Source organism: uncultured Metabacillus sp., from assembly GCF_947503125.1.
GTDB lineage: Bacteria > Bacillota > Bacilli > Bacillales > Bacillaceae > Metabacillus.
Map to the genome: position 1 here is coordinate 57672 of NZ_CANNCR010000011.1, position 57671 is coordinate 115342.

43 protein-coding genes and 3 pseudogenes (2 of these 46 cut by a window edge) are annotated in these 57671 nt (G+C 37.9%); 38 read left to right on the top strand and 8 right to left on the bottom strand.

Features of this window, described 5'->3' with window-relative positions; all coding sequences use genetic code 11:
* Nucleotides 1-915, top strand: the end of a protein-coding gene (helD, locus tag Q1B07_RS10250; protein WP_366945178.1) for an RNA polymerase recycling motor HelD. The gene continues 1386 nt to the left of window position 1, outside the view; 915 of the gene's 2301 nt are visible here — the last part of the coding sequence; its start codon lies beyond the left edge, outside the window; its stop codon occupies nucleotides 913-915.
* 326 nt (nucleotides 916-1241) lie between these two features.
* On the opposite strand, the gene Q1B07_RS10255 is transcribed toward helD, so the two are convergent.
* Nucleotides 1242-1658: a MerR family transcriptional regulator gene (locus tag Q1B07_RS10255; RefSeq protein WP_299090272.1), complete on the bottom strand. Its 417-nt coding sequence runs from the start codon at nucleotides 1656-1658 to the stop codon at nucleotides 1242-1244.
* Between the two features lie 383 nt (nucleotides 1659-2041).
* On the opposite strand from Q1B07_RS10255, the gene Q1B07_RS10260 reads away from it, so the two are divergent.
* The 22 genes and pseudogenes from Q1B07_RS10260 to rpiB all read left to right on the top strand — a co-directional run bounded on the left by Q1B07_RS10260 (nucleotide 2042) and on the right by rpiB (nucleotide 36519).
* Nucleotides 2042-3082, top strand: a complete 1041-nt coding sequence (locus tag Q1B07_RS10260) for an NAD(P)-dependent alcohol dehydrogenase (RefSeq protein ID WP_299090273.1) — start codon at nucleotides 2042-2044, stop codon at nucleotides 3080-3082.
* 278 nt (nucleotides 3083-3360) lie between these two features.
* Entirely contained in the window at nucleotides 3361-3585 is a 225-nt protein-coding gene (gene secE, locus Q1B07_RS10265; protein ID WP_299090275.1) for a preprotein translocase subunit SecE, read from the top strand.
* 113 nt (nucleotides 3586-3698) lie between these two features.
* Nucleotides 3699-4991: a preprotein translocase subunit SecY gene (secY, locus tag Q1B07_RS10270; protein WP_299090276.1), complete on the top strand. Its 1293-nt coding sequence runs from the start codon at nucleotides 3699-3701 to the stop codon at nucleotides 4989-4991.
* Between the two features lie 446 nt (nucleotides 4992-5437).
* Nucleotides 5438-8641, top strand: a complete 3204-nt coding sequence (locus Q1B07_RS10275; protein ID WP_299090277.1) for a glycoside hydrolase — start codon at nucleotides 5438-5440, stop codon at nucleotides 8639-8641.
* 791 nt (nucleotides 8642-9432) lie between these two features.
* Nucleotides 9433-11976 carry a TIM-barrel domain-containing protein gene (locus Q1B07_RS10280; protein WP_299090280.1) on the top strand — a complete coding sequence of 848 codons (2544 nt, stop codon included), beginning with the start codon at nucleotides 9433-9435 and terminating at the stop codon, nucleotides 11974-11976.
* A gap of 393 nt (nucleotides 11977-12369) precedes the next feature.
* A pseudogene (locus Q1B07_RS10285) lies at nucleotides 12370-13100 on the top strand (glycoside hydrolase family 66 protein); the annotation flags it as partial.
* A gap of 3 nt (nucleotides 13101-13103) precedes the next feature.
* Complete coding sequence (locus Q1B07_RS10290) at nucleotides 13104-13829, top strand: glycoside hydrolase family 66 protein (RefSeq protein ID WP_366945179.1); 726 nt, start codon at nucleotides 13104-13106, stop codon at nucleotides 13827-13829.
* A 179-nt stretch (nucleotides 13830-14008) separates the two neighbouring features.
* On the top strand, nucleotides 14009-16300 hold the full coding sequence (locus tag Q1B07_RS10295) for a hypothetical protein (protein ID WP_299090284.1): 2292 nt from the start codon (nucleotides 14009-14011) through the stop codon (nucleotides 16298-16300).
* 273 nt (nucleotides 16301-16573) lie between these two features.
* Entirely contained in the window at nucleotides 16574-17185 is a 612-nt protein-coding gene (locus Q1B07_RS10300; RefSeq protein WP_299090286.1) for a hypothetical protein, read from the top strand.
* A 316-nt stretch (nucleotides 17186-17501) separates the two neighbouring features.
* Complete coding sequence (locus tag Q1B07_RS10305; protein WP_299090288.1) at nucleotides 17502-18800, top strand: extracellular solute-binding protein; 1299 nt, start codon at nucleotides 17502-17504, stop codon at nucleotides 18798-18800.
* Nucleotides 18801-18884: 84 nt separating this feature from the next.
* Nucleotides 18885-19853, top strand: coding sequence for a carbohydrate ABC transporter permease (locus tag Q1B07_RS10310; protein ID WP_299090290.1), 969 nt, complete (start codon nucleotides 18885-18887; stop codon nucleotides 19851-19853).
* A gap of 21 nt (nucleotides 19854-19874) precedes the next feature.
* On the top strand, nucleotides 19875-20708 hold the full coding sequence (locus tag Q1B07_RS10315) for a carbohydrate ABC transporter permease (RefSeq protein ID WP_299090291.1): 834 nt from the start codon (nucleotides 19875-19877) through the stop codon (nucleotides 20706-20708).
* 87 nt (nucleotides 20709-20795) lie between these two features.
* Complete coding sequence (locus tag Q1B07_RS10320) at nucleotides 20796-22568, top strand: sensor histidine kinase (RefSeq protein WP_299090293.1); 1773 nt, start codon at nucleotides 20796-20798, stop codon at nucleotides 22566-22568.
* An 11-nt stretch (nucleotides 22569-22579) separates the two neighbouring features.
* Nucleotides 22580-24109: a response regulator gene (locus Q1B07_RS10325; protein ID WP_299090294.1), complete on the top strand. Its 1530-nt coding sequence runs from the start codon at nucleotides 22580-22582 to the stop codon at nucleotides 24107-24109.
* A 22-nt stretch (nucleotides 24110-24131) separates the two neighbouring features.
* Nucleotides 24132-25415: an extracellular solute-binding protein gene (locus tag Q1B07_RS10330; RefSeq protein ID WP_299832696.1), complete on the top strand. Its 1284-nt coding sequence runs from the start codon at nucleotides 24132-24134 to the stop codon at nucleotides 25413-25415.
* 263 nt (nucleotides 25416-25678) lie between these two features.
* Nucleotides 25679-26743: a Gfo/Idh/MocA family oxidoreductase gene (locus Q1B07_RS10335; RefSeq protein WP_299092445.1), complete on the top strand. Its 1065-nt coding sequence runs from the start codon at nucleotides 25679-25681 to the stop codon at nucleotides 26741-26743.
* Nucleotides 26744-27076: 333 nt separating this feature from the next.
* The gene (locus Q1B07_RS10340; RefSeq protein ID WP_299092444.1) at nucleotides 27077-31378 is read left to right on the top strand and encodes a glycoside hydrolase family 66 protein; all 4302 of its coding nucleotides are present in this window, start codon (nucleotides 27077-27079) and stop codon (nucleotides 31376-31378) included.
* Between the two features lie 454 nt (nucleotides 31379-31832).
* Complete coding sequence (locus tag Q1B07_RS10345) at nucleotides 31833-32666, top strand: transketolase (protein ID WP_299092443.1); 834 nt, start codon at nucleotides 31833-31835, stop codon at nucleotides 32664-32666.
* Nucleotides 32666-33613: a transketolase C-terminal domain-containing protein gene (locus Q1B07_RS10350; RefSeq protein ID WP_299092442.1), complete on the top strand. Its 948-nt coding sequence runs from the start codon at nucleotides 32666-32668 to the stop codon at nucleotides 33611-33613. The genes Q1B07_RS10345 and Q1B07_RS10350 overlap by 1 nt, the downstream gene beginning before the upstream one ends.
* Nucleotides 33614-33661: 48 nt before the next feature.
* Nucleotides 33662-34420 carry an SDR family NAD(P)-dependent oxidoreductase gene (locus tag Q1B07_RS10355; protein ID WP_299092440.1) on the top strand — a complete coding sequence of 253 codons (759 nt, stop codon included), beginning with the start codon at nucleotides 33662-33664 and terminating at the stop codon, nucleotides 34418-34420.
* A 90-nt stretch (nucleotides 34421-34510) separates the two neighbouring features.
* A pseudogene (locus tag Q1B07_RS10360) lies at nucleotides 34511-35860 on the top strand (gluconate:H+ symporter).
* 206 nt (nucleotides 35861-36066) lie between these two features.
* Nucleotides 36067-36519, top strand: a complete 453-nt coding sequence (gene rpiB / locus Q1B07_RS10365) for a ribose 5-phosphate isomerase B (RefSeq protein WP_299092438.1) — start codon at nucleotides 36067-36069, stop codon at nucleotides 36517-36519.
* Nucleotides 36520-36658: 139 nt separating this feature from the next.
* On the opposite strand, the gene Q1B07_RS10370 is transcribed toward rpiB, so the two are convergent.
* From Q1B07_RS10370 to hppD, 4 genes are all read right to left on the bottom strand, one after another.
* Nucleotides 36659-37816, bottom strand: a complete 1158-nt coding sequence (locus Q1B07_RS10370) for a homogentisate 1,2-dioxygenase (protein WP_299092436.1) — start codon at nucleotides 37814-37816, stop codon at nucleotides 36659-36661.
* A 39-nt stretch (nucleotides 37817-37855) separates the two neighbouring features.
* Entirely contained in the window at nucleotides 37856-39151 is a 1296-nt protein-coding gene (fahA, locus tag Q1B07_RS10375; protein ID WP_299092435.1) for a fumarylacetoacetase, read from the bottom strand.
* On the bottom strand, nucleotides 39148-40089 hold the full coding sequence (locus Q1B07_RS10380; RefSeq protein ID WP_299092433.1) for a hypothetical protein: 942 nt from the start codon (nucleotides 40087-40089) through the stop codon (nucleotides 39148-39150). Before Q1B07_RS10380 ends, fahA begins: the two co-directional genes overlap by 4 nt.
* 65 nt (nucleotides 40090-40154) lie before the next feature.
* The gene (gene hppD / locus Q1B07_RS10385) at nucleotides 40155-41276 is read right to left on the bottom strand and encodes a 4-hydroxyphenylpyruvate dioxygenase (RefSeq protein WP_299092431.1); all 1122 of its coding nucleotides are present in this window, start codon (nucleotides 41274-41276) and stop codon (nucleotides 40155-40157) included.
* 233 nt (nucleotides 41277-41509) lie between these two features.
* On the opposite strand from hppD, the gene Q1B07_RS10390 reads away from it, so the two are divergent.
* The 8 genes from Q1B07_RS10390 (at nucleotide 41510) to Q1B07_RS10425 (ending at nucleotide 48403) form a co-directional block, all read left to right on the top strand.
* A complete protein-coding gene (locus Q1B07_RS10390; protein WP_299092430.1) occupies nucleotides 41510-41752 on the top strand; it encodes a DUF1450 domain-containing protein in 243 nt (80 codons plus the stop codon).
* On the top strand, nucleotides 41745-42524 hold the full coding sequence (locus Q1B07_RS10395) for a hypothetical protein (protein ID WP_299832701.1): 780 nt from the start codon (nucleotides 41745-41747) through the stop codon (nucleotides 42522-42524). Before Q1B07_RS10390 ends, Q1B07_RS10395 begins: the two co-directional genes overlap by 8 nt.
* 324 nt (nucleotides 42525-42848) lie before the next feature.
* Complete coding sequence (locus Q1B07_RS10400) at nucleotides 42849-43535, top strand: GntR family transcriptional regulator (protein ID WP_299092428.1); 687 nt, start codon at nucleotides 42849-42851, stop codon at nucleotides 43533-43535.
* 40 nt (nucleotides 43536-43575) lie between these two features.
* Nucleotides 43576-44460 (top strand): hydroxymethylglutaryl-CoA lyase, encoded by an 885-nt coding sequence (locus tag Q1B07_RS10405; RefSeq protein WP_299092426.1) that lies wholly within the window; start codon nucleotides 43576-43578, stop codon nucleotides 44458-44460.
* Between the two features lie 133 nt (nucleotides 44461-44593).
* Nucleotides 44594-45754, top strand: coding sequence for a CoA transferase (locus tag Q1B07_RS10410; protein WP_299092425.1), 1161 nt, complete (start codon nucleotides 44594-44596; stop codon nucleotides 45752-45754).
* A 187-nt stretch (nucleotides 45755-45941) separates the two neighbouring features.
* Nucleotides 45942-47276 carry a citrate:proton symporter gene (locus tag Q1B07_RS10415; protein ID WP_299092424.1) on the top strand — a complete coding sequence of 445 codons (1335 nt, stop codon included), beginning with the start codon at nucleotides 45942-45944 and terminating at the stop codon, nucleotides 47274-47276.
* A gap of 99 nt (nucleotides 47277-47375) precedes the next feature.
* The gene (locus tag Q1B07_RS10420; protein ID WP_299092423.1) at nucleotides 47376-47918 is read left to right on the top strand and encodes a gamma carbonic anhydrase family protein; all 543 of its coding nucleotides are present in this window, start codon (nucleotides 47376-47378) and stop codon (nucleotides 47916-47918) included.
* A gap of 173 nt (nucleotides 47919-48091) precedes the next feature.
* The gene (locus Q1B07_RS10425; RefSeq protein ID WP_299092422.1) at nucleotides 48092-48403 is read left to right on the top strand and encodes a YerC/YecD family TrpR-related protein; all 312 of its coding nucleotides are present in this window, start codon (nucleotides 48092-48094) and stop codon (nucleotides 48401-48403) included.
* A gap of 171 nt (nucleotides 48404-48574) precedes the next feature.
* On the opposite strand, the pseudogene Q1B07_RS10430 reads toward Q1B07_RS10425, so the two are convergent.
* The 3 genes and pseudogenes from Q1B07_RS10430 to Q1B07_RS10440 all read right to left on the bottom strand — a co-directional run bounded on the left by Q1B07_RS10430 (nucleotide 48575) and on the right by Q1B07_RS10440 (nucleotide 50470).
* Nucleotides 48575-49835 (bottom strand): annotated as a pseudogene (locus Q1B07_RS10430) (Glu/Leu/Phe/Val dehydrogenase).
* Nucleotides 49807-49974, bottom strand: a complete 168-nt coding sequence (locus tag Q1B07_RS10435) for a hypothetical protein (RefSeq protein WP_299092421.1) — start codon at nucleotides 49972-49974, stop codon at nucleotides 49807-49809. The pseudogene Q1B07_RS10430 and the gene Q1B07_RS10435 overlap by 29 nt, the downstream one beginning before the upstream one ends.
* A gap of 31 nt (nucleotides 49975-50005) precedes the next feature.
* Nucleotides 50006-50470, bottom strand: coding sequence for a TraR/DksA C4-type zinc finger protein (locus Q1B07_RS10440; RefSeq protein WP_299092420.1), 465 nt, complete (start codon nucleotides 50468-50470; stop codon nucleotides 50006-50008).
* A gap of 215 nt (nucleotides 50471-50685) precedes the next feature.
* On the opposite strand from Q1B07_RS10440, the gene Q1B07_RS10445 reads away from it, so the two are divergent.
* The 7 genes from Q1B07_RS10445 to Q1B07_RS10475 form a co-directional block, all read left to right on the top strand.
* Nucleotides 50686-51018 carry a KGG domain-containing protein gene (locus Q1B07_RS10445; protein WP_299092419.1) on the top strand — a complete coding sequence of 111 codons (333 nt, stop codon included), beginning with the start codon at nucleotides 50686-50688 and terminating at the stop codon, nucleotides 51016-51018.
* Between the two features lie 272 nt (nucleotides 51019-51290).
* Entirely contained in the window at nucleotides 51291-52010 is a 720-nt protein-coding gene (locus Q1B07_RS10450; RefSeq protein ID WP_299092448.1) for a YqcI/YcgG family protein, read from the top strand.
* A gap of 247 nt (nucleotides 52011-52257) precedes the next feature.
* Nucleotides 52258-53445, top strand: coding sequence for a glycerate kinase (locus Q1B07_RS10455; protein ID WP_299092418.1), 1188 nt, complete (start codon nucleotides 52258-52260; stop codon nucleotides 53443-53445).
* Nucleotides 53442-54890 carry an SLC13 family permease gene (locus Q1B07_RS10460; protein ID WP_299092417.1) on the top strand — a complete coding sequence of 483 codons (1449 nt, stop codon included), beginning with the start codon at nucleotides 53442-53444 and terminating at the stop codon, nucleotides 54888-54890. Before Q1B07_RS10455 ends, Q1B07_RS10460 begins: the two co-directional genes overlap by 4 nt.
* Nucleotides 54891-55144: 254 nt before the next feature.
* Nucleotides 55145-56206, top strand: coding sequence for an LLM class flavin-dependent oxidoreductase (locus Q1B07_RS10465; RefSeq protein ID WP_299092416.1), 1062 nt, complete (start codon nucleotides 55145-55147; stop codon nucleotides 56204-56206).
* Between the two features lie 34 nt (nucleotides 56207-56240).
* A complete protein-coding gene (locus tag Q1B07_RS10470; protein ID WP_299092415.1) occupies nucleotides 56241-56840 on the top strand; it encodes an NADPH-dependent FMN reductase in 600 nt (199 codons plus the stop codon).
* Nucleotides 56841-57394: 554 nt separating this feature from the next.
* Nucleotides 57395-57671, top strand: partial view of a heparinase II/III family protein gene (locus tag Q1B07_RS10475; protein WP_299092414.1) — the 5' end (the start) only. 1547 nt of this gene lie beyond the right edge of the window; 277 of the gene's 1824 nt are visible here — the first part of the coding sequence; its start codon is at nucleotides 57395-57397; the stop codon falls past the right edge of the window.

A 57671-nucleotide genomic window follows, 5' to 3' on the forward strand; every position in this document is an offset into this window, starting at 1 on the left:
GATGAGCTATTTGCACATAAAGAGCAACTAGTAAAATATGCTGGAGATCTATTAGATGACGATCAACTTGACTTTTTTTATAACTATCAAGTAAACCTTAGAAAAAAACGGCAATTTGAAGTAGAAGATTTGGCGAGTCTATTATACTTACAGTATCATCTGTTTGGTATAAAAAAAGAGCTTCGTGCTCGTAATGTCGTCATAGATGAAGCCCAAGACTACAGCTATTTTCAACTGTATGCACTTAAGAGTGCTTTGGAAACAGACATGTTTACAATCGTAGGAGATCTAGCTCAAGGTATTCACTCGTATCGAGGGTTAAACGACTGGAGCCTAGTAAAGAAAGACATTTTTCCAAGAGCTACTTATACCACTTTACAAAAAAGCTACAGAACAACGGTAGAGATTATGCAGGCAGCGAATGATATTCTCTCATTATTGCCATTAGATCTTCCGAAAGTAGAACCAGTCGTTCGACATGGCGATAAACCGGTATTTCATTATTGGAATGATGAAAAGGAAGCAGTTGAAAAGATAAAAGCTGAAGTTCAGCGTTTATCTAGTGAGGGAATGAAAACCATTGCGGTTATTGGGAAAACAGAGAGAGAATGTGTAAAAATAGAAAAATTGTTTAGGAAACACGCTGGCGGGGAGTTACGAACCCAATTACTTCGTGAAAATGAAGAAATTAACCAAGAAGACGTAATCATTGTTCATTCACAGCTAGCCAAAGGATTGGAGTTTGATGTTGTCCTCCTTTTTGCGCTGGACGAAGTGTTTGAGCTTAGTGAAATTGAATTGAAATTACTGTATGTGGCAATGACCAGACCATTGCACCGATTAATGTTTTTCGGAAAAAGTCCTATTGTGTTTTTGTTAGAGCATATATCTGATGATTTGGTAACCAAGTTGTAGGTGTTCATGGGAAACATTGCAGAAAAAGTTGTTATTATGGGGGAATCAAGTGGAATTGGTGTAGAAACGACCAAGATATTTGCGTAAGAAGGGGTAAAATCAGTAACCTAATGACATTCAAATAATTCCACTGAATTCTTCCAGGAGTACCACGTAGTAAGTAGGATGGAACAACTAGCTTTATTTTTTGTTTGAAATAATATGTGGGTGAAGAATCGCCATTGTAGCTTGCTTAATTCAGAGACACGTTCATTGGTAGTAAATAATATTAGTAGAGCCACCTGTATTTTATATACATATTAATGATATACACAGGTGGCTTTCTGTTAATTAGTAATGGGAATCTCTAATTTATCGTTTTTATGAATATCTTCCGTTCCGGCATTCAATGCAGTCTTGTAATAGGAGCATTTATGCTCGATGACTTCCATTGTTTTTTTTAGTTCTTCCATCTGTGCTTCAACAGTAGCTTTCCGTTCTATAAACATGTCATATCTTTGCTGTAATGTGGAATCCCCCTTAGAACACCAATCAATGAAAGTTTTAATTTCCTTAATAGGCATCCCGGTAGATTTCAGGCATTCAATTACTTTTAAAGCTTCGATATCGGATTCTTTAAACAAGCGTGTTCCACTGGTTGTCCGTTCTACAAAAGGCATAAGTCCCTCTTTGTCGTAATAACGCAATGTATATACTGTAAGATTCAACACTTTTGCGACTTCGCTGATAGAATATGTCTTCACCATTTCTCTCCCTTTCTTAATGATATAGACCTCGAGTTAACTCTATTTTTATGAGTGGATTCTATCACGGTATTTGCTTAATGTCAAAATCATCTTAAAGGAAAGGAAAATTGTGCTCGGTTAAATAGAGTTATATTTAGTTTTAAAAAAATGTAGTTAACTATTGGCTAGATTGATAGATGATATGAAACCTGTATGACCGGAGGATTTTCAAAAGGAATATAAATTAAGCACTTGACCTAGAGTTAACTATAAGTATTAACATTGGTTTGTAAGGGAAAAGAAGGGATCGAAATGAATGAAGCAGGATTTCACCTGCGTTATTCATTTGCCTGGTACAAGCACATTCTCTTGAAATGTAAAATTTATAGGAGGTTTTATTCATGATAACTGCTAAAGCACGAGCTGTTGATGGTCCTGACAAACCGTTTCGAGCTGCTGAAATTAAACGACGCGACCTTGATTTGCATGATGTTCTAATTGAAATTAAATATGCGGGCATATGTCATTCTGACATTCATACTGCACACGGCGAATGGGGTCCAGTGAACTATCCTCTCGTACCTGGACATGAGATTGCGGGGATTGTCACAGATGTAGGAGCCGAGGTCACAAAGTACAAGGTCGGTGACCGGGTAGGGGTCGGATGTATGGTTGACTCCTGCGGCGAATGTGAGAATTGCCGTAAAGGAGAAGAACAATACTGTCTCAAAGGAAATATCCCTACTTATGCAGGTGTTGACAAATACGGCGAGCCAACCCAAGGCGGCTATTCTACCCACATTGTCGTAACGGAGGATTTCGTAGTCAGAATTCCTGACAGCATTGAGCTTGACGTTGCAGCACCATTACTTTGCGCAGGTATTACAACATATTCACCGCTAAATCATTGGAAGGCTGGTCCAGGTAAAAAAGTAGCTGTTGTTGGTTTGGGCGGTCTTGGACATATGGCTGTCAAGATTGCACACGCCATGGGTGCAGAAGTTACAGTTCTTTCTCAATCATTGAAGAAAAAAGATGATGGCTTGCAATTCGGTGCAGACAACTACTATGCGACAAGCGACCCTGAGACATTTACTAAACTTGCTGGTACATTTGACCTGATCATTAACACGGTAAGTGCAAGTATCGACATTAGTGCTTACCTCTCACTGTTAACGCTGGATGGTACGCTAGTCAATGTTGGTGCGCCTGCAGAGCCATTGGCAGTTAATGTGTTCTCTCTTATCGGTCACCGTCGTTCATTTGCAGGTTCAATGATTGGCGGCATCCGTGAGACTCAGGAAATGTTGGATTTCTGTGCAAAACATAACATTGTTCCTCAAATTGAAGTGATAACAGCCGATCAAATTGATGAAGCATACGAACGAGTATTAGCTTCAGATGTGAAGTATCGTTTCGTGATTGACACCAGCACAATGTGAGTTGCGTCAATGATAGGATTAAATGGTCATTAAAAGGTGTCCTAAAGCCTAGCTTTAGGACACCTTTATATTTTGGCTTTTAAACTCAAGTTAACGATAGAATGTAAATGAAATTTCTCGAGTACTGAAGAATACCTATATAAAAAAGAGAGAAAACAAAATAATTCTACTTTTCTATAAAAAATTTCTATTTCTTTAATTATGAAAGCGTTTTACAATGGGGTATATATATATTTAAAAGAAAAATTCTACTATTTAAAAAATAGGGGGTGGTTGTTATGAATAAGGAGTTGCTAAAAGCAGATAGAATCATAGAAAAACGAGGTATTGTTAAGTTTTTCGCAGATATTAATCGCGAAATGAAGAAGGTTAGTTGGCCAAAGAGCAAGGAATTGACAAGATATACAATAACAGTTTTATCCACAGTTATATTTGCCAGTGTGTTTTTTGCCATTATTGATTTTTGTATTTCTTTTATTATTCGTTTTATGATGAATAACTGATTAAACTAATGTTAGTTAAATAGAAAAAAGAATTGAACTTAAAGTGAAGCTGACAAATTCGCTGCTTTTGAAGAAGCAATTGAATCTGCTGGCACTATAGCTGAGGTGACCTAATGTTTAAACTAATCGCTAATTTCATGCGTGTAAGTGATATTCGAAACAAAATCTTCTTCACCCTTTTAATGTTAATTGTCTTTCGTATTGGTACATTCATTCCTGTGCCGAATGTCAATGCTGATGTGTTACAAGCACAAGATGAACTGAATGTATTCGGAATCTTAAACACATTTGGCGGAGGTGCTTTATATAACTTCTCGATCTTAGCGATGGGGATTATGCCTTATATTACAGCATCGATCATCGTCCAGCTCTTGCAGATGGACGTTGTGCCAAAATTCACTGAATGGTCAAAGCAAGGTGAAGTTGGGCGGCGCAAGCTCGCACAATTTACAAGATACTTTACGATCATATTAGGTTTCATCCAGGCGTTAGGTATGTCCTACGGGTTCAATACCCAGTCAGGCGGATTGTTAATCGAAAATCCTGGTATATGGACGTACTTATTAATTGCGATTGTCTTAACAGCTGGTACAGCATTTTTAATGTGGTTAGGAGAACAGATCACCTCCAAAGGTGTTGGAAACGGAATTTCCATTATTATCTTTGCAGGGATCACAGCAGGCATTCCCTCAACGATGAACCAAATATATGCACAACAATTCCAAGATGCCGGCGATCAGCTTTTCATCCGAATTGTAACAGTTGCCATTCTGGTATTGGCTATTTTAGCCGTTATCGTTGGGGTTATCTTCATCCAACAAGCACTTCGCAAGATTCCAATTCAGTACGCTAAGCGTTCCGGGAACAACAATATGGGAGGAGGTCAAACAACTCATCTGCCTTTAAAAGTGAACCCTGCTGGTGTTATTCCTGTTATCTTTGCGGTGTCATTTATTATTACTCCACCGACGATAGCAGCCTTTTTTGGTCCGAATGATGTGACGGATTGGATCCAGAAAACATTTGATTACACTCAGCCTATAGGGATGATCATCTATATCGCATTAATTATTGCTTTCACATACTTCTATACATTTGTTCAAGTGAACCCTGAGCAGATGGCAGAAAATTTGAAGAAGCAAGGCGGCTATATACCTGGTATCAGACCAGGTAAGAATACGCAGGAATATGTTACAAAGGTATTATATCGTCTAACTCTTGTCGGTTCTCTTTTCTTAGCAGTTATAGCTGTTCTTCCTGTTTTCTTCATTCAATTTGCTGATCTGCCGCAATCTGCACAGATTGGCGGAACAAGCTTGTTAATCGTTGTCGGGGTTGCCCTTGAAACAATGAAACAGCTTGAAAGTCAGCTAGTGAAACGTCATTATAAAGGCTTTATTAAATAGGGAGGATACGGGAGGCTCCAAGGAGAATAGTATAAAAATAGACTGTCGTTCTTAAAATGACAGTCTATTTTTTAGACCATTTTTTCGATTTGAAGGGATCGAAATAATTTGCACTTTTCTCAAAAGAATGTCTATTTCTTTAAAATTGAAAGCGTTTTATATTAGAACTAAATAGTTGATAAAACATTTTAAAAGAAATAGTGAAAAGCTCATTTTGTCATTACTATTAGTCTTTTTATAAAATGAAACCCGTTTCAAAGAATTATCTTTATTATTCTAAAGATTACATTTCATGCTCTTCTATCTAAGCATTACCTATGAGGGGGTGATAGGTTCAGTACAAAATTGATTGTTTAAAAGGAAAAACGAAATTAATTATCAATGTAATTAACAGGGAAGAAACCGTCATTTTCTCTGTATTACCTAACGAAAGGGGAGTTTATTTAATGTTACAAGTTGGGTTTATTAAAAAGTTACTCATTTCTTGTATCCTTGTATTCCTTATAACGGGAAGTATTTTACCGGCTTTACCTACAGTGACGAAAGCGGAGGAGGCAGAAAATGAAGTGAGTTCCATTTCAGAGTCCATAACACTAGATCCAAGCTATCAACATGAACCGTTTGATGGCTGGGGAACGGCACTTGTATGGTTTGCAAATGTAACAGGCGGCTGGCCTGATGAACTTCGAAATCAACTTGCAGATGATCTATTTGGTGAGGAAGGACTGAATTTTAATATTGCCCGCTACAATATTGGCGGTGGAGATTCTCCTGAAACAGAGCCATATATGCGGAAAGGTGGAGCCGTTCCAGGTTATTGGAATCGTCCTGCCGAATATGGCCCGCCAGAGGGGAATACAGAAGAATGGACCGAGCAAGAAAATTGGTGGGATCCTGAAAATCCTGAGCACTGGAATTGGGAAGCTGACGCAAACCAGCGTTGGTGGGTAAGTGCAGCAAAGGCGAGAGGAGCTGATACGTTTGAGGCATTTTCAAACTCACCGCCTTATTTTATGACGCAAAGCGGTTATGTATCAGGTAACTGGAATCCATGGGATGACAATATCAAGCCAGATCAATTTGGAAATTTCGCCACATACTTAACTTCAGTGGTGGATCATTTACAAAAGGAAATGGATATAGAATTTAAAACTCTTTCACCTGTAAATGAACCAAATACCGGATATTGGCGAGCGAAAGGCAGACAGGAAGGATCGAACTGGTCTCCAGCTTCACAAGCTAAAATTATTAATGAAGTTAAAAAACAATTAGCTGAAAAAGGTCTCGGCACAGTCGTATCAGCTATGGATGAAACAAATCCGCAAAAATTCAGACAAAACTGGGAGCAATATGATAGCACAACTAGAAATAATATCGGGCAATTAAATGTGCATACATATGGTCCTACCCAGCAGATTGGTGCAAGGGATATTGCAAAGGGATCAGGGAAAAAACTGTGGATGTCTGAAGTGGATCTTAGTGCAGGCGGCGGGCAAAATCATGAAGATATCATACCAGGTCTTTCCTTATCTCAGCGAATCACAACGGATATTCAACAATTAGAATCAGAAGCATGGGTGCTCTGGCAAGCGATTGAAGATGAAGTGAATATGAGTCCAGAGCATGAAAATGGCAACTGGGGACTTATTCAAGTAGATTTTGCTCCAGCAAATTTTGATGATGTTGAGATTTATAAAAACAAAAAATACTATGCGATGGGTAATTACAGTAAGTTTATACGACCTGGATACCAAGTCATTAATTCTACTAACAGCAGCACATTAGCCGCAATAAACAAAGATGACGATTCTGTCGTTGTGGTGTATACGAATTCTACCACAGAAGAGAAATCGATCAATTTTGATTTGTCAGGTTTTGAAACCATAACAGCAAGTGCAAAAGCAACACCTTATGTTACATCTAAAACGGATAATTTGGCCCAAAAATCTGATGTCATGATCTCGGATAAAAAGCTCTCAGCAGTCGTGCAACCACAATCGATTACAACTTTTGTTATATCAGGTGTGTCTGGTGTAAATAAGGATCATGTCTTTTTGAACAATGACGAAGAATACAAATTTATTAATAAAAACAGTGGTAAAGTGCTTGCTGTTGACCAAGATGGAAAATCAATTGTTCAAAAAACAAATATACATGAAGAAGAAACACAAAGCTTTCGCATTCAAAAAATAACAGATGGTTTTAGCACAAAAGAAATTTATAAGATTGTGAATCCTGCTACTGGAAGCGTACTTGGTATAGAGAATGGTTCAGTTGTGCTTCAAAACAATGATGATTCAGCAAATCAAAAATGGATGCTCTCAACCTATGGAAATGGTGAGTACACATTTATAAACGTTCAAAGCGGAGATTTGATAGAAGTGGGCGGTGAATCAAAGGAAGAAGGAGCAAAAGTTGGCGTGTGGAAACCGACAACAGGGAACCACCAGCAATGGAAGGTTGTCAAGGCTGGTATCACCAAAGTAGAGCCGGTTGATGTTGTTGTGACAAAGAAAAAGACAGCACCAGTCTTACCTACTGAAGTAACAACGATCTATGGTAATGGAGACAAGGTTCAGAAAAAGGTTGTCTGGGAAGAAATCGATCCAAAGTTATATGCAAAGGAAAATATTTTCAAGATTGAAGGATCTGTTGAGGGAACATCGATAAAAGCTGTCGCAACGATAACAGTCAGTAAGATTGAAAGTATTGAACCGATCAAGGTAAAAACAACACCAGACTATGCACCAATCTTACCAAATAAAGTAATAGCAAACCTGCAAATTGGTACATCTGGATATGTATCGGTTGATTGGGAAGAAATTGATCCAACGCTATATGCAGCTGTAGGTAAGTTTTCAGTAAAAGGATCGATTTCAAATAGTCCAGTGAAAGCAATTGCCAATGTCCAGGTGACAGAACCGGCATTAGAAAATCTAGCCCTAAATTCTTCTGATTCCGGCAATGAGTACCCGAAAGTAACCGCTTCGTTTACCGGCCAATGGGATAGCACAAGGAATGTCAACGATGGCATTGTCTCCAGTGCGAGATGGACGAATTGGGATCCAAATAACTGGAGAGAAGATGATTGGGTTGCAGTTGAATTTGAGAAAGAGGAAACCATATCAGAAGTGAAATTTCACTTCTATGATGACAACGGTGGCACAAGACCAGCAAAATTTTTGCATCTCGAATATTTTGATGGAACAGAATGGAAGGAAATTGAAGGAACTCAAACCGATGTTCAAAATAAGGAGCTAACCATTGACTTCACTCCATTAAAAACCAAAAATATTCGCGCAGTCATGAAGGCAAGGGAAGGCACTTGTATCGCCATTTCTGAAATGGAGGTATTAGGGATTGGTAACAAAAATCATATTCCAGGTCAAAGCGGGGATGCAACATTAGAAACAATACGTATTAATGGGAAGCAATTAAAAGAATTTAATAAGGATACTCTGCAATATCGTGTTGACGTAAAGAAGAAAGGTCAGGAAGTCCCGGAGATTGAGGCGGAAACAAGTAATTTATTTGCAACCTATCAAATTGAAACACCTCCATCAATTCCTGGAGAAGCGGTTATCACTGTTACATCTGAAAATGGGAAGAACCAAGTGAAATATACTGTTTTATTTAATGAGAGAAAGTGATATTCAAATCAAATTACAAAACGGTATACGAATGAAACAACGATCGAAAGAAGTATGAGAGAGAGAATAGTCAAAAGTCTGGTATGAAGAGGTCGGGGAATCTCTCCCTCCTACCAGATTTCAAATGGTGTTATTTATCTCACTATAAATCATTAATATAAAACACCTTTTCCAAATAATAGATTTCTTAAATAATTAAGAGTAATTCATTATTTTTATTAGTCAGCCAGCACGATCTTCTTGGAAGATCGTGTTTTGTTGTTATTTTACAATAGTGATTTGTAAATCATTACATTGTATCAGAAAAACTCAACCTTATAACATTTTATGTATAGAGATACAAAAAAAGAGTGATTTTGAATGGAAGGGACAATGAATACATACTTCTAAATTTTATGGTGAAATATATATCCTGCAATTATTTAGAAAATATTGTATAGGTAAGAATAATAAAAATAACAAGTAGATAAAGAAAAAAGTTGAGACATTTGCCTATTTAGTCTGTAGTAGAGCTCGTGAACAAGACGGAAATTGAGTCAGAATATTGTGGTAATTGATTCTAAATAACCAAAAAAAATTAATAAATTGTGAAAATCTAGATACTATGCCTTATTTTCATTTTTTTTAACAAACGTTTTCAAAGAAAAAGTATGCCGTTTTCATCCTTTAAGTATCAATGTCATTGAGATGATCTCCCTACTTTATTTTTTGATTTTTTCGTTAGTTGACAGAAAATTCTACCATCGGTAAGATTCATCCGTAATCAAAAATTTTCTTACGAGGTGAAAAAAATGCTCTCATCCAAAAAAACATTGCGAGTATTAGCTGGACTGTCTCTTGCAGCTACAGTAAGTTTTTCTACTGCAGTTCCAAGTGCTCTAGCGGTAACACAACCGGAGGCGGATACCCCTTTACAAAAGGAAAACCTCCAAAAGTTAAGTGTCCAAGGTGTCACTGAACTCTCAAATGGGGTCAAACTTGATTTAGGTACATACGAAGCTTATATTCGGGTTTTTGCCAAAGATCTTGTTAAAGTTTCAGTACTGGAAAAAGGTGAAGAAGAATTTGAATCAAGAGGGATCGTGAAAAAAGAACGTGAATGGAAAAGTGTGCCATTCAGTGCAAACGTTAGCGCAGATACCTACACATTAAAAACAAAGGAAATAACAGTTGAAATTAAATTGAAGCCGTTTGGAGTGAAATTCCTTGATAAAAAGGGGAATGTCATTAACGAAGACTACCTAAATCAAGGTGCAACATCAGGTTATGAAAACGGAAAGCCTTACGTCTTTAAGAAAACGAATGAAGATGAAGACTTTTACGGCTTTGGTGAGCAAGCAGGGTTAGAAGTTAATAAGCGTGGAGACAGTATTGGTTTATGGAACACAGATGCTTACGCATATAACAAGGATACAAAATACTTGTATACTTCGATTCCATTCTTTATTGGGTTAAAAGATAACAATGCATATGGTATTTTCTTTGATAACACACATCGTTCCTACTACGAAATGGCCAGTGAATCTGATGATTACTACTATTTCTATGCAAATGGCGGAAAATTAACATACTACTTTGCATATGGCCCAGAAATTGGCGATGTTATTGACCGTTACACTGAATTAACAGGTAAGATGGATGTTCCTGCAAAATGGTCATTAGGCTTACACCAAAGCAAATGGGGTTACACTCCAGAGGAAATTGTGAATGTTGCGAAAACGTACCGTGAAAAGAACATCCCATTAGATACCATGCACTTTGATATTGATTATATGGATGGCTATCGTGTGTTTACTTGGAACCAACAATACAAAGATGCATTAAAACAATTAAAAGCTATGGAAGGCTTCCACGCGATTGCGATTAATGATCCGGCTGTAAAGCAGGATGAAAACTATAAAATTTATCAAGAAGGTACAAAAAATGACTTTTGGGCAAAAAATCCAGATGGTACTCCTTACATAGGTCCAGTATGGCCTGGAGATTCAGCTTTCCCTGACTTCTCTAAAGAAGAAGTACGTGATTGGTGGGCAAAGAATCATGATGTGTTATTTAACGAAGGAATTGACGGTATTTGGAATGATATGAATGAACCGGCTGTTTTCCGTGATGATGAAAGACATGCTCATACATTGCCACTTGATACGTATTTTGGTACTGAAGACAACAAAATTCTCCATACTGAGTACCATAATTTATATGGTCATGATGAAGCAGAAGCTACTTATAATGCGTTTAAAATGCACAAGCCTGGCACTCGTCCATTCGTCTTAACTCGTGATATGTATGCTGGTACACAGCGTTGGGCTGCGTTGTGGACAGGGGATAATTTCAGTAACTGGGAGCATTTAGAAATGTCACTTCCGATGAACATGAACGTAGGCTTATCTGGAGTTGCATTCGTAGGTAATGATATTGGCGGTTTCGCATCACGTCCTGATGCAGAATTATTTGCTCGTTGGATTGAAGTAGGAGCATTCTTGCCATTCGCTCGTATTCACTATGATAGTGATGCAAAAGCAACCGTGAAACAAGGTCAAGAGCCGTGGGCATTTGGTCAGGAAGTGGAAAAAATCAGTAAGAAATACATTGAAATGCGTTATAAATTGCTTCCGTATCTATACAATGAATTCAAAGAAGCAGCAGATAGCGGGAAACCGGTTCAGCAACCGCTTGTCTATCAATTCCAACATGATGAAATGACACATGATATCAGTGATCAATACATGTTCGGAGATTCGATGATGCTGGCTCCGGTCGTCAAACAAGGTCAAACATCACGTGAAGTTTATTTACCGAAAGACGTTAGTTGGACAGATTATTGGACAGGCAAAAAATATGAGGGTGGACAGACAATTACTGTCGATGTACCGCTTGAACATATGCCAATATTCGTAAAAGATGAATCTATTATTCCAACCCGTGATGTCCAACAATATACAGATGAAAAGCCGCTTACAAATCTAGTACTAGACACTTATCTGAAAGAAGAGGCTGCTTATTCATTCTATGAAGATGATGGTGCTACTGAAGACTACAAGAATGGTGAATATAACGTTACTGAATTTAAAGTGGAACAAAAACCATACCATGTTACATTTGAACAAAAGAAAAAGGCAACGAATTATTCTGAAACACAGTTGAAGCAGTACACATTAAAATTAAATAATGCAGTAAAGCCAACAAAAATTCAAGCTGGAAAAACGATTTATAAACAAGTTGGTTCATTAAAGGAAACTCAAGGTAACCTTAACACATTCTTCTATGATGAAAATGCAAAAGTTCTATATGTAAGCATTCCAGCAGATGAAGAGAAGAAAGTTCAAATCCGATAATTTTGGGTATGCACTTGGTCAAGAAGGAATATTAACTAGTTCCTTCTTGCCATCCTTATGAAACATAGAAATGAAGAGAGAAACTGACTGAGGGCGGACATCCAATTGAAAAGATAATGGATGCTGATTATAGTTGGAAAAAGTAAGCAATATGCCGAAGCATAAATAATAAGCAGAAAAAAGAGGGACTAGCTTTAGTGTTAGTTCCTTCAAATAGGATATTGTTTCAAGTTGGGAGTAGATTTGATGTTATCGAAAAAAGTGAATATATTAATTTTCTTATCTATTATTTTATTACTGTTAATTATAATAGGTGTAACAAAATACCCCTCTTCTTCTCCTCATTACGATTCCAAAAAAGAAACTTCATACATCATTCCCGAACATAGAAACATGATAAAAAATATTTCAACGGATAAAGCAGCTTATCATGTTAAGGATACCGTGAAATTTACTGCTCAATTAACGAATGGACATTCAAATGGCATGCTAATCATTACCTATTACCATTTAGGGAACATTCTTTTTAAGCAAGAAGTGAAGGTAACCAATAAGGAAGCCAAGTGGGAATGGCAGCCTCCAAAAGAAGATTTTAAAGGATATTTTGTTCATGTCCAGTATACATCCAATACAAAACAGGATAGCCAAACAATTGCAGTTGATGTGTCAAGTGATTGGTCTAAATTTCCTCGGTACGGATTTTTATCGAATTTTCAAGATCTATCGTTTAAGGAGATGCAGTCTGTGATATCCAGGTTGAACCGTTATCATATTAATGGATTGCAGTTTTATGATTGGCATTATAAACATCATCAGCCTCTTAAAACAATGAACCTGTCCCCTATTGGGAGGATATCGCCAATCGTCCCACATCCCTGCTTACGATAAGAAAATATATTGATTTAGCTCATGAACGGAATATGAAGACGATGGCATATAATCTATTGTACGGTGCTTTTGCTGAAGCTGAAAAAGAGGGAGTTAAAACAGAATGGCGATTATTTAAAGATCGGCAAGGTCATGCCCATGACTATCATTCACTTCCAGATGACTGGAAAAGTGATGTGTTTATGGTGAATCCGGGAAACCCTGAATGGCAGACATATATTATTGGTCAACAAAAAAGTGTGTATCATGCTCTTCCATTTGATGGTTGGCATATTGACCAGCTTGGTCCAAGAGGAGAGGTCAAACGCATCATTGATGAGAATGAACACTATTCAGAAGGAAACAAAAATACAGTCTTAGCTGCTTATATGAATTATGAATTTTCCAATCAGCCCGGGGAATTTAATACACCAGGTGTGTTATTAGCAAACAGTGTGATTTTTGCAGCAGGAGGCTCTCACTTAGAACTTGGAGAACATATGCTATCAAAAGAATATTTTCCACATAAAAATTTGAAAATAGCTCAATCTTTGCAAAGCAGTCTGATCAAGTATTATGATTTTCTTGTTGCTTATGAAAACTTGCTTCGAGATAATCTGCAAGAGGTGCCAATCTCGATTCGTTCACATGATCGGGTACTTTTTTCTTCACAACCAGAACAAGGGAAAGTATGGTATTACGCAAAACAAAAAATGAATATAAAAGTCATTCACTTCATTAATTTTGTAGATGCAAAAACGTTAGAATGGCGTGATACAAATGGAAGTCAAGCAGAGCCTCAAGATCGAAAGCAGCTAAATGTACAGCTTAAAGAGACCAGGTCCATTAAAAAAATTTGGCTGGCCTCACCAGACATCCAAAACGGAATTCCGATTTCACTCCCATTTAAACAGGAAAATGAAGAGGTTCGCTTTACCCTTCCAAGTCTTAAATACTGGGATATGGTTGTGATAGAGTATAAATAATCGCAGCTTGGTGGTGTCTTTTCTTCCATTTAAAACCTCTTAACTGGAAGAAAAGACACTTATTTTATTTAGAAAATATCAAATATAAGACACTATTTTGATAATATAAGCGATTTATTTTGATAACGCTTTCAACCATAATGAAACTATGTTCACTAAAATATGGGGAGGTTGTTTATTTGAGTAAACGCTTAAAAAGAAGCATAAGTAACTATAGGGGTAAAAAGAAGAGCTTGATCAGTAGGGTTCGTGCCTTCTCTGTTCTTTCAACACTAGCATTAGCAACAGCGATTACAGGAACGGCTTCAGCGCAAGACAGCCAATTTACAAGGCAGGGAGCCGGGCCGATGTATTTCATGACCTATGAGCATCAATGGACGAAAAATACTTATATGCCCGAAAAACGCCTTAAGGAAAATATTGATTGGATGGCAAAACATTTCTTGCCATATGGATATAACATGATTTCAACGGATGGATGGATCGAGGGTGCCACACTGCTGAATATAAATGGCTATGTTGTTAGCCATAATGATAGATGGATGACCAATCCATTAAATATGGATGGCTCTGAAGAAGAAGTCACGCCTGGTCAGCTTGAAAATGGAGATTTTGAAGAAGGTAGTGCTAATGGTTGGCAAGTAGAAACAGATGCGATGTTTGGGGTAGATGCAAACGATGCTTATGAAGGGGTAAAATTGTGGGTGTATGACCCGAAGCCGCATACAGCAAAGGTTTCGCAAACTGTAAAAGGATTAGAAAATGGAAACTACACATTGACGGCAAGGGTGAAATTTCCTAATGATGTTCATAACTTCATTGATGGCACGAGCACAGCCAATATGAAGTTAAAAAACTATACAGATGCAACTGATGGGGAGACAGCGCCTGAACAAATAGTTGAGTTGAATGATGGATTGACAGATGAATACGGTAAAGCACGCTATGGACTTTTCGAATTACAGTCGGATGTGACAAACGGTCAGCTGACGGTTGAATTTTATATTGATGCCAAGGGAGAGCACAGCTCATTCCAGCTTGATAATGTTGAGCTTTATAAGACTGGTGAAAAACCAGAGGAAGACAGTAATGAAAATGAACCGTTTCAGTATCCATCTGAAAAATATCCAGACGGTCACACTTGGAAGTTCTGGGGGGATTATTTAAAGGAAAAGGGTATGGAATTTGGCATTTACTACAATCCGCTATGGATTAGTCCTGAGGTAGTGAAAAACCCTGATAAATATATTGTCAAAGGAACGGAAAATAATCCTGATGGTCCAACATATGTTATGGATTTAATTGATCAAGGTGATCCGAATGATCCGACAGATGGCGACCGTTTTAACGGTGGTCAGGGAAATGAGCGTGCACTTTATTGGGTGGACGTGAATCACCCGGATGCTGAAAAATATGTGAAGGGCTACATTGACTTTTTTGCTGAACAGGGGGCTAATTTTCTACGTGTTGATTTCCTTTCATGGTATGAAACTGGAACAGATGCCAATATAGGTACAGTAGGGCAAGCACATGATAGAGGCCTTTATGAAAAATCGTTAAAGTGGATGTCTGAAGCTTCTAAAGAAAACAATGTTTTCCTAAGTCTTGTTATGCCTCACCTTAAAAATCATGGGGAACTTGAACATAAATATGGAGATATGATCCGCATAAATGAAGATACGTTTACAGGAGGATGGGAGCATATCAGCGGCAGACGTCAAGAGTGGAGACCCGGTTGGTCACAATGGGCGAATTCTTTCCAAGGGTTTACTGGTTTTTCTGATATCGGGGGTCGTTCAAGCTTGATTTTGGATGGTGATTTTCTCAGATTGAATACATTCTCTGGTCCTTATGCAGAAAATGAAAAGAAAACAACGTTGTCACTTTATACACTTGCAGGATCTCCAATCGCCATTTCTGATCAGTATGACACAATTGGCGCCAACTATCCGTATTATCAAAACACTGAATTGATTGAGTTTAATAAAATGGGTCTTGTTGGCAAACCAATTTATGAAAGTGCCGTTCATTATGGAGAGTCAAAAGACAGTCGTGACAGTGAGCGTTGGGCAGGTCAACTTCCTGATGGTACATGGGTAATCGGATTGTTCAATCGCCAGAATGAGAGCAAAGCGTTTGATTTCAATTTTCAAAAAGAACTTGGAATTGAAAAAGGTCATGTTCGAGATGTATGGTCTCATCAAGATCTTGGTATTCAGTCTTCTTACTCAGTAACACTTGAAGCTCATGATAGTGTTGTTTTGAAAGTTGTCCCGGCAACTGCTGAAAAAGTGTTTGAAGCAGAAGTCGCGGCATATTCCAAAGGGGTTGAATTCTCTAATACATTGGAAAGACATGCCGGGTTTGGTTATCTAAATGGCTTTAATGAGTCGGATGAAAGCATTACTTATGCAATAAACGCCCCTTCAAAAGGGGTCTATAACCTGAACTTGAAATATGATGCAGATTAAAATAGTGAAGCAACTGTTCATGTAAGAGAAGATAAGAGCGGTAAAAATACCCTTTCAAAACATGTATCATTTGAGGCAACGAATGATCAGTGGAAAGAAGCAACTGTAGAAGTTGAGCTTGATGAAGGAACGAATCTTGTAAAGATTGATTATGCCTCTGGTAACTTTAATCTTGACTCGATTACTTTGGGAGAAGCGAGGAATCAAGAAATAGCCTCATCTCTAAGAAACAGTGATTTCGAAGACGGATTTGCCCAATGGAGCCGCAGCAACATGGTCAATCAATCAATTGTTGATGGAGCCGTGCAAATTGCTGGTGCTGATGCTTTTACTTCCGACCTCTGGCAGTATGTTGTTCCCAAAGCAGGTATTTATAAGTTGACTGCTGAAGTCAAACGGAGCGGTCAGTTTGATGAAGCGGCTATTTATATGGAAAATGGTAAAGACAAACAAGCAGCAGAGATCCAAGAAACCGACGACATGACAACGGTCACCATTTCTAATATAGAAGTGTCTGAAGGCGATATCTTGAAAATTGGAAATATAGCGAATACACAAGCTGGCGGTAAACTAACGATTGAAAATATTCAGCTCAGCCCTGACTATCACAATCATTACTTTAAAGTGGATCAGAAGAACATAAACAAAACTGAAATTGTTCGTGACCTTAACGTACAAAACAATACAAAGCTTTCTTCTTATCTATTGAAACTCACTGACCAAACGAAACCAAAATCGATCCAGGCCAGCAGCATTTATAAGGCAGTAAATAACATCGATGAAATGAAGGAAGATAAAGAAACATATTTCTTTAATGAGAAAGAAGGAATTCTTTATTTAAATATTCCTGCTAATGAGATGAAAAAGCTGCAAATTAAGTATTAATTTTCCGTGGAGTAGAGAAATTTTTCTCTACTCTATTTTTACATTTAGAGAGCTTAATAGTCTGAAAAAATAAGGCACATGCGGTGCTTCCTTTCTTTTATTCTTGGAGAGGTGGTATTGTTGCAACCTCCAATTTTAAATCAAAGAAGGTGTCGTATATTCTCTTACGAAAGAGATCTACGACACCTTTTTGTTATTTGTCTATTATTCAAAATGAAAAAGCAAAATATAAGACACTATCTCCATAATGTAAGCGGTTACCAATAGGGGTATTTTCATAGATAATGAACACAAATACAAGAAAGGGGTTCAAGGAATGAAACGATTAAAGTCATTAGTTGGTGGTTTATTCATTTCCATCCTGCTCTTAGCTAGTGCATGCAGCGGCGGATCAAGTGAAACAGGATCAAGTAGTAGTGATAGTAGTGATGGGGGTAATAAGAAGAATGTTGTGCTCGAATACTGGCACACATATAGTGATCAAGAAGAAGTGATATTAAAAGAAAAAATCAAGCCGCTATTTGAAGAAGAACACCCTGGAATCGAATTAAAGCTAACCCGCATGCCATATGAAGGCTTAAAACAACAAGTAATAGCCGGTGTATCAGGAGGGGAAGCACCAGATTTAATGCGAATGGATATTGTATGGGTATCTGAATTTGCAAAAATGGGCGCATTGCAGGAGGTAAGTTCATTTGAAGGGTTTGAAGAAGTAAAAAACAGTGTGTTTGAATCAGCGATGGCCACTAACTTATACGATGGAAAATATTATGGCGTGCCTGTCAATACGAATACGAAAATTGCTATTTATAATAAGCAGTTATTAGAAAAAGCTGGTTATTCCGAAACGCCAAAAACGATAGAGGAATTAAAAGAGGTTGCTAAAAAGGCTGTCGAGTCAGGTGCAAAAGGCGGTGTTGGAATCGGCGGCAGCTATTCTTGGGGATTCCTGCCTTACTTTTGGAGCTTGGGAGGGACTTTAACAAATGAGGATTATACAAAATTTGATGGGTTTTTAAATAGTCCGGAAAGCATTGCTGCTGTTGAAGAAATTGCACAGTGGCATAAGGATGGCCTTGTTGCTCCTACTATTCTTGGCGGTGAACCAGGAGCGTGGGATGGCATGAAGAACAATGAATATTTAATGATTGACGATGGTCCATGGTTTTATAGTGTGTTAGCGAATGAGAAAGGAAGTAAATTCAATCCTATCGAGAATACTGTAAGCGGTTTAATTCCGGAAGGTCCTGGAGGAAGCCGTTCCGTTATCGGTGGGGAAAATTTAGTTACGTTCGCAGGATCTGAGCATCCAGAAGAAGCATGGACCTTTGCCAAGTGGATGTTAACAGAAGAACCGCAAAAATTGATGGCAGAAGCTGGATTAATTCCAACAAATAAGAAAGCTGCTAATGACCCAGCTGTTTTAGAAAATCCTTATATTGCAGATTATGTGAAGCAGATTGAAACAGCATTGCCACGGACGCCGATTCCTCAATGGTCTGAGGCTGAAAAAATCATTAACTTGAATTTTGAAAAAGTTATACGTGGAAAAATGAGTGCTAAAAAAGCAATGGATGATGCAGCAAAGAAGGCAGATGCCTTGCTTCAGAAGTAGTTCCACAAAAGAAGGTACTTCACCAGGTTTATTAGCCGGTGTGAGTATCTTCTTTCATTAAAAGATATGTAAGGAGGGAGCCCAATGCTGCCTAATCATGTTAAAAACAATGTAGAAGATAATATTTCGATTGTGATTCCGAAAAAGCCTTTTTCAAAACGATTTAAAATAGGCTTTAAGCAATGGATGGAAGTACTGCCGTTTCTTTTAATAGGGCTAGTAGGAGCAAGTGTTTTTGTCGTCTATCCGTTAATGAAAGGGATTGTGATGAGTTTTCAGGATTATAAAATTATGCCCGGGGCAGAGAGCCCATTTGTTGGTTTTCAAAACTATCAAAAGGCTTTTTCAGATCCAGCGTTTTTATATGCTGTTCGAAATACGTTTTTAAATACAGTTGTCACCGTTCCAATCAATTGGTTTTTAGGTCTCTTTTTTGCTTGTTTAATTAATTTGCAATTTGTAAAATACAAGATTACATTCAGAACACTGTATTATTTGCCGATTATCACTTCATGGATCGTTGTTGCGTTTCTTTTTCGCTATTTATTCGCTGATGGAGAGAATGGCTTAATAAATTATGGACTCTTACATTTAGGAATCATTGATGAGCCGATTAGCTGGCTGCAAAACCAATGGACAGCGATGGTTGTCATCTGGTTATTTCATATTTGGAAGACGGTAGGCTGGACCGTTGTTATTTACTTAGCAGCATTGCAAGGAATACCAAAAAATTTATACGAGGCTGCTGCAATTGATGGGGCCAACGGACTTAAATTGTTTAGACATATTACGATTCCAATGTTGGGACCAATAACTGCTTTTGTCTTCATTAATCTAATTATGGGAGCATTTAACTTTTTCCCGCAAGTATATTTCATTACAAACGGCGGACCAATGGGACAAACAGAGGTATTGCAAAGCATGATTTATAAAGAAGCGTTCAGCAACTTTAACTTTGGCTATTCCTCTGCATTAGGAGTAATGATGGGGCTTACGATTTTCCTTATTACATTCACCCAACAGAAAAGGCTTGGAAATCAACGCTTCATGTAGGCATTCTAGGAGGGATGAAAAATGAAAGCAAATTTATTAACGAAATTCATAGTTTATACGGTGCTCATTCTTGGAGTCGCGATTTTTATAACGCCATTTGTGTATATGGTCTTAACAACATTCATTAATGAAGCATATTCATTGCCACGGCCACATGAAGTCTTTTCAGCTGTTGCTAATCTTGAAAACTATGAAATTGTTTGGAATAAAAATAGTTTTTTTCGTTATTTCTTAAACAGCTTATTAGTTGCGGGTGTAGCGACAATTGGAAGTGTTTTTTTAGGGGCGATGACTGCTTACTCATTTGTGCGATTTACTTTTCCTGGAAAGGAGGTTTTATTTAGAATATTTCTATTTACAATGATGATTCCTCTGGTATTAGCCATCGTGCCGCAATTTACAGTTATTAAATCGTTAGGTCTTGTGAACTCATATTGGGGTTTATGGCTTATCTATGTCGGAGGCGGGGTTATTGGTTCGACTTTCTTTTTACGTGGATTCTTTGAAACCGTTCCAAAGGAATTAGAAGAATCAATTTTAATGGACGGAGGGGGAAATTGGACAATCTTTAGGAGAATTTATTTACCTCTTTCCAAGCCAGCTTTAGGAACAATGGCTATCTTTGCTTTTTCAGGAACATGGGATGAATATTTTGTTGCATTAACAATCATCAAGGATGAGGCGATGAGAACATTGCCAATTGCACTAATGATGTTCCAAGGGAAGTATGCAAGTAACTGGGCATGGATTTTTGCCGCATCAATCATTGCCATTTTACCGGTTATGATCGTTTATATCATCTTCCAAAAGAAATTTGTCCAAGGCGGTCAATCTGAAGGAGCAATCAAAGGGTAACATCATAAACAAAATTACAGCTTGCTAGATATAAAATCGATAGATATGATAAAAACAAGAATATGTTACACAAAGAGGGATTAAACAATGATAACTGAACTATTAAAAAAAAGATTTGCTGTAAAGGTTATCGTAGCGATACTAATTGTATGTTTAATCCCAACGGTTTTTAATAGTTTCTTTTTCTATCATTCTGCTTCAAATATTGTAAAAGAAAATGTAAGAGAATCATCCCTTCAGATAGCGCGGCAAGCAGCAGATTCTCTTTCATATATTTTTTCTAATGGCAGTGATATGGCGGACCTTATTTATAGTAATGAACGGATTCAGGAAATTGTAAAAAAAGATTTACACGAAAGTCTTTCACCTGCTGAATTTGAATCAAGTCAAGAGTATATTACATCCTATCTAAACTCAACTATTTATTCGAGTTCTTTTGTAAGAATTATCTATGTATTAAAGGATAAAGGGACAAGCTGGGGGAGCGGGTCGTTTTCACCGTTTAAATTATCTATGGTAGATCTCCCTCAGCTGGAATGGGTAAAGAAATCAATTGAAAAAGATGGGGAATTAGTCTGGGAAGGACTTCAATACGACCGGTTTAGCGGTGCAGGTGAAAATACCGATCTTGTACTGCCAATCAGCCGTGTCATGAAGGATTTCGATAACCTAAATAATATTGCGTACATCCAAGTTTGTTTGGACGGGAATGCCATCTTAGAAAAAATCAACCAAATAAAGCTTGGGAAAACAGGTCATTTTTTCGTTGTAGATGAAGATGGGAAAATTATGATTGATTCTGATATACAATCGATTAATTCCCCTGTTGAAAATAAAGATTTACGTAAGCACATTTTAAGTAAGAAACAAGAATTTCAATTTAAAGAAAATGAAGTAAATTTTTATGGTGTGAAACAACAAATTGGGAATGGCTGGTCAATTGTAGGGGTTGTACCAGTAAGCGAAATTACAGGTGAAATTACAACGATCCAGAGGATAATCATCATAGCTTCAGCATTGTTTGGAATTGTCGCTATATTTATTGGGATTATACTAGCTAAAAGAGTAACTGAGCCAGTCAATGTCCTTACGAATCAAATGAAGCTTGTTGGTAATGGGAATTTTAATGTTCGAACGAGCGTGAATTCAACTGATGAAATCGGGATGATGAGTATTCAGTTTAATCATATGATCAACCAGGTTGAGGATCTGCTGGAACAGGTGAAAGAGGAGCAATTTCATAAGCAGGAAGCGGAGCTGCGGGCGATTAAACATCGGATTAACCCCCATTTTTTATTTAATACATTAAGTACAATCCGCTGGTTAGTACAATTCAATCAAACAGAGCGTGCAAATCACGCGCTCTCGGCTTTATCCAGTTTGTTAGAAGCAAATATGGGCAAGACAGGAACGTTTATAACGATCAAAGAAGAGATTGAAATGATCAAGAAGTTCATGGTTATTTTACAAATTCGCTATGAACAAACCTTTTTTTTGCATACTCAATTTGATAAAGGTTTAGAAGATTTTTTACTTCCAAGAATGCTTTTACAGCCAATTGTTGAAAACGCCATTTTTCATGGAATTGTTCCTACTGGTCAAGAAGGGACAATTGCTATTACTGGAAGGGAAATCAATAATGCTATTGAAATCGAAATCCGGGATAACGGCATAGGGTTAGATCATAAGCTGCTAAGGCAGTTAAAACAATCTGCTAATGAAACAAATTCATTTGTTGGAATCGGTTTGAGGCATGTGTATGATTCGATAAAACTTTACTTTCATCAAGACTCAAAAGTGGAACTTCAAAGCAGCAAAGAAGGTACGATTGTGAAACTAATATTGATCCCTATAAAGTAGAGGTGAATAACATGTATACCGTCATAATTGTTGATGATGAGCCAATTATTAGATTTGGGTTAAAATCCTCTATTAATTGGGAAAGGGAGAATCTCCAGTTACTTGGTGACTTTTCAAATGGTCAGCAAGCATTACATGCAATGGAGAATACGAATTGTGTTGATATCCTTATTACTGATATTAAAATGCCTGTTATGGATGGATTAACATTAATGAAAAAGGCATTGCGATTAAACCCAAAATTAAAGGTTGTGTTGGTTAGCAGCTATAATGAATTTGAGTATGTGAGAGAAGGCCTGACACATGGTGCAGTAGACTACCTCTTAAAACCAACTTTGGAACCTGAATCCTTTTTAAAGACCATTCAAAAATGTGTACAAAAGATAGATGAAGAGCAAACAATTAAACAAAAGTTAGATATAGTTGAACGTACGGAGCGACTTCAGGTAAGAAAAAAGATTGAACAAGAAATGAAACGAATTCTTTTTAAAAAAGAGACGGTGAATGATAACAGTATGAAAGAGAGATGTCATCTCCCTTTCCTTGTCGTTTGCATGAGAATGAAACAAATTGGAATGGTTGAAGAGAAGTATGGTTTTTTATATAAAAGTCTGATCTTTGAAGAAATACAAGAACGTTTTTATATGGAGGAAGAAGATGGGGTTTGTTTTCCGATAGGGGAAAATGAGCTTTTGTTTTTTATAAAAAAAAACGGTGATCCTCTTGCAGTTACCCATCAATTAATAGCTAAAATAGAAAAGCAGACAAATATAAGTTTTTCGTTTGGCTATGATGTGATTACTAAATGGACGGAAATAATAGACGGCTATCGGCGCAGCCTTTTTGCATCTCAACGACACTTTTTTTATGAAAATGAACATGTCTTTACGTATCGAGCGCCGGAGCAAACTTCCTTTGAGCCTATTAGCAAAGGGCAAATAACGGGGCTTTTGCCGTATGAAGAAGCAAAGATTAAATCTTTTCTACAAGAACGATATCAGCAATGGGCTAGTGAACATATGACACCTGCCTCAATTAAAAGTGAAGCATGTGATATTTTAACAACTCTTTTTTTGTCATTAGATCATGCTTTATTATTGGAGAAATGCTCTGAAATAGAGGCATGTGAGTCGCTTCATGATCTTCGTCATCAGTTAATGATCAAAATCGATGAATGTCACCAACTATTATCAGATCAGAAAAGTAAGCCTTATTCGGATAACGAACTTTTGGACAAAGCGCTTTATTATATTCATGAACATTATACACAAGATTTGACACTCCAGAATGTTGCCGACCATATCCATATAAGTAGAAATTATTTTAGTATCCTATTTAAACGATATCTTGAGCAAAACTTCATTGATTATGTCATTGATCTTAGAGTCAAAAAGGCAAAGGAGCTATTACTTCACACTACATTAAAGGTTTATGAAGTTGCTAGAAAATCGGGCTTCAATGATGTGAAATATTTTAGCAAGTTATTTAAAAAAGTAACAGGCTTATCCCCTGGAGATTTTAGAATCCATCATCAGAAGTAAGTAAGCGGAAAGGAAATGCAAAATGCTCCGACTCCTAATGATACTATTATTGTTCTTATTATCCCTAATATCAGGTTGCGGAAATCAAACAATCATTGATGACCGTCACCCTACAATGACATTTGAAGAAAAAGCACCTGTTCAGATTGAGATTTGGCATACGTATAGTGAGGAAGAAACAAGAATCTTTGAAAACGAATTGATTCCTTTATTTGAGCAAAAATATCCAGAAATCGATGTAAAGCCTTTACGTCAATCCTACAATGAACAATTAAAGTCAGCGCTTATTTCAAGAGCTTCAGTAAATAGGAAACCGGATATCATAAGAATGGATATTACATGGGTTCCAAAATTTGCTGAACTTCAGCTTTTATATCCTGTTAGTCAATTTGCTGACTTTAAGAAAGTAAAGGAGCGCTTCTATGAAGCACCTTTAGAATCTAATTTATATGAACAAAAATATTACGGTCTTCCTTTAAATACAAATACAAAGTCAGCGATTTATAATAAACAATTACTAAAAGATGCTGGTTTATTAACCCCCCCTAAAACAATGGATGAGTTAATTCAGGTTGTTAAGGAGCACAACCTGAAGATCGGGATGACACATATTTCTTCATGGGGGAGCTTATCATATTTTTATGGGCTAGGCGGCAGGTTAACGGATCCATCCTATTCAAGAGCATCTGGTTTTCTTGATAGCAGGGAAAGCATTCAGGCTATTAAGAGACTGGTAGAATTATTTAAAAATTCATATCTTCCTCCTCAAATCGTGAGTGGTTACCCTGAAACATGGCAAAGTGTTAGAAGCGGGAACTATTTTATGATTGATGATGGGCCTTGGTTTTATAGTGTTCATTCATTGGAGGAGATTTCTTTAATAAATGAACAAACCGTTTCCGCTCCTTTCCCTAGTAATGGCGGTCCTTCATCTATCTTAGGCGGAGAAAATATCGTGATGACAAAAGGCACGAAACATCCAGAAGCAGCCTGGACCTTTATTAAATGGATGACAACTGAAACCCCGCAAAAAGCTTTATTACATGCAGGTTTATTACCAACAAATAGACTTGTTGAGATATCATCTATCATTAAGCAATATCCTTATTATAAAAGTTATATAGACAGTATCGATCAAACATTCCTGCGCCCGCCTGTAGCAGAGTGGGATAAAATTGATGAAGTATATTATAACTATATTAGGCTGATATTTACTCAAAAGATCAGTGTAGAAGAAGGATTGAAAAAAGCTGCATCAGAAATTGATCAATTGCTAAAAGCTAAAAAGAAAGATAATGGTATATAAATGGAGTTCTGTATCAAGTTCTTTTTTAACAAAATGCCTCCTTCCAGTATTGTGGAAGGAGGCATTTTGTTTTAGGATTGCACACATCTTTCTTGACACAGGGTGTACAAAAAATAGCAGGTAGATATAGCATAAATTGGTGTTATATATTCCTGAATTGGTGTATTTAATTAAGCGCTTTCAATAAAAGTATTCTCCTCTATCTATGATCATTTTACAATAGATATTAATATAATAGCTTTGCTGTTTAAGGAGGAAAAGACTTGATCAAAAATGATGTTATAACTATAGGGTTAATTGGTCTTGGAGGAATGGCTAATGCCCATCGCAGAATGATCTCTGAATTGAAACAATTAAAATTGGGTGCTCTGTGTGATGTGAATGAAGAACTCTTAACGAAAATTGGGGAAGAGGAAGGGATTAGTCAAGAAAAGCGTTTTAATAATATGGAAGCTTTGATTGCAGATCCGGATGTTGATGCTGTTATATCGATCGTGCCTAACTTTTTACACGCAAAGGCATTGGAATTATGCATTCAATATCAAAAGCCGATTATGGCAGAGAAGCCTTTTACATTAAATTTTGCTGAGGCGGAGATTTTAGCAGTGTTATATGAAAAACAGCCAATTCCATGTATGGTCGGATTTTCTTATCGTTATGTCCCATCATTTCGCTATGCGAAAAAGCTGTTAGAAGAAAATCAGATTGGAGCAATTCGCCATATTGCTGTCCGTTATTTGCAATCTTTCGGTGCACCGCTATTCGAAGCACCTTATGCCTGGCGTTTTAATAAAGCTGTTACAGGGACGGGAGCACTTGGGGATTTAGGTGCTCATATGATTGATAGTGCCAGATTCTTTGTTGGAGAATTCAAGTCTGTATCAGCACTGATGGAAACATTTGTGCACGAAAGAAAGGATCCAATCAGCGGAGAAATGATAGTAGTAGATGTGGATGACTACGCGAGCTTTCAGGCGGTGCTTGTAAATCATGTGATTGGCAATTTTATCACGACAAGAAATGCAGTTGGGTCAGGGAACCAGCACGAAGTAACATTATACGGTGATTATGGTACGATACATGTCAATTGCGAACGGCCGGATGAGATCGACATTTGCATCAGTGATGGAACAGATAACCGGCTAATTTTTAAAACAAAAAAAGTTCCTGAAAGTTATAAGAGACAGCAACTCGAAGATTTTGCTGACCTGGTAACAAACAATCAGCAGACGGGAACGCCGACTTTCTATGACGGCTATCAAAACCAAAAAGTGCTTGAACGAATCATTCAGTCTGCAGAAAGCGGAAAAACGGTAATAGTTGATTAATATTCAGAGAGATTTATAAGGTGAAGTATTTAGCTAAAATAAATTTGTATAAATCGAACCAATTATTCTATCCTGTTGCTTTATATGGTTTAAAGAAGGTAAAAGACTCATTTAGTTTTGAAAATTGTTGTTTTTAAAGAGATTTAGGATATATTTTCCTATCAATCAATAATAGAAACATAATATATGACACTTTTTTCTTAATGTTAGCGGTTACGTTTTTACAATGGAAATAAGAAAATACACCAAATCTATGAAAGGAGAGTCATCTAATATTTTTGGGTTTTTTTTGACAACGCTTTCTTATATTATTTTAAATGAAGGAGGAAAGGCATGAAATTATCTAAACGCAAACGAAAGCTGCAGCTTGCTGGTTTAGTTGCCTTAAATTTGGCTTTGACATCATTGAGTGTAACACATATAACAAATGCCCAAACAATAATACAGCAGGTCAGTTCACAACAAATTTCAACAAGTAAAAAGCAGCTCCCTGATGAACCAATTCAAGCATTATTAGTAGACAAAGCAAGATATAATCCAGATGAAAAAGTAAAAATGTCCTTTTTATTTGATACTTCAAAAGATTGGAAAGGGAAGCTAAATCTAGAGGTCTTCCATTTAAACGAAAAAATAGCTGAAGGGAAGAAAAATATACAGGTTAAAAAGAATCTGAAAGGATTGGAAATTGAGTGGACACCGCCTGCTAATGATTTTCGTGGTTATCTGGTTAAAGCCTCAATTGAGGGTTCAGATCAAGTGCTTACAGCAGCGATAGATGTTTCAAGTGATTGGACGCGTTTTCCACGCTACGGCTATACAACCGAATTTCCTCAAGAGTCAGCGTCAGAAAGTGAAAAGAAAATAAAGCAGCTAACACAGGAATACTACTTAAATGGGTTTCAATTTTATGACTGGATGTGGCGCCATGATGTATCTGTCTATTCCAAAACAGACAGCAAAGGCAATCCGATTTTAGATGAAAATGGGAATTTTATTATTGAAGAGATCAATAAAGTTACTGCTTACGATGATTTATTAGGACGTAAACTTTATCCCCTAACAGTAAAACAGCAAATTAATGCAGCGCAAAAATACAACGCAGCAGCAATGGCCTATCAAATGAACTATGCGGCCAGGGAAAATTATGAAGCATTTGGTGTAAAAAAGGAATGGGGACTTTATAAGAAAACAGCAAAGTTTCCGCATCCTTCTATAGCTGATCAGGAAGGTTTTTTCTTTGATTGGGTAAATCCGCCAACAGGTTTATTTCTTCAAGACCCAGGAAATAAAGAATGGCAAAACTACATAAACAAAGAGTTTGTAAGAAGCGTTAATGAATTTGGCTTTGACGGAATGCACCTTGATCAGTGGGGCTTTCACGATAATGATTATTTATATGATTATGAAGGAAATAAACGTCATTTTTCGAAAGACTATGATTCTCTTATTAATTCTGTAAAAGCTTCCTTGGAAAATAATGACAAGAACAAGAGCGTTGTAACGTTTAACATGGTTGGCGGCAATGAAGGCTATCAGGATGTTCCGATAGAATCAACGAAAACAGATTTTGATTACAGTGAAATTTGGCAGGATAAAGACAACTACCGTGATCTCGTAAAAGTGGTGGAAGAAACCCGGGAAACAAATGGCGGAAAAGCAGTTGTTATCGCTGGTTATATGAATTATAAGCAGGCTGCAGGAAATCACTATGAAGCAGCCGATGTCAAAGGAGTTCCTAAGTCAGAGCAATTTATCTCACGGATTCAAATTGTTCCAGGCTGGGTTGGAGATTTCGGCAAAAAAGATGAGGATCAGATTATATGGACTGTTGATGTTCCTGAAGCCGGAACATATCAGGTTGATCTTAAATACGGACATGATAATGGTGAAAGTCCTGAAGGGAAATTATCGGTCAATGATCAACTTGCAGAAAGCGCTATATCCTTTAATGAAAAAACAGGCTGGGGAAATCCTATTGCTATTAAAAATGTAACGTTAGATTTAAAAAAAGGTACAAACGAAATCAAACTGCAATTAAATACGAATAATCTTTGGTTAAACGTAGATAGTATTATCCTTAAAAATGATTTTTTTGAAAAGGAATATGAAGCAGAGGACGCAGAGCTTATTAGCTGTAAAGTAGATAAATATGGGCATGTCTATCATTTTGAAACAGATGGTGATTTTATTGAATTTACGGTAAATGCAGCTGAATCAGGCACATATCCGATTAGCTTTCATTATGGTGTAGAAAGAGTGGCAGTCAATCGTCATTTGTTTGTTAATGATGAGCTCGTTAGTGATTCTATTAAATTAGAACCAACTGGGGGATGGGAGTCATTTAAAAACTCAGAAGCCATTCAAGTACCATTAAAAGCTGGTAAAAATAAAGTCATATTAAAAGTAGAAAATGTTAATGATACAGGTGCAAAGATTGATTACATGTTTGTTGGAGATACACGATACCAGGCTGAAAAAGCCATAGTCGGCTGGGAACCAACAAAGAAGCCTTTAATCGAAAAAGCAATAAATCAGATTAGCAACTTTAAACAACAGGGAGATTATCTCACATTCAAAATCGATTCAGAAAATGCAAAAGAGGTTCCGATTTCTATTTTCTATAAGAACAATGGCCAAGAAACAAAACGCAGCTTGCTAGTGAATGGGAAAAAAGCAGGAGTTGTACATCTGCCGCAAACGAGCGGAGATAATTGGAGTAAAGTTGAAACAAACATTTATCTTTATAATGGTATAAATGAGATTCAATTGAAGATGGAGGATCAAACCGATGAAACAGGAATTGAAATAGACAAATTTGAAATAAATAATACCTTTATAGAAGCGGAGCAAGCTGAACTCGGTTGGAGTCCTGTTATAGCAAAAACAAGCGAGGTTTCCACGGCTCCTGGAATTACGAACAATCTGGGGAATAAAGGTCAACGAGTAATTTTTACTGTAAATAACAAAAAGGAGACACGCACTCTTAGCTTTAAATATCGAACGGCAAACAATCCTAGAGTAAATATCTATGTTGATGGAGAATTGATTCCTTCAAACAACATGTATGTGGATGGAAAAACAATTTCAGAAAACGTATTCTCCAGTACACCAGGTGGCTGGGACGGAGCAATGGTTGAAAAATCAATAAAAGCAACCATACCTGCCGGAAAACATGAAGTTGTCTTTGAACTAGCATCAAGCGGTGAGTATATCAATTTAGATAGCTTACTTGTTGGTGATGAGGAATACCAGGTTGAAGAAGCTGAATTTGCACCTGAAGGTCATGGAATCTCAACAACGATTGGACATATTTACGGTTTTCAAGATGAAGGGGATTTCTTATCCTTTGATATTCATAGTCCAAAAGCAGGAACGTATGATGTAACTTGGAGATATAACAATGATAGTGCCTCAAAGCGTAATGCAAATCGTTCCGTATATGTAAATGAAGAAAAAATCGAAAATATTCTTTTCCCATCTAGTAACGGGTGGCAAGATCTTACGATGAAAGAAATTCCTTTAAAAGAAGGGAAAAACACAATCACGATTCAAGTTGAAAACATAGATGATGATGGTGTAAAGCTAGATTATTTACAAATTAAAGATAAAAGGTATCATGCTGAATCTGCGACCGCCCTTCCGCCAATGTACATCTATAAAGACACACTATTAAATTTTAGTCATGTAGGGGACGAAGTAACATTTGATGTTGATTTAAAAGAAGAAGGAGAAACAAGTTTTATTTTCACATATGCGAATGCAGGAGCAGAAACAGCAAGAACAATTTATGTAGATGGAAAACCGGTGCTAGATGAAAAAGGCAACCCTTACACCGTTGCATTTAAAAGTACGGGAAATATTGACTCATATAGTGAGGATGGCTACGTTGTTTTACCACATTTATCAGCTGGGAAACATAAAGTGACATTGAAACAGGAAAAAGGACAGAAAGGTTCCATTAATTTGCGCCGTATGACCGTTGGACTTTTCGACGAGCCTTCTGTTCGTTTAATGGATGCTGGTTTAGCTGCAATGGGAGCAACACATATTGAAATCGGTACTGCGGAAAAATATAAAGAAGGGCCAAACATGTTGGCTCATGAATATTACCCGAATCGAAGCAAAAAAATGAGCAGTTCCTTAAAAGAATCGATGAAAGATTATTATAAATTCTTTGCTGCTTATGAAAATCTTTTATTTGATAGTAAAGAAACGGATTCGATGATTAAAGTAGAAAACAAGGGACAGCCGCTTAAGGTTAGCAGAGATGGAGAAAAAAATACAATCTGGTCTATAGTCCGTGAAAATAAAAATAATAAAGGCTTTGAAGACTACGATGTCGTTCATCTTGTTAATCTACTAAATAATGACGCTAATTGGCGAAATGCAGCATCAAAACCGGATGTGTATAAGAATTTATCAGTAAGATACCCAATCGGTAAGAGTGAACATGAATTACCTAACTTAAAGGTTTATACAGCAAGTCCGGATCGTAATGAAGGAGAATTAAGTAAAATTCAATACAGATGGGAAAAAGAAGAGTTAGTAATCACTCTTCCTAGCCTGGAATATTGGGAAATGATTGTCATTGACCGGGACGGTACTGAAAATAAAAAACTGATGAAAATTAAATGAAAGTTGAATGAATGCATTGGAATGTTTACGTTCTTTTTGTAAAGAATAGTATACGATTTTGCGTGCCACATCTCTTGCACTATGATGATCCAATGTCTATCCTTTGTTATTAGTATCAGAAGGAAAAATAAATATTTTAAACTAGAAAAAACACCACATCGACCCATGTCGATATGGTGTTTTTTCTAGTTTAATTGTGAATGTCTAATAAACTAAAGGTTTGTTCGTTAGCTGTGTTTATTGTGTAAGTCCTTAAGATACAAACGTATTGTCTTAAAAACTATGCCTCTTTTTCAGTGAAAGAAATTAATAAAAAAATTAAGATGAATTTTTTGTATACTTAGTAGACAAATTGCGACAAGAAATGTATACTACACATACAGGATAACTTAGTAGACAAGTAAACAAGGTCGAAAGTTTAGAATTTTTAAAAGTCTTAATTGAGGTGACAGAGATGAAAAACATAAGTATAGAAGAATTAAAAGAAAAAGCGATTGAAATGCGAAAAACAGCTTTAACGATGATTCACAATGCACAATCTGGTCATCCGGGAGGTTCACTCTCAGCTGCGGATCTTATGACAGCGCTATATTTTAAAGAAATGAACATTGATCCGAAAAATCCTACTTGGGAAGACCGTGACAGATTTGTCCTTTCAAAAGGTCATGTTTGCCCAATCCAATATTCTGCATTAGCCCTACTAGGTTATGTCCCATATGAAACGGTCTATACGTTAAGAGAATATGGTTCTCCATTCCAAGGGCATCCTGATATGAAAAAGTGCCCAGGTATCGATATTTCAACAGGTTCTTTAGGTCAAGGACTTTCTTGTGGTGTAGGTATGGCAATCGCAGGAAAAAGAGATAAGAAAAATTACCGTGTGTTCTCTTTACTAGGAGATGGCGAGTGCCAAGAAGGTCAAATTTGGGAAGCAGCACAAACAGCAGTAAAATGCAAGCTAGATAATTTAATTGTCTTTGTTGATCATAACAGACTTCAAATCGATGGCTTCACAGATGAGGTAATGCCAGTTTTAGATTTAGAGAAAAAATTTGAAGCATTCGGTTTTGAAACAAAACGAATTGATGGACACTCCATGGAAGAAATTGTGGAAACATTAGATGAAATTAGAGAATTAAAAAATGGAAAACCAAAATGTATCATCCTTGACACGGTAAAAGGAAAAGGCGTTTCTTATATGGAAGATGTTGCCGAATGGCATGGTATTGCGCCTAATGATGAAGAGTACAAACAGGCAATCGAAGAAATCGCAGGAGGTTTAAAATAATGAGCATCTTGGAAAAAACTCTAACGAAAAAAATAGCGACAAGACAAGCCTTTGGTGATGAAATAGTAAAATTAGGTAAGGAAAATAAAAATATTTACGTCATTGATGTTGATATTGCCAAATCATGTAAAACAACTGGTTTCATTAAGGAATTACCTGATCAGCATATTAATGTCGGAATTGCTGAGCAAAATGCTGCCGGTTTAGCTGCCGGGCTTGCTACGACAGGTAAGATCCCGTTTGTAAGCACATACGCAGTATTTGGTTCGTTAAGGATGGCTGAGCAAATTAGGCAAGAGGTTTGCTACCCAAATTTGAATGTTAAAATCGCTTGTTCTCATGGGGGACTAACACCTGCTAATGATGGCGGAAGTCACCAAGCGATTGAAGATATGGGGGTATTAAGAAGTTTCCCGAATATGACGGTCATTATGGGTGCTGATTACTATTCTACTAGAAAACTAGTCGAGCAGGCTGCCAATATATATGGACCGGTATATCTGCGCTTTACTAGAGACATGGTTCCAGTCATTTACGATGAAAATGAAGAGTTCACAATTGGTAAGGCGAAACAATTAAAAGATGGAAATGATATCGCTATTATTGCAAATGGTGACACGGTTCGTCTTGCTTTAGACGCAACAAAGGAATTAGAAAGACAAGGGATTTCTGTCAAATTACTAGATATGCATACGATTAAACCAATCGATCGCGAAGCTGTCGTAGAGTGCCTCGAATTAGGCCGAATCATTACGGTTGAAGATCACAATATTTTAAACGGACTAGGAAGCGCTGTATGTGAAGTAGCTGCTGAAGAAGGCAAAGGAAAGGTTAGAAGAATAGGTGTTCAAGATCAGTTTGGACAATCTGCTCCATATGAAAAACTGTTAGAACTAAATGGCATTACTGTTGAAAATATTATTAACACTGCAAAAGAAATGCTTTAATAGCAAATTCTAATTATAAAACTATTAACTTGAGGAGAGAATAAGAACATGTTTGAATTAAATGATAGAGTAGCAATTGTTACAGGAAGCGGTTCAAAAAAAGGGATTGGACGTACAATTGCCCTAACACTTGCAAAGCAAGGAGCAGCCGTTGTCATAGCTGATTTAAATGTAGATGGAATCCAAGATACAGTAAATGCGATTCAAGAAGCTGGCGGAAAGGCGTTAGGGGTAGAGCTCAATGTAACGAACAAAGAATCAGTTGATGCGATGGTTGAAAAGGTTCTAGCAGAATATGGTCGTATTGACATTCTAGTTAATAATGCAGGAATTTCACAAAAAGTGACAGTTGAAGATATGACAATTGAAGATATCACAAAAGTCTTTAATGTTAATATGTTTGGATTATTCTTATGTACTCAAGCGGTATTAGACACAATGAAAAAACAAAAGTTTGGTAGAATTGTAAGTCTTTCCTCTGTATCTGCAAAAAGAGGAGGCGGAGTATTCGGCGGAGCACACTATTCTGCATCTAAAGCTGCTGTATTAGGATTCTCTAAAAACTTAGCTCGTGAAGTTGCAACAGATGGCATTACTGTAAACTGTTTTGCACCAGGTCTTATTAATACTGAGATTTGGAAATCACTTCCAGAAGAAGATGCGAAAAATGTTATTGCTGGAATTCCAATGGGCAGACCAGGTGAAACAGAAGAAATTGCCTCAACTATTGCTTTCTTAGCTTCAGAAGAAGCTTCTTATATTACTGGTGAGGAAATCGATATTAACGGTGGATCACATATGGATTAATAGTTAACTAATTTTTAGACAGGCATATCATATTGGTTGGTATGCCTATTTATATAAATGATATAATTAAATGATTTGGAGAGGATTATTATGCCATTATTATATACAGCTATCGGGGTTATCTTACTACTTATCTTAATAATGGGATTTAAATTAAATACATTTTTTTCATTAATTATTGTCTCATTTGTAGTAGCCTTGTTATTAGGGATTCCAGCAGAAAATATCGTTTCATCAATTGAAAGCGGTATAGGAGGCACACTTGGTCATATAGGTCTAATTTTTGGACTTGGAGCCATGCTTGGAAAATTAATAGCAGATGCCGGAGGAGCCCATCGGATTGCAATGACCTTAATTAACAAATTTGGGGAAAAGAAGATACAGTGGGCCGTTGTGGTTGCTTCATTTATCGTAGGTATTACCTTATTTTATGAAGTAGCATTTGTTCTTTTAATTCCAATAATCTTTACAATTGCAAAAGAATTAAACATTTCTATCATCAAATTAGGTCTTCCCATGAGCGCAACTTTGCTAGCTACACATTCTTTTCTTCCACCACACCCAGGGGCAACAGCCGTTGCTTCGGAATATGGTGCAGATATTGGTAAGGTATTAATTGTTGGTATTATTATCGCCATCCCAACAGTTATTATAGCGGGTGTTTTGTATCCGAGGCTTGTTGAAAGATTTATGCCAGATATATTTAGTACTAATAGAAAAATTGAATCAATAGGTGAACACAAGCATTTTGAATTAGAAGATACACCAGGATTTGGTATTAGCGTATTTACAGCAATATTTCCAGTAATCTTAATAACCATAGGATCAGCATTTGATATGTTACAAAAGACAGTTGGATTTGCAGATAATGGGTTTATTATCTTTATGCGTTTTATTGGAAACGCTTCAACCTCCATTGTGATTTCATTGCTATTTGCCGTTTATACGATGGGAATTGCAAGAAAAATTCCTATAAAAAAATTGATGAGTTCTTGTTCTTCAGCTATTAATGCATTAGGAATGTTACTCCTCATTATAGGTGGAGGTGGAGCTTTAAAACAGGTTCTTATTGATGGCGGTGTGGGTGATTATATTGCTAAGCTATTTGAAGATACTTCTATTTCGCCAATCTAGCTTGCGTGGACCGTTGCGGCATTGTTGCGTATTGCTTTAGGATCTGGAACGGTTGCAACTTTATCAACAGCGGGTTTAGTTATTCCGATACTTAGTCAAACACCAGATGCTAACCTAGTTCTTGTCACACTTGCTACTGGGGCAGGTAGTTGTATGGCATCACATGTAAATGATGCAGCTTTTTGGATGGTAAAAGAATATATGGGAATGAGCATGAAAGAAACGTTTGCAACCTACAGTGTCATTTCAACAATTACTTCAATAGTTGGGTTAGGATCTATTATGATCTTAGATATATTCATGTAATCTGCATAAAAGCACTCGATGATCATCGAGTTAATAGATTGCTAGAAACACTTTGCACTTTTTCAACAAAAGCTAATCTTAATTAGGATATCTCTATTTGTTATTAAATTGTTATATAGAATCTCTGATTAGGAAACAAGAAGGGTTTTCCTATTTTGAGGTTCCTAAGAAGAGCGACTAACTATTATATATGAGGGGTGAAAGTAATGAAAGTAGCAATTGCATCAGATCATGGGGGCATAACGATACGGAAGGAAATCATCTCTTTAATGGAAGAGTTGAATATTGAGTATGTCGATTTTGGATGTGAATGCAGTACATCTGTTGACTATCCAGATTATGCGATTCCGGTAGCTGAAAAAGTTGCAAACGGTGAAGTTGATCGAGGGATTTTAATTTGTGGAACAGGTATTGGGATGAGTATTGCCGCAAATAAGGTATTGGGAATTCGGTGTGCTCTCGTACATGATGTTTTCAGTGCGAAAGCGACAAGGGAGCATAACGATTCAAATATATTAGCAATGGGAGAGCGTGTCATAGGACCGGGATTAGTTCGGGAAATTGCTAAAATATGGCTGACAACACCTTTTCAAGGTGGCAGACACGAAACCCGTATTAATAAAATAAAGGTATTTGAAGAAAAAGATTTATATTTATAGTTTTAAATCACCTACTATGTTTCATCGAGTTTTACAGCTGATCAGCTTGCTATAGGATTGTTTTCTAATTAGAGTAGTCAGTATCCAAAAAATGCCGAAGTAAAATAGAATCCCGCTTCGGCATAGATGCTGTTGTGAATTATTTTACAAGCCAGCTGCTCATATACTTCTCGTCTTCTAGAGCATGAGCATCCTTTACGATATAAAGGGGGCGGAATGTATCAACCATGACTGCCAGTTCCTGGGTTTCTTTTTTGCCAATACTTGCTTCAATTTTCCCTGGATGCGGCCCATGCGGGAGTCCGCTCGGATGAAGGGTGATGGATCCTTGTTCAATGCCGCGGCGGCTCATAAAGTCACCGTCCACATAATAGAGAACCTCATCACTATCCACATTGCTATGTACATAAGGTGCAGGGATAGCTTCGGGATGATAGTCGTACAAACGCGGCACAAAGGAACATATTACATAATTATGCGCCTCAAACGTTTGGTGTACTGGAGGTGGCTGATGAACACGTCCGGTGATCGGTTCAAAGTCATGGATACTGAATGCGTAAGGATAGAGATAACCATCCCATCCCACAACGTCGAGCGGATGGAAATCATAGGTATAGGAAGTGATCATTCCTTGTGCACGTACTCGAATTTCAAATTCGCCTTTTTCATTTTTCGGCTCTAATTTTTCTGGTGTTCTGATATCACGCTCACAAAAAGGGGAATGCTCAAGAAGTTGGCCAAATTCATTCCTGTAGCGTTTTGGTGTTAGAATGGACGAATTCGATTCAACGATAAAAAAGCGGGCTTCTTCTGATTCCAAAACAACGCGATAGGTTGTTCCGATTGGAATAACGAGGTAGTCACCTGGCCGAAAACTTAATTCGCCAAAAATACTTTCAATTTTGCCCGTTCCTTCATGTACAAATATCAATTCATCACCTTCACCATTACGGTAAAAATAATCCATCTGTTGATTGGGTCGTGCGACTCCTAACGCCACATCATCGTTTGCCATGAAAATTTTCCGTGCTTCAAGAAAGTCACCACCCGCTTCCGTGTTCCATGTCCGGAAATGCCGGTGTCTCAGAGCTCCTTTTTCCTCATATTCATACCGTATATCACGAATTTTTTCAGCTTTCTTTACTTGTGTTGGCTGATTGATGTGGTAAATAAGCGATTGAATACTAGAGAACCCTTTTGTGCCCATCAATTGCTCATAATAGAGACTTCCGTCTTCTTGACGAAATTGAGTATGACGTTTATGGGGAATGCGTCCCATTTTAATGTAATGTGTCATAATTAAAAACTCCTTCCATTAACCTTTTTATTAAAACGGTTAAATTTCCATTTTTTCGGCGTCTAATATGTCAGTGATTGAAACGGCTGGTAATACTTTGCCGCTTACTTCACCAAAGCCTATTCGATATCCGTCTCCTTGACACCAGCCGTTGATGGTTATTGTGTCTCCATCTTCGACCCAGCAGCGTTCACCTCCGCCATTAAGCTGAAGCGGTTTTGCACCGCGCCAGGTCAGTTCAAGCAGGCTTCCACGTTCTGCACGATCCGGCCCGCTGATTGTTCCGGAAGCATGCATGTCACCAGGTCGCATGTTACACCCTGTAATGGTATGATGAGCTACCTGCTGGGCAATTGACCAATACATATAGTTAAAGTTGGTCTTGGTAATTTTCGTTGCTTCCTCCTGATTTTCTGGGGTCAAATAAACCTCAAGGTTAATATTAAAGGCGCCATCTTTCGTTTGCTGCAGGTAAGGCAACGGTTTCGGTTCCTGCTTCGGTCCTGCTACGCGGAACGGCTCTAGTGCTTCTAACGGCACAACCCAAGGGGAGATGGAAGTAGCAAAATTTTTAGCTAGGAATGGGCCAAGCGGCTGGTACTCCCACGCTTGTATATCACGCGCACTCCAGTCATTTACAAGTACGAGCCCAAAAACATGGTCTTCAGCTTTATTAACTGAAATGGGTTCTCCAAGATTGTTGCCTGGTCCTATAAACCAGCCCATTTCAAGTTCAAAATCAAGTTGGATAGATGGTCCGAAAACCGGATACTCTGAATCCTGAGGTTTTCGCTGTCCTAAAGGGCGTCTTACGGGCGTCCCGCTTGGAACGACAGAACTAGCCCGTCCGTGATAGCCAACTGGCAGGTGTCTCCAGTTTGGCATCAGTGCCTGATCTTTTCCTCTAAACATCGTTCCCACATTGGTGGCGTGCTCCTTAGAGGCGTAAAAATCTGTATAGTCCCCAATCTCAGCTGGGAGAAGCATTTGCACATCAGCCCTTAAGTGAAACGCTTTTGAGCGGAGTTCTTCATTATCACGAATCTCAGGCGTGTCTGCATCTAAAAGATATTGAAGTTTCGAACGAACAGCTCCCCAGACAGGACGGCCAAGGGCCATAAATGGATTAAGGGAAGAAGCAGAAAAAATATCTTTCCTTTCTGCTCCTGTGCCGTCAAATAATCCTGCTTCGTCGATCACAGATAAATCAAGAACATAATCACCAATGGCTGTACCGACACGCGGGGAATGGCCTTTTTTTTGAAAAATGCCGTATGGTAAGTTTTGAATAGGAAAATGCGAATCTGGTTTTGTTTTGATAAACGAATGGTTCACCGTACTCCCTCCCCATGAAAAATCGCAAGCTCTCCTAGTTCTTCCCGCGGCTCATCAAAGCTGCAGCTCCCATATGAAGCAGCAAAAAAATTGCGGGCATGATTGATCTCAGAAGAACTGACGATCAAGTTACGCCAGGAAAGTGTGTCTGTAGTAAATGAAAAGTTGGTGCTGTTCTCATCAAGCAATATTTCTTGGATGGTAGCTTTGTTAACTGAACGGCAGTATACCATGATCGAAGCAGTGAAAACATTAACGAAACCATGCATAAATGTTTCGACTTCTTTTCGGTATTGGCGGATTGGATGATGAAGGCCGGCTGTGAATTTAAGGGCCAGTCCTCGCTGTTTGGTTTCATGGATAACAAATGCTGCTTGTTTCTCAGAAGGAAACATGTTTGAAGTAATGCCACCCATACGATATTTAATACCGAAACTCCTTGATGATATTTTATTGATCTTCTGAATCAAATCTAACTTAGCTAGCAGCTGCTCATTCGTTCCTGTTATTTCACAAAAAATCCGGTAACATGCAATCTGTTTATCAAGTTCCTCTAAACACGCGAAATCAACCTGTGAGGGAAGCGGGACTTCAATGGCTTCTATACAACCTGCATTTTTGTAGGTTTCCAAAAAGTGTTGTGCATCCATTAAATCCGCTTCAAACTTCCAAGAGTTGTTAAGGATAACAGATAATCGAAGCGGATACTGATCATTAAATTGCTCCCTAAAAGGTTCCAGTTCACCCAATCGGGAAGCGGGGAGAACAAATGGACCAAGCATCCAGCTATTCGGTCCATGGATATACGAATGATAATTTTTTATTGCTTCCGTAAGGGAAAGGGCAGCTGGCGGAAACAGTCCAGCATAATCAATAAGTTCTGTCATGAAATGACTGACCGCATCCTCTTTCCACTTTACATTGACTTTTGTTAGCAATCGTCTTACACCTCCTGTTAAAAGCGGTCATACCGGATATCAACTCGGTATGACCGGTTTAAAAATTAAATGTTTCCACGGAGTGCTTGTTCACGTTCAATCGATTCAAATAATGCTTTGAAATTTCCGTCACCGAAACCTAGCGCACCTTTACGCTGAATAATTTCGATAAACAAGGTTGGGCGGTCCACAAGCGGTTTTGTAAAGATTTGGAGCAAATACCCTTCATCATCACGATCAACTAGAATATTCAGTTCTTGAAGGCGTTTTACATCTTCATCGATTTCTCCCACACGATTGGCGAGATCTTCATAATAAGTATCAGGGGTAGTCAGGAATTCCACACCATTTGCTCTTAATGCAGCCACGGTACCAATAATATCGTTTGTCAACAGGGCAAGATGCTGAACGCCTGGGCCATTATAGTAATCTAGGTATTCTTGAATCTGAGATTTCCGTTTTCCTTCAGCTGGCTCGTTAATAGGAAACTTTATGCGACCTGTACCATTCATCATCACTTTGGACATTAGCGCAGAGTATTCAGTCGAAATATCTTCATCATCAAAATGTTTAAGAACAGTAAAGCCAAATACTTTTTCATAATAACTCGTCCATTCATCCATTACTTCTACATTACCAACGAGGTGGTCAACACCGATTAAGCCTGTAGGCAGTGCAGATAAGATGTCATCACGCGCTTCAAACCCCGGCATAAATACGCCTTTATAATCAAGTGGTTCTACAAGCGTGTGAATCGTATCGCCGTAAGTACCGAGAATGGCTTTTCTTACTTTGCCGTTTTCATCCTCTTCAATCCATGGCTTCCGGATAGGGATGCCTCCTCTTTCAACGGCACCTGCATATGTTTTCTCTAAATCTTTTACGAGAAGGGCAATATCTTTTACTCCTTCGCCATGAGTCTTAATAAATGCAGCAATGTCAGTACTATCTAATAATGAACCAGTTAAAATTAAACGGATGGTCCCCTGTTCCATTACATAGGAGACACGGTCACGTGAACCAGTTTCCAGTCCTTTATAAGCCACAAGCTTAAAACCAAATGCTTTAGCGTAAAAATAAGCAGCCTGCTTAGCATTTCCCGTATAAATCTCGACGTAATGAACATTTTTGACTGGAAAAACTTCCTCTTTTTTTGCTTTAGGTGTTTGACCCATTTTTTCTACCATTTTCACCGCTCCTTATTCATTCTTTATATAGACAGAATATTCTAAATAAACTGTCTGTAATGTAGCCATCATATGACAGAAAAATGTATCTCGCAAACCTAGGTTTTAACGCGTTTTTTCTACAGTGCTTCCATGCTTTAATACATTAAAACTTGGTTGCGTCTAGGTGTGCTCTTGCATGCTTTTTATCGATCAACTTAAAATGTTGCCAATAAATTTAAGGAGTGGTAAACATGAATATTCGCGTGAAATTCTGTCCTTGTAATTTCGAAGATGAGCTGGAAGCTATTAAAGAAAGGCTAAGAGAGCGCAGTGATATAGAAGTGATTGAAGAAAGATGCCTGCTGTATTGCGGGCAATGTTTAATGGAACCATTTGCACTTGTCAATGGTGAAAATATTGTCACAGACGAGCCAGAGGAACTTTATGAAAAAATTGATCAATGTATAACTGGGATCAAACAGGAAGATGCATAATAAAGGCAAAGGGAATAATCGTCTGCAAACCTTTAGAATAGGTCAATATATGGTAAAATGTTTGAAAAGCACTACGCTAAAATTAGTAGGGTATTCTCTTATTCTAAAGGAGTATATGATGACGGCATTGATTGGAAAAAAGTTTGACAATGGTGTTTTAATCATGGCTGATAGAAGAATTACCTATAGGGGAACGGATGACTTTCATGATCATGAGAAAAAAATAATGGCTTTGAATCATAACGCCATTTTTGCCTTTGCTGGTGTCAAAAATGTTATTGATGAGCCAATTGAAGAAATGAAGGCATTTTCCCTTCAAACAAATTCATTAGAAAAAATTGAAGCTCATTCCCAAAAATTATTTAGTGCTTCTTTGGAATTCTTCAAACATTCCTATCCTGGACACGATTATGCAACGGTTTATTTGCTAGCTGGATTTGCAGCTGATGGTACGTCCCGTGTTACTTATTTCTCTTCTGATGATCATTTTCAAAAAGGTCATCCCCTTGAATTCTTTTATAAAACATTTCCGAACACAGAAATGGTCTATCTGCGAAAATACTTGGTAAATGAAATTGATGTGTCAAAGAAATATATAGATTATTATATTCGTCAGTTTTCTTCAGCAATCCGCCAGATAAACAATCAAAAAGTTAGCAAGAACGCGTATTCAATCTATTTATCCAAAGAAGGTTTATTTGAGACTGAAATTGATGAAAACGGGAGATTTAAAATAATTCAACTAGAGATGGAAGAGCATAAGCCTCGCTGAACTGAAGCCAGGTTCAAATTCTTCCATGCTTTTACCTTTTACGTTAATGCGGTGAAGAATAACTGACTTACAGAAAAAACGCGTTGATGTAAAGGGTTGCAGTTTAAAAAACTCGGTTATAAGATTTAAAAAAATCGAAAAATGATTTTTTTGCTACATCAAATTATTAAAACTGCAGAAAGGGGGATTTAGGGCTAAAATATAAAAAGGAGATGAAAAATGGCATGACCCTCTAGTCATAGGCACCAAGTTGTTATAAGATAAATATTATATTATTTTTTTGTATACATTATTAGAAAATTATGACAAATTGGTGGGCTCAAATTGATTTCAAAAATCGATCGATCTAAAACTCTTCAAGATCAAGTATATGAATATTTACACGAAAAAATTGTAAGCGGAAACATTAATCCTGGTCAACGTATCGTAGAAAAGCAAATTTCCCAGGAAACAGGGGTTAGCAGAAGTCCGATCCGCGAGGCTATTCGAAGGTTGAATAGTGATGGTTTAGTTTCTGTCAGTCCGAGGGGTGGAGTAAGAGTGTATCGCCCAACTTTTTCAGATTTTAACTATCTATACGAATGCCGCTTGAGTCTTGAACCAACTGCTGCTTATTATGCTGCTTTACGCTTGGATGAAAAGCGTCGTGTCCACATGTCAAATGTAGTTGATGAAATGAACCTGATGGTTAGGAAGAAAGATATTGAAAAATTAAAAATCTTAAGTACCCAGTTTCACTTCCTAATTGTAAAAGGCAGTGGTAATCCTTACTTATTAAAAATGATGAATCAGTTGTATTCGTTAATTTCATTCTACCGTAATGCAGTATTAAATATACCAATGCGATTAGAAGAGGGTGCTGAGGAACATCAAGCGATCTGGCAGGCTATACAATCCCGGGATGGGAAAGCGGCAGAGGAGTTAATGAAAACACATATTCAACGTGATTTCCAATTTTATCATTCTATGCATTCTGGTGTAACGGATAAGAGGAAAGACCTGAGTGAATAGAAAAGGAATCTAAAAATTTTGTAAAGGAGTGCGAACGAATTTGGTCTTTCCTAAAAGAATGAAAGTAAGAGATGTCACATTGAGAGATGGTTTGCAAAATGAACCAGTTTTTGTCGAGACTGACCAAAAGATCAATAAGATTGAACAATTAATTGCGGCAGGTTTTGAACGCTTGGAAGTAACTTCTTTTGTTCATCCAAAGTGGGTTCCAGCAATGAAGGATGCAGATGAATTATCTCAAAAATTACCGATGGATCATGGAGTGGAGTATGAAGCTTTAGTCCCTAACCAACGGGGATTAAGTAGATTCCTAGATTCAAAGATTCATACCGCCCTTTTCTTCCTTTCTGCCAGCACAAAACATAACCAGGCAAATTTAAACAAAAGTACAGATGAATCTTTATTAGAAATAAAAGATTTAATTGAAGAAACAAATAAAAGAGGCAGAAGGACAATTGGTGCGATTGCGACCGCTTTTGTCTGTCCATTTTCTGGAGTGGTCCCTTATTCAGAAGTAGAAAGGATAGCAGAGTTTCTTGTTAACAATGGAGCTAATGAGCTGGGACTTGGAGATACAATCGGGAAGGCAACACCTAAACAAGTATATGAATATTGCAGCCGTTTAAAAGAAAAATTTCCGGAGATCCCGATTGCCCTACACCTTCATGACACATATGGATACGGGCTGGCAAATGTTATGGCCGGAATACAGGCTGGCGTTTATTTAATAGATGTAGCTCAAGCTGGTTTGGGAGGGTGTCCATATGCACCTGGGTCTCCTGGAAACATTCAGGCAAGCCGTGTTGTGGAATTCTTGGAAAAACAAAATATAAAAACCGGTTTGAACTTAGAGATGCTAAAGAAATTTGATGGTACATTCCCTCAATTATTAAGTGATGGTCAGGTTGTAACAAAAACAGTATAAAAGTAATGAAGATTAAGGATAGGATTTTTTTCTTCTGTTGATTTTTGTATACATTATCTGAATATTCAGTTTACCTGTTTTGCAAAAAGTTTTGAAATCAGATAAACAAATAATGAAACAAAGGTGGGAGTCAATGAGAAAACCATTAGATGGTATTAAAGTATTAGAATTAGGAAATTTTGTAGCAGCTCCTTTCGCAGGAAAGATTTTTGGAGAATTTGGTGCCGAAGTGATTAAGGTAGAAGATCCAAGAAGCGGCGATTCTTTACGCAATTGGCGTGTTATGCATAAGGGAACTTCACTATGGTGGTATGTGCACGCAAGAAACAAAAAATCGATTACATTGAACCTCCGTGAAAAAGAAGGTCAGGATATGGTGCGGGAATTAGCAAAAGAAGCCGATGTTGTGATTGAAAATTTTCGGCCTGGAAGATTAGAGAGTTGGGGGCTCGGTTATGAAGATTTGAAAAAGATAAACCCAAGTATCATTATGACTCGTATATCCGGATATGGACAAACAGGTCCTTACAGAGACAAGGTTGGTTTTGGTAGTGTTGCTGAGTCAATGGGGGGACTTAGATATTTGACTGGTTTTCCTGACCGGCCACCAGTCCGTGTCGGATTAGCTGTTGGTGATTCTATCGCAGGTCTTTATGCCGTAAATGGGACGTTATTAGCATTAAGAGCAAGAGATATGGATCCTTTAAAAAGAGGCCAGTACGTAGACGTTGCTCTCACGGAGTCAGTTTTCTCCCTGCTGGAAGGTGTTCTTCCAGAATATGACATGAAGGGGATTGTAAGAGAGAGAACAGGAGCGACATTAGAGGGAATTGCTCCATCTAATACGTATCTATGTTCGGACGGCAAATATATTGTCATTGCTGCGAATAGTGATAGCATTTTTAAAAGGTTTGCACTTGCGATGGGACGTCCTGATTTTGCAAATGACCCTGTGTATTCAAACAACCAGGGAAGAGCCGAGCATGCAGAATACCTTGATCAGGTCATTGAGGAGTGGACTAAGAGACATACACAGAAGGAGGTACAGAGAATTCTCGATGAAGCTGGTGTGCCAGCAGGTCCTATCTACAGCATTGAGGATATCGTTAACGATGAACAGTTTCAAGCAAGAGATATGCTTAAACCTGTTACTTTACCGGATGGAGTACAAGTACTGGTACCAGGCATTGTCCCAAAACTTTCTGAAACACCTGGAAGCATTGAATGGATTGGTCCTGAGCTTGGACAACATAACGAAGAAGTCATTGGTAAAAAACTAAGTAAGCTAAAATAGCTCGTTCAGTGTAAGAGTTTAATAGATTTCATCGCTTCTCAATTTTTACAATCCAAAGACCATTTATAGCCAAACAATGGACAAATAATCGACCTTTCTCTTCTACATAACAGAAGCGATCAATGTCAGGGTACCATTGATTTTGTACCCTCGGCATCCATAACAAATATTGGGAGGAATAAAGTATATGTTGTCGATTTTAGGGTTTGCCATGATTTTCACCTTCTTGTATTTGATCATGACGAAACGAACATCTCCTTTTCTTGGTTTGGCGATCGTACCTGTTATTTTTGGTTTAATCGGGGGATTTAGCACAGAATTAGGACCGTTGATGATGGAAGGGATTCAAGGTGTAGCGCCAACTGCCATTCTTTTGTTATTTGCCATTTTGTATTTTGGTATCATGCTAGATACAGGATTATTTGATCCACTAACTTCAAAGATTATTAAGTTAGCAAAAGGTGACCCGCTTAAAATCATTGTTGGAACAGCGGTGTTAGCAGGAATTATTGGATTTGACGGTGATGGCTCTACGACAATGATGATTGTTGTTACAGCTTTTCTGCCACTTTATAAAAAATTGGGAATTAGCCCTATCATCCTGGCTTCGATCACCATTATGCAAGTCGGGATTACCACACTTGTTCCTTGGGGAGGCCCTGCCGGCCGGGTAGCAAGTGTCCTGAATCTTGATCCAACCCAATTATATCTTCAAATGCTGCCAGGAATGATTGCAAGCCTGCTGTATGTCGTTGGCGTTGCTTACTTTATCGGTTTGAGAGAACGAGCTAGATATAAAAGGGAAAGCAGTGAATCACTTTCTTTGTCTGAAGCTAGAATTATGGATGCTGCAATTGAAAGCGCTACAATCGAAAACATTGTACCAAAAGAAAAAAGCCTTAAACGTCCTAAACTAATCTGGATTAACTTTTTATTATCAACCGTGATTATGATTGCCATTGTTCTTGAATCGCTGCCTGCAGCTGTCCTATTTCTTCTTGGCACCGCGATAGCATTGCTTATTAATTATCCGCATATAAATGATCAACGGGATCGGTTGGCTGCCCACGCACCTAATGCATTAGCCGTTATTGTCATGGTTTTTGCTGCAGGAATTTTCTCAGGAATCTTTAAAGGTACTCCTATCTCTGAATCTATGGCCCACTCGCTGGTCTCCATTATTCCTACAGAAATGGGAGCTTCTCTAGCCTTGTTTACTGCGATTATTAGTGCGCCTGCTCTTTTTTTAATAGGTCCTGATGGATTTTATTTCGGGATTCTTCCAGTCTTGGTTGAAACGGCTGCAGCTTATGGTATAGATGCTATAAAAATTGGAACCGCTTCATTATATGGCACTCCCTTCGGTATTATGGGACCGCTCGTAGCATCGGTTTATTTACTAGTTCATATAACAGGTATTTCATTAGGTGATCTCCATAAACATGCTGCAAAATGGTCGCTTGGAATCCTGCTTATCTATATTATTTTTGGCATATTTTCAGGAATTATTTTGCTATGGTAGATTGAAGATATTTTAATGAATCCGTGATTGTTAAATCATGTTTTTCTAGAGGACTTTTTAATCGAAATCACTATTTAAATAACACGGAGGTATAAAAGAATGTTGTATGCATTTAAAGGGCACTCTCCAGAGGTACATTCAAGCACCTATCTTGCACCAGGAGCTCAGGTAATTGGCAACATTGAACTTAAAGAACATACATCTGTTTGGTTTAATGCCGTTTTAAGAGGAGATAACGAGAAAATTACAATTGGGAAAGGCTCTAATATTCAAGACGGTGCGGTTGTCCATGTTGATCCGGGATATCCGATTCATGTGGGGGAACATGTCACAATTGGACATAACGTGGTATTGCATGGATGCACTGTAAAGGATGGGGCGTTAATCGGTATGGGTGCTACCATTTTGAATGGCGCTGTTATAGGGGAAGGTGCTTTGGTTGCTGCTGGTGCTCTTGTTCCCGAAGGAAAACTAATCGAACCTGGTGTTTTAGTAGCCGGAGTGCCAGCAAAGGTCATTCGTCCACTTACTTCGGAAGATATCGAGCGTTTAAAACAAGGTGCACTTCAGTATGTCAAAAACGCCGCAAATTATAGGGAAGAGAACATTACTGAAAAAGAGAATTTTCTTAAAGAAGGATAATAAGTATTAATAATAATCATGCAGATCATCAAAAGTTGATGGGTCTGCCTGTTTTGCTATTATCAATCGCAAAAAGATAAATTATCTGAAAAAGTGCACTATATATCACATGAAGCAAGTGATAATAGAAACCTATAAAAATTCATTCGTGAGGAAATGATGGAGGCAAAACAATGTATATAAAAAAATTACCTGAGAAAACTGTTGTCCAATTATTCAATGCTATCCTTTCCTTAAAAACAGAAGAAGAGTGTGCAGCATTTTTCGATGATTTATGTACCATGAATGAGATAAAGTCGTTCATGCAAAGGTTAGAAGTTGCAAGAATGCTAAGAAAAGGCGATACCTATATGGACATACAGTTAGAAACTAACGCCTCATCTGCTACAATAACAAGGGTTAAGAAATTATTGGATTATGGGAACGATGGCTATCAAATAGTGCTAGAACGTATAGAGAATCACGAGAAGTGTAGGAGGGGATAAGTCTCCTCAACATGGAAGCTATTCTATAAATAATTGCATTCGAAACAATATTATTACTAATTCTTTGATTCAATCTATCATTCACTCGATTTTGATAGATTATTTTCTGCAGCAAATAAAGAAACATTAATAAGAAGTGGAAGCAATCCGGTGAAGATTGCTTCCTTTACTCTAACATTCAATCGGCATTTTCCAATTTTTAATCCAGCCGCGCGCCTTCATCGCTTCTGCTAGTCGTCCAACTCCTACTAAGTAGGCAGATTCGCGCATCGTCACGTTTTTCTCTTCTTTCATTCGATACACACTTTCAAACGCATTTGTCATTTTTTCTTGCAGCTTTTGATTCACTTCATTTTCTGTCCAAAAATAATGCATGGAGTTTTGTACCCATTCAAAATAGGACGTTACATAAAATATCAGGAATGACAAAGATGTTCTTTTCCTCCATAATATGATTTCCTTCTGGTGTTGTTGGACCGTTTGCAGCTTCAGCGACTATTTTTGCTTTAATCGTCGGGGCGGTTTTCCCTGTGATTTGGTTTTCTAATGCGGCCGGCACAAGGATATCACAGTCCATTGCGAATAGTTCATCATTGGTAATATTTTTATTGTTTTCAAACCCATTTACCGTTCCGGTTTCATTGACATAATCGATTAGCTTCATAATATCCAGGCCTTCTGGTTGATAGACTCCGCCTTTCGCATCAGTAATCGCAATGACCTTTACTCCATATTGATGTAATAATTTTGCAGTGATGGAACCGACATTGCCAAAGCCTTGGATGACAGCTGAAAGATTCGTTAGTTCGAGATTTAACCGTTTAGCGGCCTCGAGAATGGAGATGACGACTCCTCGTCCAGTTGCCTCGATCCTGCCGACTGATCCGCCAATCACCACAGGCTTCCCGGTGATAAATCCAGGGACACTATGACCTGATAACCGGTCAAATTCATCAAGCATCCAGCCCATAATTTGCGGATTTGTATTAACATCAGGGGCGGGGATATCTTTTTCCGGTCCGATAATCGGCTCGAGTTCCCGAATAAATCCGCGGCTTAATTCCTCTAATTCTCTTTCTGAAAGCTCGTGCGGGTCAACAATCACTCCGCCTTTTCCTCCTCCGAATGGTAATCCGATAAGGGCTGATTTTAAGGACATCCACATCGATAAAGCCTTTACTTCATCTTCGGTTACACTTGGATGGAAGCGAATCCCCCCTTTGGTTGGACCAAGGATATCTACATGCTGTGAGCGGATCCCTGTATAGCTTACATATTCACCATTGTCACGGCGAATCGGAATGGAAACCTTCATTAATCTGGCTGGTTTTTTTAAAATCTCATAGACACCTTTTGGGAGTTGCAGTGATTCGGTTGCCCGTTCGATTAAACGTTTGGCAATTTCATAAGGATTGGTTATTTCTTGGCCCATTTTGGTCTTCTTTCACAGGCATTTCAGAACGAATTTCAGAGATTGGATCTTTATTTTTTTCTTCATGAGGATTTTCGTTTGTTATCTTCGGTTTTTCCTCCATAACGATATTCTTTACTGGATCTGGTTTGTTTCCCATTATCAAGTCATCCTTTCTATTTTATAAAAAATTAATGAGATGAGTTTCCGTGCTTTTGTTGTAATTCCTTATCGATACGCATATCGTTATCTGCATCAAGTTCAATATAACGTTCTTCCTGATCGTGCTTTAGGTTAGTTTCTTCTTCGTACTTTTTTTGCGCTTCCATCGTTCGTTTTGCATAAGGCAGGGCATCTAGCCGATAAATAGATATAGGTTCGCCTGTATCGATACAGATTCCATAGGTTCCATTTTTGATCCTTTCCAACGCCTCATTGACATCCTCCAAAAGTTTTTGGGAAGACTCATACAGCATCATTTGTTTTTCTTGTTCATCCAGTTCAGTGGCAGTATCGGCAAATTGATTATCGTAGCTGGACAACTCACCGTAAATATCTAATGATAATTGGTGATTAGATTCTAATTCATCAATAATTCCTTGTTTGATGGTTAATAGTTTATTTTCAAAATACTTAAGTTCTTCTTTTGTCAGCATTCTTTTTCCCTCCATTTTTGACTTTTATGTTTCCTTACCCATTCCCTATAAAACTTAAAACGGTGAATGAATAGAATCTAGAAATAGACTTATATAAGCCAAAAGTAACAGATTGCTATTTTTAAAAAATTAATGGTTTATCGTACGGACAAGACGGTTATAGTTACACTAAGTCCGAGAGGACAACACAAAATTTTACAAGGAGGAAATTAAAAATGGCTAAAAACAATGATGATAAAAAAATGACAGTAGAAGAAGCAGGTCGTAAAGGTGGAGAAGCAACATCAAAAAATCATGATAGAGAATTTTATCAAGAGATCGGAAGAAAAGGCGGAGAGGCGACTTCTGAAAATCATGATAAAGAGTTCTATCAAGAGATTGGAAGAAAAGGCGGCGAAGCGACATCCGAAAATCATGATAAAGAGTTATATCAAGAGATTGGAAGAAAAGGCGGCGAAGCTACATCTGAAAATCATGATAAGGAATTCTATCAAGAAATTGGCGAAAAAGGCGGCGAAGCTCGCAGCAAGCAAAGGAATAATGACTAACCCTTCTTATTAAAAAGGTTAGATTAGGAAGAGGTTGACTCACCGAAGGGTCAGCCTCTTCGGTTTATTAAAAGGTAAGAAAGCATAAAATTTGAACCTAGTTTTAGTGTCTAGCTCCAGCGCCTAGCCCCTCTAGGGTCTAGCCACTCATGAATTGAAGGCAAAGAACGCCTTCTATTCATGACCGTCTTATTTGCTCTAGGCTGATCAAGGTGATTGCACTTTTCTTAATAAACAATCAAAAATGAGGTGAGAAAAAATTGAAAACAAAAATGGATGTATTGTTAACAAAAGATGATATGGTAAACGAAGAGATTGTTCCGGAATGGGTGATTAAGGAATATAAAACATTCAATGAAACAGTAACAGATCCGACTTTTCCTTGTTATTTTGGAATGAGTGCGGAGAAAAAGGGAGAACTTCGTTATTCATACATTACACATGATGATTGGTCACATCTCCCTGATACCATTCAACGGTTTATCAAGCTGTTTGATTCTCCAAAGCTTGTCCGTCACGGCTTATTTCTTTTCGTAGAGCCTGAAAAAGAAGAGAAATCGATTACCTATTATCGAAACTATTTTTGGCGAATTCTGCAATACTTACATAAAAATGATGATAAACCGTGGCCAAAGGATATCCCCTATGATCCCGACCATCATCTGTGGGCATTTTCATTTGCAAAGGAACCATTTTTTGTTTTTGGAAATGCACCAGCTTACAAACAGCGGAAAACAAGGAATTTAGGAAACAGTCTTGTTTTAGGTTTTCAACCGCGCCGTATTTTTGAGGGATTAGAGGGAACCTCAAAAGGAGGGGCGATGTCTAGAGAAAAGGTAAGAGAACGTGTGGAAAAATGGGATCAGCTGCCGAAGCACCCAAATATCAGCCATTACGGTGATCCTGATCATCGCGAATGGAAACAGTATTTTATTGGAGATGATGCGAAACCAATGAAAGGTAAATGTCCGTTTCATGACTTTGTTAAATAAGTTAAACGAAAAAAATTATGATGGCAAGAAAAGGCGGCCTTTGATTCAGCAATGAGTGGAAGGTCGTCTTTCTTTTACAATTCGTCCATTAGTTAGATTGTGAAGTTCAGTACAAAGTTAAATCACTCTATTGATCTTCTAATCTAACTTTTCTTTTTTTCTGCCTGATTTTTCATCATCCTCTCATGAGCCTTTCATTTTCTAATAGTACATTACAAAGAAATAAAGTTTTTGGGAGGAAAGTTAGATGAAAATTGTGATAGTACCCTCAGGATTTAAAGAATGCTTAGATGCAGAGGAAGTAGCGTTAGCGATGGAGCGCGGTGTAAGACGCTTTGATCCGTTGATCGATTTGGACGTAATCCCGATGATTGATGGTGGCGAGGGATTTGTGAAGACAATCGTTCATATAAAAGGTGGAGAATTAGTTTACAGAAAAGTGACAGGGCCAGTCGGCAGACAAATTGAAAGTTATTTTGGGGTATATGGAGAAAATGGCAGGCGTACGGCTGTCATTGAAATGGCAGCGGTTTCCGGTTTAAAGCTCATTCCTCGTAATAAAAGAAATCCTTTAAAAACAACGACTTATGGTGTGGGAGAGTTAATTTTGGCTGCACTTGATAAAGGTGTTGATCACATCTTAATTGGCTGCGGTGATTCTGGTACGTCAGATGGAGGGGCGGGAATGGCGCAAGCTTTGGGGGTTCAGTTTAATGATAAGAACCAACGAATCGTTGAGATTAATGGCGGAGCGGATTTGTTAAAGGCTGCTTTAATTACAACAACTCAATTAGATCGACGATTACATCGTGTTTCAATCGATGTTGCATGTAATTGGAAGAATATTTTATGCGGGGAAAATGGGGTAGCTCGTGTTTTTGGACCGCAAAAAGGAGCAACGCCAAAACAGGTTGAACTATTATCGCAAGCATTGGAGCATTATGCTGCTTTAATTCAAGAAGCGGTGGGGCTTGATGTCCGTTCCATGCCAGGCAGCGGCGCATCTGGAGGATTAGGTGCAGGGCTGCTTGCTTTTACTGGAGCTACCTTACATCCTAGATTTGATCTTATTTTAGACTACATAGAAATAGAAGAAAAAATTTCTGCAGCAGATCTTGTTTTTACCGCAGAAGGAAGTATAGATTTCCAAACTCCAAATGGGAAGATCCCTGCTGAGGTTGCGCGGATTGCGAAAAAAAATAACATCCCGGTCATTGCCATTACGGGAACAATTGGGAAAGGGGCAAATGTCAATTATCAAGCAGGCATAGATGCGTATAGCAGTATTATTCAAAAGCCAACCTCCTTAAAAAAGGCAATGAAAAAAGCTCCAAAATGGATTGAAGAAAGTACGGAGTCTGTTTTGAGGCAAATTGCGATTGGCTTAGGAATTGCCCAGAGAAAGCTCCCTCGTGAAGGTGTTTATCATAAATGATGACAAGAATGGAGAGGCATAGTGCAAAAGAACACCCCATTAAATTAACGATAAATAATCCATCAAAGTCAGTTGTTATTGGCAGTTTGCATGTACTTATTTTAATCGTCATTTTCATGATTGATGGCATTAACTATCAAGCAAAAATCGCGTTATTTGCGTTTTTATCGGCGATGATATTTTGGATGGCGACAAAAATTCCTGCAGGTTTTGTCGCCCTATCCCTCATAGTCTTTATCATCATCATGAATGCCGGAGAAGCGGATTTGTTATACCAATCCCTGTCAGAAGAAGTTGTATGGCTAATGATTGGCTCTTTTATTATAGGGGAAGCGGTGAAGGAGTCCGGGTTAGCAAACCGTCTAACCTTTTCTCTCTTAAAAAACCAGAATACAAAAAACAATGTGCTTCTTGGAGTATGTTCCGTATTATTTGCCTCAGCATTTCTTATTCCGTCCACTTCCGGTCGGGCAGCATTATCAATGCCGATGATTCATCAGCTTAGTCAAAAATTTGCGGCTTCAGAACAAAGGGTGTTGGCGATTATGACACCGGTCATCATTCTAATGAGCACTTCAGTCACGCTGATCGGGGCGGGCTCGCATTTGATTGGAGTGGGATTACTAGAAAGTACTGTGGATCAATCGATTTCTTATGTTCAGTGGCTTATCTGGGGAGTACCGTTTGCGTTAGTGATGACGTTTCTTTCCTTTCTTATCATAAAAATTTTTCTTTGGCCGATAGACGGCTGGCAGGAAATAGGTCATAAAAAACGTGAAGAAGAGGGAAAACCTAAAGAAAAGATTAATGGGAAAGAAAAAAAGACAATGATTTTGGTATCTCTTTTGGTTGTATGCTGGATGACAGAAAGCATCCATGGCTATGATCTTGCCTTTATTACGATGGTAGGTGCTGTTTTAGTAATGACACCCAATATGGGAATCATTAGCTGGAAACAAGGGATAAAGTCGATATCGTGGAATTTAATTTTATTTGTTGCTGCGGCAACGGCACTGGGGAAAGTTTTAGTGGATACAGGTGTAGTCAACTGGATGGAAAAAAACATGCTAAGTGTTTTGCATTTGTTTAATGATGCTCCGGATTGGTTTATTGTACTGATGATTTTAACCGTCACGGTAACAAGTCATTTGTATATTACTTCACATACAACACGTGCCATCGTCTTTATTCCAGGATTCCTATTAATCAGTGAAACAATCGGTGTAAATCCTTCTGCCGTTGTTTTTCTTAGTTTAATAGGGATGAACTATTGTGTAACTCTTCCTGTCAGCTCCAAAGCATTGCTGCTCTTTTATGAAGATGACAATATTTCATATGATGCACGTCATTTAGTAAAGCTAAGTGCCATATTAATGCCGCTTTATCTGATGGTGATAATGGTCTTCTATTTTACTTATTGGAGGTGGATGGGGCTGCAATTATAAGTTGGAATGAGGGATAGAAAACACTAGATACAGTAAACACTGTTACTAGTGTTTTTATTATGCTTTTCATCAAGTAAAGTGGATAACTTCATAGATTTAAAACAATTTAGTTACTTGACGAAAATTAATTATAAAAGTATAATAACTTACATAAAGTAACTAACTTTTAACTATCAATCGACTGTAGGAAAGCAGATCAACTTAGACGAAAATGTGCAGATATAGAGAACTCGCAAAGAGAGGTAATTGCAGCTATGCTAGAGCAGAATTCCGGGATCGAAATTGGCCTCTATACTCTTGGAGATATTGGACCTGATCCGAATACCACCCAGACAATTAGTGCTGGGCAAAGGTTAAAAGAGATTATCGAAGCGGCAAAACTTGCTGATGAGGCTGGACTGGATATTTTCGGGGTAGGTGAACATCATCGATTAGATTATGCGATATCAACTCCCTCAGTCGTTTTGGCAGCCATTGCTCAAAACACAAAAAGAATAAAATTGACAAGCGCAACAACCGTGTTAAGCACGATTGATCCTGTTCGTCTTTTCGAAGATTTTGCAACATTAGATTTACTTTCGGATGGACGTGCGGAAATTATTGCGAGCCGTGGAGCATTTGTTGAATCTTTTCCTCTTTTTGGCTTTAGCACGGATGACTATGATGCCCTGTTTTCGGAGAATATTGAGTTATTTTTAAAGCTAAATGAAAACGAGAGAATGTCATCTTGGCATGGTCACTTCCGCTCCTCATTAAGGGATGCCGAAATAGCCCCCAGACCTTTACAGAAACAGCTGCCAATTTGGGTCGGTGTCGGCGGTTCGCCGGAAAGTGCAGCCCGGGCTGGCAGGCTCGGTGTCGGGATGGCTGTAGCGATTCTTGGTGGTGATCCAGCAAGATTTAAACCATTGGTCGATTTGTACCGTCAAACCGGTAGCGAAGCTGGGCATGCTTCTGAAAACCTCAAAGTTGGGGTGACAGGGCATGGGTATCTTGCAAAGACAACCGAACAAGCGAAAGATGAATTCTACCCGTACTATTCAAATTATTGGTCATACGTAAACCGTCAACTCGGGATGACGGGCAGGATGTCAAGAGCAGACTTTGACCAGCTGACAGGAGGGGATACGGCCTTGTTCGTAGGCAGTCCGCAGCAGATTATCGAAAAAATCCTGCACCAGCATGAACTGTTTGGACACCAGCGTTTTATGGCACAGATCGATATCGGCGGGATTCCGTTTAAGAAAATAGCTGAAGGCATTGAACTACTAGCAACAGAGGTAGCTCCAATAATTCGTAGGGAAACAAGAAAGTAAGTTTGTTAGGAGAAATAGGTTAGGTGGTGAAAGCATGGGTTTTTTAAATAAACTATTTGGACATTCAACAAAGGAGGAAGAAACAATGGCAAATGAAAAATTAACGATTGGAATTATTTTAGGAAGCACACGTCAAGGTCGCGTAAGTCCGCAAGTAGGTGAGTGGGTAAAGAGCATTGCCGACAAACGTGGGGATGCAAACTATGAAATTGTTGATATTGCAGATTTTAACTTACCGTTTTTAGGAACAACTGATGGAACAGAACCAGGAATTGCAGCGTGGAACGAAAAACTTTCCAGCTTAGATGGCTTCGTATTCATCGTTCAAGAGTACAATCACAGCATAACAGGAGCTTTAAAAAATGCCTTAGATTTTGCCCGAGAGGCATGGAACAACAAAGCAGCAGGAATTGTCAGTTATGGTTCAACCGGCGGAGCACGTGCTGCTGAGCATCTACGCGGTATCTGCGGTGAATTAAAAATTGCTGATGTTCGTACACATCCGACCTTATCCTTATTTACAGACTTTGAAAATGGCTCTGTATTTAAACCTCAAGAATTACATCTTACTAATGTCAATGTCATGCTTGATGAAGTAGTAGCATGGAGCGGTGCGTTGAAACCATTAAGATAGGATAGTATGAGAAAGGCTGTCAAAAGGTGACATAGCTATTTATAAATTACATTATGACACTGTGATTCTAGAGAATCAGAGTGTTTTTTTTTGCTAATGCCTATTTTTGAATGTGCCATTATGTTTATTGAAGGGCGCTTTAGTGATCATGGACACTGGTATAAAAGGCAAGTGCCTGTAGTGGAGCTAGCTATTTAACATAAAATTTAGTTTATTAGAATGTCACTCGTTAGTATGACAATGAATTGACAAGAACTTTTATAAATTATATAGTGAAACTGCAACCGGTTTCATGGCGGATGTCGAAAAAGTGAAAAAAACATTTCCTTATAATATAGCAAAATAAGTTAATGTTTCTCCAACAAAGTTTCACGAGTTTTAAGATCATACGAGAGTCGTCGAAGGAATGTAAGGAGTAGGTTTCAATCTCATAAACTACTTTATTCTTTCGGCTTTTTTAATAGGCTAGTGTTAGCCAAAACAACTTATGAAATTAGTAGGACATTTAGAGGTTACTGAAGAACAAATATAAGAATGAGGTGTCCATTTTGTATATGAATTCTGAACAAATAAGAAATGTAATAGACAATAAGAAGAGTTCGCTTCTGTTTTCAAGCCAAGAAGAACAAGATATTTGGTTCGAAACGATAAAGAAAAAGACTGCTTATCAGCCTTTGCTTGAAGAAATTAGGGTCGAGGCGAATAGGCTGCTAAGTGAACCTTCTCAAGAATTAACGTTTTCCACCTTTACTATATTTAGAGATACAGGGGCACGTCTTGAATATGAAAAGGCATATTTTGCAAAAAGAAGACGGCTTAACACCTTTGTCA

Bases quoted from the DNA above. Each gene is read 5' to 3' on its own strand.
- Q1B07_RS10350 (WP_299092442.1), top strand. From the start codon at position 32,666: ATGAGCATCTTGGAAAAAACTCTAACGAAAAAAATAGCGACAAGACAA.
- Q1B07_RS10280 (WP_299090280.1), top strand. From the start codon at position 9,433: ATGCTCTCATCCAAAAAAACATTGCGAGTATTAGCTGGACTGTCTCTT.
- Q1B07_RS10435 (WP_299092421.1), bottom strand. From the start codon at position 49,974: ATGGGAAACAAACCAGATCCAGTAAAGAATATCGTTATGGAGGAAAAA.
- hppD (WP_299092431.1), bottom strand. From the start codon at position 41,276: ATGGTAGAAAAAATGGGTCAAACACCTAAAGCAAAAAAAGAGGAAGTT.
- rpiB (WP_299092438.1), top strand. From the start codon at position 36,067: ATGAAAGTAGCAATTGCATCAGATCATGGGGGCATAACGATACGGAAG.
- Q1B07_RS10305 (WP_299090288.1), top strand. From the start codon at position 17,502: ATGAAACGATTAAAGTCATTAGTTGGTGGTTTATTCATTTCCATCCTG.
- secY (WP_299090276.1), top strand. From the start codon at position 3,699: ATGTTTAAACTAATCGCTAATTTCATGCGTGTAAGTGATATTCGAAAC.
- Q1B07_RS10460 (WP_299092417.1), top strand. From the start codon at position 53,442: ATGATGACAAGAATGGAGAGGCATAGTGCAAAAGAACACCCCATTAAA.
- Q1B07_RS10445 (WP_299092419.1), top strand. From the start codon at position 50,686: ATGGCTAAAAACAATGATGATAAAAAAATGACAGTAGAAGAAGCAGGT.
- Q1B07_RS10330 (WP_299832696.1), top strand. From the start codon at position 24,132: ATGCTCCGACTCCTAATGATACTATTATTGTTCTTATTATCCCTAATA.
- Q1B07_RS10260 (WP_299090273.1), top strand. From the start codon at position 2,042: ATGATAACTGCTAAAGCACGAGCTGTTGATGGTCCTGACAAACCGTTT.
- Q1B07_RS10320 (WP_299090293.1), top strand. From the start codon at position 20,796: ATGATAACTGAACTATTAAAAAAAAGATTTGCTGTAAAGGTTATCGTA.
- Q1B07_RS10340 (WP_299092444.1), top strand. From the start codon at position 27,077: ATGAAATTATCTAAACGCAAACGAAAGCTGCAGCTTGCTGGTTTAGTT.
- Q1B07_RS10450 (WP_299092448.1), top strand. From the start codon at position 51,291: ATGGATGTATTGTTAACAAAAGATGATATGGTAAACGAAGAGATTGTT.
- Q1B07_RS10465 (WP_299092416.1), top strand. From the start codon at position 55,145: ATGCTAGAGCAGAATTCCGGGATCGAAATTGGCCTCTATACTCTTGGA.
- Q1B07_RS10345 (WP_299092443.1), top strand. From the start codon at position 31,833: ATGAAAAACATAAGTATAGAAGAATTAAAAGAAAAAGCGATTGAAATG.
- Q1B07_RS10410 (WP_299092425.1), top strand. From the start codon at position 44,594: ATGAGAAAACCATTAGATGGTATTAAAGTATTAGAATTAGGAAATTTT.
- Q1B07_RS10355 (WP_299092440.1), top strand. From the start codon at position 33,662: ATGTTTGAATTAAATGATAGAGTAGCAATTGTTACAGGAAGCGGTTCA.
- Q1B07_RS10415 (WP_299092424.1), top strand. From the start codon at position 45,942: ATGTTGTCGATTTTAGGGTTTGCCATGATTTTCACCTTCTTGTATTTG.
- Q1B07_RS10315 (WP_299090291.1), top strand. From the start codon at position 19,875: ATGAAAGCAAATTTATTAACGAAATTCATAGTTTATACGGTGCTCATT.
- Q1B07_RS10470 (WP_299092415.1), top strand. From the start codon at position 56,241: ATGGGTTTTTTAAATAAACTATTTGGACATTCAACAAAGGAGGAAGAA.
- Q1B07_RS10440 (WP_299092420.1), bottom strand. From the start codon at position 50,470: ATGCTGACAAAAGAAGAACTTAAGTATTTTGAAAATAAACTATTAACC.
- Q1B07_RS10310 (WP_299090290.1), top strand. From the start codon at position 18,885: ATGCTGCCTAATCATGTTAAAAACAATGTAGAAGATAATATTTCGATT.
- Q1B07_RS10455 (WP_299092418.1), top strand. From the start codon at position 52,258: ATGAAAATTGTGATAGTACCCTCAGGATTTAAAGAATGCTTAGATGCA.
- Q1B07_RS10300 (WP_299090286.1), top strand. From the start codon at position 16,574: ATGGTCAATCAATCAATTGTTGATGGAGCCGTGCAAATTGCTGGTGCT.
- secE (WP_299090275.1), top strand. From the start codon at position 3,361: ATGAATAAGGAGTTGCTAAAAGCAGATAGAATCATAGAAAAACGAGGT.
- Q1B07_RS10370 (WP_299092436.1), bottom strand. From the start codon at position 37,816: ATGACACATTACATTAAAATGGGACGCATTCCCCATAAACGTCATACT.
- Q1B07_RS10275 (WP_299090277.1), top strand. From the start codon at position 5,438: ATGTTACAAGTTGGGTTTATTAAAAAGTTACTCATTTCTTGTATCCTT.
- Q1B07_RS10390 (WP_299092430.1), top strand. From the start codon at position 41,510: ATGAATATTCGCGTGAAATTCTGTCCTTGTAATTTCGAAGATGAGCTG.
- Q1B07_RS10420 (WP_299092423.1), top strand. From the start codon at position 47,376: ATGTTGTATGCATTTAAAGGGCACTCTCCAGAGGTACATTCAAGCACC.
- Q1B07_RS10325 (WP_299090294.1), top strand. From the start codon at position 22,580: ATGTATACCGTCATAATTGTTGATGATGAGCCAATTATTAGATTTGGG.
- Q1B07_RS10395 (WP_299832701.1), top strand. From the start codon at position 41,745: ATGCATAATAAAGGCAAAGGGAATAATCGTCTGCAAACCTTTAGAATA.
- Q1B07_RS10425 (WP_299092422.1), top strand. From the start codon at position 48,092: ATGTATATAAAAAAATTACCTGAGAAAACTGTTGTCCAATTATTCAAT.